Source organism: Legionella anisa (assembly GCF_001467525.1).
GTDB lineage: Bacteria > Pseudomonadota > Gammaproteobacteria > Legionellales > Legionellaceae > Legionella > Legionella anisa.
In genome coordinates this window covers 545,016-602,252 of sequence record NZ_LNXS01000029.1, presented here as the reverse complement: position 1 = coordinate 602,252, position 57,237 = coordinate 545,016, and the positions used below count along the sequence as shown (strand labels likewise).

Sequence of the window (57,237 nt, the reverse complement as noted above, 5' to 3'; positions counted from 1 at the left end):
GTTTTTTATTTTTTTCATGATAAATACCTATTGATAAATTCCAGTAAAAATTATAACAAGAATTTATCGTTTATCAATAAAAAAATATTTAATTATGCATATTAATTGTTATTAATCATAAATCACCTCTCCATGTTCTCCAAGCGAATCAGGAGGAGAGATTCATTACAAAAAATCAATACGAAAATCAAAGTCCATTGTGACTTTACCCAATACACTAAGACATATAGGACTGGGTATCTTGACTAAAATCAGTTAATATGGAGCATTAAATAACAAATTCGTGTTTCCTATATGGCTGATCAAGAAAAAGAAACTCATTTTGGTTACTCCACTGTTTCCTGGGATGAGAAAGAAAAGAAAGTAGCAGAAGTTTTTCATTCCGTAGCAAAAAACTATGATGTGATGAATGATTTAATGTCTTTAGGTATTCACCATTTGTGGAAACGCTATACCGTAGAGCTTAGCCAAGTACGCCCTGGACAATTTGTTTTGGATTTAGCAGGAGGCAGTGGGGATTTAACCCGTTTATTATGCAAAAAAGTAGGAGATTTAGGCCGTGTTGTTCTAGCGGATATTAATTCTGCCATGCTTCATGTAGGACGTAATCGTCTATTGGATGAAGGCTTATATAAAAACATTGATTACGTACAAGGTAATGCTCAATGTCTTCCTTTTGCTGATAATAGTTTTCACTGCATTACCATGGGATTCGGCTTAAGAAATGTGACGGATAAGGAAGAAGCGCTGCGTTCGATGTATCGTGTATGCAAGCCCGGTGGAAAATTAATGATTCTTGAATTCTCAACCCCTACATTTCCCGGCTTAAAGCCTATTTATGACTGGTATTCGTTTAATATTTTACCTAAAATAGGGGGGCTTATTGCGCAAGACAAAGCCAGTTATCAATACCTTGCTGAATCCATACGCATGCACCCTGATCAAAACAAACTAAAAGAAATGATTGAGCATGCGGGATTTGAAGATTGTCATTATGATAATCTAAGCGGCGGCATCGTTGCCTTGCACATTGCCTATAAATATTGAGTGCATTATGTTAAAAAAATATTCTTTAAAGGCTCTCCAAATAGCCATTAACAAAGCCGCCAGACTGGATGAGCAAATGCCAGCCAAGCTGAAAACGCTTGATAGTAAAACGCTTGAAATGATTATAAGTCCTTTAAATGTTAATTTTTTTATCCTTTTTAAAGACGGTGAAATCATCTTGCTGGATAGCTACGATAGTGAAGCAGACACAATCATTCATAGCAATCCTTTAGGTTTAATCCGCCTCAGTTTATTACCTGCATCCAAGGCACGCTCTTTATTTAATGATAAAATCCGCATGACTGGCGATACAGAATTAGGGCAACAAGTAAAAAAACTGTTTGATGAAATGGATATCGATTGGGAAGGACATCTGGCTCATTTTACTGGTGATGTGGTTGCTCATCAGATTGGTTCTTTTGTACGTAAAGGAATAGCATTCAAAAAGAGATTGGATGATTCCATGCGTCAAAATATGTCTGAATACTTGCAAGAAGAGTTGCGACTGTTTCCCACAAAATACGAACTGGAAGATTTTTTTGTTGAAGTCGATGAGTTATCCTTAACTGTCGAACGCTTGCAGGCTCATATAAATCAACTAATAAGCCGCTATGAAATCCATTAAAAAACTCATTCGTCTTATCCACATCAATTATATTCTGGCCAAAAACGGGCTAGATAATGTAGTCGTGTCATTAAGATTGTTTGCCCCGCTACGTTTTATTGTTTATTTAAATCCCTGGAACTGGTTTCGCAAAGAACAGCTAACTCATGGTGAAGCACTTCGTAAGTCGTTGGAAGAGCTAGGGCCTATTTTTATCAAATTCGGTCAGGCACTTTCTACTCGTCCTGATATTTTACCGCTGGATATAGCGATTGAACTCAGCAAATTACAGGATAAAGTTCCGCCGTTCCCCAGTGAAAAAGCAATGGCGATTATCGAAAAGGTCTATGGTTTGTCTCCTTACGAAGTTTTTGCTGAATTTGATTCAATTCCTTTGGCATCAGCCTCTATGGCTCAAGTACATGCTGCAACCTTGAAAACAGGTGAAGAAGTGATTGTCAAAGTGCTTAGACCTAATATGCGACGCATCATTGAGCAAGATTTGAGTATTATGCATACTATTGCAAAATGGGCGGATCGATATTGGCCTGAGATTAGGCGTTTAAAACCCAAGGAAATTGTAACAGAATTTGAACATACCTTACTTGATGAACTCGACTTATTAAGAGAGGCCGCCAATGCTGCCCAATTAAGGCGTAACTTTGAGAATTCCCCCATACTGTATATTCCAGAAGTACATTGGGACTATTCACATTCCAACGTCATGGTACTCGAACGAATCCGTGGCATACCTGTATCTGATGTATCGAGTTTGCAGGCACATGGGGTTGATATAAAAAAACTGGCTGAGCGCGGCGTAGAAATTTTCTTTACCCAAGTATTTCGTGATTGTTTTTTTCATGCAGACATGCATCCAGGAAATATTTTTGTTTCTTATAAAAACCCCAAAGAACCGCAATATATCTGCATAGACTTTGGGATCATGGGCACATTAAATGATAATGACAAACGGTATTTAGCTGAAAATCTCTTGGCTTTTTTTAATCGGGATTACCGACGTGTAGCCGAGTTACATGTTGAGTCAGGTTGGGTTGCCCGTGATGCTCGTGTTGATGAATTTGAAAGCAGTATTCGTACGGTATGTGAACCTATTTTTGAGCGGCCTTTAAAGGATATTTCATTTGCCCAAGTGGTATTACGTCTTTTTCAGGTTGCTCGACGCTTTCATATGGAAGTACAACCACAATTGGTTTTATTGCAAAAAACGCTGCTTGCTGTAGAAGGCTTAGGACGCCAACTCTACCCCGATTTGGATTTATGGGCCACTGCCAAACCTTTTCTTGAAAAGTGGGTGAAAGATCAAATCGGTCCCAAAGCATTCTTGACTCAATTAAAAAAGAACCTACCTTTTCTTGCGGAGCAATTACCGCATATGCCCAAACTGCTCTTTGATTTTCTAGAGCTTAAAAAAGAAGAATTAATAATAAATAAAGAACGTGCTAACGCACAGCCAGAAAATGAAAAATTAGCAGTACACTGGAATAGCGTTGCAATTGGCGCAGGACTTTCTTTTCTTTTAGTAGGCCTGCTTGACTATTTGCATTTTATCCACCATAAACAGCTCGTTCCACTTGCTCTTACCGGGGCTATTTTGACGGGTCTGTTTGTACTTTTTAACCGTAGTGCGAGGAACTAACATGGGACTAAGCGGCATCAGCCCTCTTTCATTATTATTAATTCTGATTATTGTTATTGCTCTTTTTGGTACTTCTAAATTAAAAACTATAGGTACGGATCTTGGCGAAGCGATTAGAAATTTCCGTAAAGCCTTGAATGAAGAGCAAACAAATGAACCGCCAAAAGAGGATAATAAATCCTCATGAGCGGTGGCGAGCTTCTTGTCATTTTTATTGTTGCCCTCATTGTCTTCGGACCTAAGAAACTTCCCATGTTGGCAACGCATTTAGGGTTACTAGTAAGAAAACTGAACCAGTTCAAAGCCCAAGCAGCAATGCTCTGGCAACAGCAGCTTAATGCGTTGCAGTTGCAAGAAAATCAGCGTAAGGCAAAGGAAGCGGATGAGCAATATAAAAAAGAAGAACAGATATAGGACGTGTAGCTCACTGTTCAAATCTTACAATATTTTTATTGTTCAAATCCTGCCATAACTTTTCTGCAACCGGACCTCGGGCTGGTTTTTGCAATCGTATTGCGCCCATAGTAATTAATCGTCTGTCGAAATGACTTCCTTGCAAGTACTGCAATCGACCATCTGCTACTTCTTGGGTAATCATATGTAAAGGCAACCGCCCCCAACCAAGGCCTGCCACAATAATATCTTTTTTGGCCATAACATCGCTTACTGTCCAGCGGCGCGCATGCTCAATAACCCCAAATGAAAAATCAGACTGCGATGAATCGCGCAGAATAACTTGCATGCATTCGGAAAGAGTGTCCAGATCGCCTAATTGCTTGCTGTAATAGTGGATAAATTCAGGAGATGCTACTGCGATTAGGAACTCAGAACGTAGGGGTATCACTTCGACTGCTTTTTTGGTGATCAAATTTTCGCTAATGATCAAGTCTGCTTGATTTCTTAATAATCGCTCACAAGCACCGCCAAGTGATTCCGTTAGAAAATGAAATTGAGTATTGGGGAAACTGTGAATCCAATGCCGTAAAAGATTTTTCAAGCTTGATAAAGGAAAAAAAACATCAATCGCAATCGTAATATCGCTTTCCGCCTCGGACTGGAGTTGTTCTGCAAACTGACTAATGTTCTTCCAATGACCAATTAAAGATTGGGCTCGACGAAATAGTTTTTCTCCTTCTGCAGTTAATACGGGTCGATAGTGGCTGCGATCAAACAGCACTAAATTGAGTTGCTCTTCCAGCTTTTTTATCGATGAAGTGATTGCCGGCTGGGTTTTGAATAAGGTGCGTGATGCCGCGTTAAACCCACCACATTCAACTACAACAACAAAAACACGCAGGGCATCAAAATCAATATCCATAAATTTATGTTATAAAGTTCATTAAAACTTAATATTATCAATTTATAAAGATTTTGCCTAATCTGGTTACTCCAATGGAAAACGTAGCCTGGGTGCAGCAAAGCGGAACCCGGGTTGCGACTTTAACTCCCATACCCCGGGTTCCGCTTTGCTGCACCCAGGCTACAAGGAAAGCAAATTGGAGGCAAAATATGTCAATGATGTCCGTTCAAGAGACAACAACAGCATTATTAAATGTATTACTCAATCAAAGACGAGTGAGTGAGCTAACCGAAAAACAGTGCTCTGGAATTTTATGTCCTGAATGCACGCGTCATCCGCAACAAAAAATTCAACAAGCAATCACTGAGCAAAGAATGCTTACTTTAATTCTTCCTGCCTTCCCAGCAAAATCGTCCAACAGGCAGAAAACGTTGTCAGAAAAGCCCGATCGAGGTGAAATCATTGGCTTAAGCAATTTGAATCAACTCTGTCAAACCATGCAGGAAGCTTATCCAGTGGGTGTAAAGTTAATTATTTGTTCTGATGGTCGAGTATTTAATGACTTGGTTTTGGTGAATGATCTGCATGTAGATGTGTACCAAAAAGGAATTCAACAAATCATTGAGGATTATCAACTAAGCCATTTATCGACTTTTTCACTTGATGACGTGTACCCTTACCATAACTATCAGATCATGCGTGAATCATTAATGATCGAGTTTGGGCAATCTTTAGGCGAATTAAAAAAACACATTGCAACAGAACAGAGTGCGCGTTATCAATTTAATGGCATTCATCGTTTTATTGTTGAAGATCAACTTGCTTTAAAGCCAGAGCAAACAAAAAACAAAATACGTCAAGAAGCCAAACACATTGCTTATGAGGTAATCCGTCGATCGAATGCATGGTCAAAATTACTTGCACACTATTTTCCACAATCCGTACGTTTGTCGATTCACCCGCAACCTTGTGGTTCAGAAAAAATAGGAATTCACTTTCTTCCTGTATCGAATCGTTGGAGCACTCCCTGGCATAGTGTTTTACTTAAAAATGCGCAAGGATGGCAATTAGTTAAAAGAGAGGAAGCTGAACGGCTGGGCGCTCGATTAAATGATGATCATTATGTGTTGGAGGCATGTTAATGAATAACTCAAAATTTGGCCCACATCTGATGCAAGCGGATACCCACACCAATTTGACTGACCTACCGTTAAAAAAACTCTTAGATCAGGTAACACATCATAAAGTTGTCCTTTTGCGTGGCTTCAAACCTCTAGATCGTGATGCCTTACTCAATTATTGCCAAAGCCAAGCACAATTGCTTTCCTGGGATTTTGGCCCGGTAATGGAAATGAAAGTAGATAAACAGCCCAAAAACTATTTATTTACTGAAGGGGATGTTCCTTTGCACTGGGACGGAGCTTTTCATCGAGAACCTCGTTTTTTACTCTTCAATTGCCTGCAAGCGCCTAAAGTTGGAAGCGGTGGTGAAACCTTATTTGTGAACACGGAAACGGTTTGGCATAGGGCAAACGAATCGCAAAAAAATGAATGGCAACACTATTCTCTCTCATTTCATACTGAGAAGTTGGCTCATTATGGGGGTTCCATTACTCGTAATTTAATCAATATTCATCCGGATACGAAACAGGTTATTTTACGCTTTGCTGAACCTGTAGGTGAAGACTATTTAAATCCCGTACATGTCAAGATAATAGGTAAAAGTGAAGATGAATCACATGCTATTTTATCCTCTTTGAGCCAGAGCATGCGGATGTCACAACACCTTTACCAACACGAATGGCAAGAAGGTGATTTTTTGCTCGCGGATAATTTTTCTCTCCTGCATGGCCGCAATTCATTTCATCGCCATAGTCCAAGGCATTTAAGAAGGATCCAAATATTATGAAATCCTATACGTTAATGCAGCTCAAACAAACTACAACTCCAGAGCAATTCAGTCATCATTTACGGGAAATGGGGGAGCTATTCTGGTGGGAACCTGGGAAATTCTTTGTTATTACCTCGTATCAATTAGCCAAACAAGTGCTCACAAGCGAGGATTTTAGTTGCGATCGCTCACCTTTTTTTATTTCCCGTATGCCCGAAATGAATTTGTCATTAATTACTGATTTTTTCAAAGTAGTCAGCCAAATGATGGTGATGAGTGATGCTCCAGAGCATACGGAGCGGAGACGAATTTGTTATCATGGATTGAGTACCCATTGCCTCGAACAGTTAAAACCATTGATTCAGCGAACCATAGCAAATTGCCTGACTGAATTTACTGAAAACCGACCTTTTGATTTTGTAAGCCAACTCGCGCAAAACATTCCCTCAGTAACACTTGCAGAATTGTTTGCAATTCCGGATAGTGAACGCCATGATTTTTATCATTGGTCCAATAACATGACCCAGTTTTTTGGCGGCTCAACCAGTTATAAAGATGAAGATGGCATTAAGGTAAATCATAGTGCCCAACAGTTATATAATTATTTTTCTGATCTCATAACTCATCGTCGATTAAAGCCTGGAAAAGATTTTTTAAGTATTTTGTTGGAACATCAAGCTCATTTCGGATTAACTGATGATGAAATCATTTCCCAGGCCATTATGATGCTGGTTGCAGGTCAGGTTACAACAACGGATCAACTGTGTAATAATTTATTTATTTTGCTCAGTGAGCCAGGACTCTGGAAACAGATAAGAAACAACCTCAATGCGCTGGATGCTTATATTGAGGAATGCAACCGTCTTGATCCAGCAGTAACCTTTATTTTTCATGAAACCATGCTTGGTGATCAACTGATTGAAAAAGGGAAGGTAATTTTCATATCAACGCACGCGATTAATCGTGATCCACAGTATTTTAATCATCCGGATTCTATAACACTTGCGAAAAAGCAAACGCAGCATTTCAGTTATGGTTATGGAAGTCATTTTTGTCTTGGTGCAAAATTGGCGCGTATTGAAATGCACTCTATTTTTAAAGCCTTGTCGACACAATTCCCTTCTTTATGCCTGGATGCAACCAAACCTGCGCAAAGAAAACATCACAGTTTATCTTTTTCAGGATTTGAACACATGTATTTAAATGTGCGTTAGGATACTTACAATAGGTTAAATACTTATCTACGTCCACACGGGTGTCCAGTGATGTGGCCTGGGTGCAGCGAAGCGGAACCCGGGTTTTCCTGGCACAGATTTCCCGGGTTTCGCTTCGCTGCACCCAAGCTACCTGTATCAATTTGCAAAAATGCCGGACAGGCAGAGACGTGATCAAGATTCAGGAACTTATTCAAAGTTTACTCTATTTTTGTTCCGCTAATTTCCTTAAATGCTCGTCCGATAAGCGAAATTGCAACAAATCGGTACGCGGATGAGCTCCTATAAATTCAAAAAATTCAATGACTTTTTTATTCCAGGTAAATGCATGTCCTTCCATTCGACAACATTCCTTTTCAATCGCCAGGCGCGCAAGATGAGCTAATAAGCCAGTACCCAAACCAAAATTACGATAGGGTTCATCGACAAAAAGATCTTCAATATACAAAATAGGAGCGCCTGCAGAGGCGGAGTACGAGAAAAAGTACAAGGCATAACCCGCTGGTTTTTTCTTATATTCAGCTAATAAAACATAAAAATATTTATTTCGGCCAAAGCCATGAGATTCAATTTTTTCCAAAGTTAAATTAATCTCTTCAGGTTTTTTTCTTTCAACTTCAGCCAGCTTTTTGATTAAATCCAGAATTTCCTCTTTATCATTTTTCTTAGCAATTCGAAAAGTAAATTCCATATTACCCCCTCCAACCTAAAATCTTAATCAAAGCGATTTACGGGTTGATGACAATAAGGTGCTTTATGATGTTTGGCATAATAATCCTGATGGTATTCTTCTGCTGGCCAAAATGTTTGTACCGGTAAAAGACGCGTCGCAACTTGGTGGCCTTTTTTTTGCAGTATTTGGATTAAGATTTCTGCTTCCTCTAATTGTTCCTGATTATAATAAAATACCGCACTCTGATATTGCTGACCTATATCTGGACCTTGTCCTGATTTTTGTGTGGGATCGTGGATTTCAAAAAAACGTTTTACCACGTGGTGATAATCCGTCTTGGCTTTATCATAAATAACGCGCACTGCTTCATAATGGCCAGTATTGCCCTGACACACCTGGTCATAGCTAGGTTCTGTGGTAACACCACCTGTATAACCCACTTCAACACGAAGAACTCCGGAGATTTGCTTTAAAAAATGATCAACACCCCAAAAACATCCGCCAGCCATTATTGCTTCTTCAGTATCCAATACCTGACTGTCTGCAACAAAATCAATGGAAGCGGAGTTGACGCAATGACGTAAATTCTTTTGTGTAAAATACTCTCCAGTAAAAACATGACCTAAATGAGCGTCACAGCGAGAACAAAGAATTTCCATACGTCGACCATCACGATCTGGAAGCTGCTTCACTGCATGAACGATATTATCATCAAAACTTGGCCAGCCGCACCCGGAGCTGAATTGGCTTGACCCGCGAAATAAGGCCAAACCACAACGTCTGCATAAATAAGTCCCTTGCGTTATGACGGAATTGTAAGCCCCTGTATTAGGATACTCTGTGGCTTTATCACAGATTATCCTTTTTGCTAAAGGGGTTAAACTGGCCGTTTTATCGAGATAATCATTCATAATTTCTACCTATGTTGTCCTTGGCAGATTTTATCTGCTAAATAGCCTATAGCTCCTGCATAATAGATGGAATTATTATAATGTAAAATCATCTTATAATTCGGGAAGGTTAAGAAGGTAGGTCCGCCTAATGGTTGAACAATACTCGCTTGCAGATTTTGGAAAGGCAATAGCTCACCCCCTTCAGTACGCACGCCCATTGCATTCCATTCACTCACAGGTTTTACAATGTTTTTTCCTTCCATAGCCATATCAAATTTATGAGGTAATTTGACTTGGATTGCCCAGGGTTCACCTGTTTGCCATCCATTTTGCTTCATGTAATTTGCAATTGAAGCAAAGACATCCGGTTTACTTCTCCAAATATCTTTTCGCCCATCCCCATCATAATCAACAGCATATTTCACCCAACTTGAAGGTAGAAATTGTGGTTGGCCTGATGCACCTGCCCACTCACCTTTGAAATCAGCGAGACTCACATGCCCATCATTCAGAATATGCAAGGCAATGAATAATTCTTTACGGAAAAAATCCTTGCGATTAGAGTCATATGCCAAAGTAGCTAAAGCTTTCACTACAGGGAAATTACCCATATAAGTACCATAACTCGTTTCCATTCCCCAAAATGAAACGATGAAGCAAGGATTTACTCCGTATTGCTTGGCTACAGCCTCTAATACTGCCTGGTTTTTTTTGAATTCCTTGCGTCCTATAGCAATTCTATAATTATCAACACGTGTATTGCGGTATTTAATGAACGTGAGTCGATGTTCTGGTTGAGAACGTAAAAATCCTTTAATTTGACGACTTGGCTCATGGACTCCTGCAAATGCCTCATCAAAAGTTTCTGGTGATATTCCTTGTTGCAATGCTTCTGCCCTAATCCCAGCAACCCAAGCATTCCAATTCTGTTGTGCGAAGGCAACATGATGTACCAGAACGTATGCGATTATCGCAAGTCCCCATTTTTTCATAGCCTTTCCCCCTGATTTTCTATTACCTGATTGCCATCTCAATATTTAAAGATAGACCATTTATCACAAAACACATAACCTGGTTAAGTACAGTAGTAGCCTGGGTGGAGCGTAGCGAAACCCGGGAACTTTGTACAATATAGTTAACCCGGGTTTCGCTACGCTGCACCCAGGCTACAATAGATACAGGCTATCAGCACAAAAGAATTATACAGTGAGTATTAAAGCGCTTCCATAAATGTTGTTAAATCCGCCTTTTCTTCTTGAGTTAACTGTAATTGCAATACCAAGTTAAAAAACTCTACAGTATCAGCCAAAGTTAACAAACGGCCATCATGTAAGTAGGGTGGAGAATCTTTAATTCCTCTCAAAGGAAATGTTTTTATAGATCCATCACCAACTGCTTTCATACCATTAATCATTTGTGGTTGATAGAATCGTTCGGTTTGTAAATTATGCATGGAGTTGTCAGTATAGTAAGGAGGCATATGACAACCAGAGCATTTTGCCTTGCCAAAAAACAGGTCCTGCCCACGTAACTCTGCTGGACTCGCTTTTGCTGGATCCAATTTACCTTCCCAGGTCAATTTAGGCGCTGGAGGAAAATCAAGAATTGACTGAAACTCAGACATGAAGTGCACTTGGCTGCCACGCTCCAAAATATTGACGCCTTTTTTGGTCGCAATCACAGGATCACCATCAAAATAGGCTGCTCTTTGTTCAAATTCAGTAAAATCCTCCACTGTTTTTAATGCACGCTGAGACCCAAATAATCTTTGGATGTTTAGACCGCGCAATGTTGGCGTATTGATACGATGGCGAAACTCCTGGGGTCTAATATCACCAACCAAATGTGTTGCTTTGTTCGTATGCCCATTCGCATGACAATCAAAGCAAGCCACACCACGACTGGGTCTTACGGTACGCCGGTCTTCAGTTTGGTTAAATTGTTGTTGTGGGAATGGAGTGACTAACAAACGCAAACCTTCCAGTTGTTTTGGATTCAATAGACCGTTAAACAATTCAAAATAATTTTCAATGGTTACTAGTTTACCTTGGGAAACGTCTCCAAGATCAGGCCTGGTAACCAAAAAAATCGGTGCGGGGTGGGGGGGTAAAAAATGGTCGGGAATATCAAAATCCAAATCAAACCGTGTCAAATCCCTGTCTTCTTGTTTTTTAATTTCATTAATAGAAAACTTGGGAAATAACATCCCTCCTTCAGGATGATTGGGATGGGGTAATGGTAAGAAGCCCTGAGGAAAAAGGCCTTTATTCTTAATCTCCTCGGGACTCATTTTGGTAAGCTGCTCCCATGTTACCCCCTCAGGCAACTTCACGCGCACACCTTCTTGTACTGGTTTTCCATTAGACATCTTTGCTGTTTGCGACGGCTTATTACTCAAATCATAACGTTGTTTTAACAGTTCTTGCTGCCGCTCATTAATCGCTTGTTTTTCGCTACTCATACGTTGCAAAATGCTTGCAAAGGTCTCATGAATCACTACGGGTGAATAACTTGAAGGTACTGATGCATTAGAAGAAAACGTAGTAGGAGGCTTAGTCTGTGATGGCACTGTATCAGCAAAAGCAAAAGAACAAATGCCTGAAGTTAAGGCTATCACTTGCAAAGATTTATTTAACATACTCAAGTCCATTTAGATGAAAAGAATTTTTTCATCATAAAGTACTTACAAAGTCAGTGCAATAGAAGCAAAACTCCAGGTATCTGTACCCCAGAAGCAGTACAGCGTCCCAAATAATAAATTTCTAAGCCTGATTAGCGTCTGTTGACAATTCGCTAGATTGAGCCAAAATGGTGCGACTTTAGAATTTATAATATGTTTTAAACTAGGGTCTGTTTACAGACCCTTCAAACCCTATTTTTTATGAAACAACATCATCTATTAAAAATTATTCTAGCCAGCGCCTCTCCAAGACGCGTGCACATTTTGCAAGAGCACGGTTTGCCTGCTGTTGTTATGCCTGCCAACATTGAAGAAATTCAACAAAAAGACGAGGAAGCTAAAATATATGTCACTCGACTTGCCAGAGAAAAAGCACAAACTATTTTGGCGCGGGTCGAAGCAGGTACCGCGGACATAATTCTAGCAGCAGATACTACAGTGGCCTATCAGGATCATATTTTAGAAAAGCCCCGCGACCACCAAGATGCATATAGAATGTTAAGCATGTTAAGCGGTAATTCCCATGAGGTCTATACGGGCTATGCTTTAATTTTTCTACCCGAACAACAGTGGCAGGTTGATTGTGTGACCAGCAGCATTACATTTCACACGCTTTCAGAACAACAAATACAAAATTATATTGATACGGGAGATCCTTTTGATAAAGCTGGAGGATATGGTATTCAAAATGTATACGATACATTTATAAAAGAAATAAAAGGCTCCTATTACAATGTTATGGGTTTGCCCATTGAAGAAATTATGAAAAAAATTTCTCTGAGATATTCTGAATCATTTTAATTAATACGTTGAGAGCGTACTTGGTTTTTTCCGGCCTTTTTCGCTTCATATAATGTTTTATCTGCTGCAGAAATCACTTCATCCACATCATTAGCATATAATGGAGAAACGCTGACTATTCCTATACTAATTGTAGTTTCACCCTTTTTTGTTTGTTTTTTAAATTTATTTTGCAGCTTATTGCACAGTAAAATGGCATCACTAAGAGTAGTATTCGTCAAAATTGTCGCAAATTCATCGCCGCCAATTCGAAATGCGTTGTCATTGGATTTTGCAGATTTTTTGATGGCAATCGCTAATTGTTTCAAAAATAAGTCACCGGAAGGATGACCATAATTATCGTTAATATGTTTAAGGTCATCCACATCGATTAAGACTAAATTAAGTGGATGTTTGTTTCTTTTTGCTTGTCTAAATTCTTCATTTAGCCGTTTATCGAAATAACGGCGATTATAAAGGCCTGTTAATCCATCAGTAATTGAAATTCGGTTGACTTCTTGCAAGGCGTCATCTTTTTCTTTGCTGAGTTGAAGGGTTTTATGCAATAACCTTGCAGGAAATTTGGCCGTAATCATTAACATAATCACAAAAAGAACAAACATAATTGCCAAAATGATTCGATCCAGCTCACCCAGCCAAAAATTATAAACAATTAAAGGCAAAAACATGGGTAATAAATAAGCATAATAAGCAGGTAGATACACAGAAAGTGACGCTAAGGCCCCTGATGCCATGCCTCCTAAAGTCAAAGTAATAACATTTTGGTGCATTTCAGAGAAATGAGGATAAAAAAGAATATAACAGGATCCCCACAGAGCACCTGTTAAAAATGTTAAAAATAAAAAACGGTTTTTAGTAGCTTCCTTTTTGACAATGTAATCGCTACTGGTAATACTTTTTTTACTATTAATCCAACGAAAACAGCATAATATAATCATAGCCAGATACCATGCAGACACAGGTATTATTGATGCATGACGGTACAATAAATATCCCGCTATCACAGTAGAAATTAAAACATTGAAAGGAATTGCTTTAAGAGAGCTCTCGAGAAGCAATAAAAAACATTCATCTTGTAATTGAAAAATCGACTTTCTCGTCATTTCATTCTCCGTCATTCAAATTTCAAAATTTAAAATTTAAAATTCAAATTAAGAAGCAAAAAATCAAATGTCGTTTTTAAAAATGCGCGTAAATCTAAATTACGTTTAATATTAATTTTAGCACATTAATAAATACGGTTAGAGGAAAAAACTCAAATTACTCACTGCGCAAGGAAACCACCGGCTCCAATTTTGCAGCACGTCGTGCAGGATAAAAACCAAAGAAAATTCCAGTAGCGGCAGATACCAAAAAGCCTGCTATAGGAGGAAGAAGATAGATTGAAAAATTCCAATCACTAAAATAGGCCAAAATACGTGTAAAAATTAATCCTAAAATTACCCCAAGTATGCCTCCCAACAAAGAAAGCATCACCGATTCAACTAAAAATAAAGCTTGGATTTCTCTATTTTTGGCGCCCACCGCTTTACGAATACCAATTTCTTTTTTTCGCTCGCTCACGGAAACCAACATGACATTCATTACGCCAATTCCACCAACCAAAAGCGAAATACCGCCGATTACACCAAGCAGTAAGGTAAAAATTTGTCCCTGATTTTCCATGCTGGCAATAATTTGTTTTGCACTACGAGAAAAAACACTCAATTTAGGAGCCATTGAACCAATAATTTGTTTTATTTCTTCAATCACTTCATCTATAGGACTATCAGGTTTCAACTCCAGAACCACATTATTTACCTTGGCATCCTTGCTAATCATGCTAATCCCAGCCAATGGAATAATTGCCGCCTGATTGATGTCTTCATTGAAAAAGCCATTTTCCTTCCAGGGTTCAGCCACGCCAATAATCGTATATAAAGATTGTCCTATACGTAATTGTTTTCCTATGGGATCATCAAAACTAATCTCTTTGATTTGCTGCGCTAAACCTGCACCAATTACACAATAATGCTCATAAGACTCAACAAAAGAAACAAAATGTCCGGCGGCTAATTTAATATGAACAATTTTTGGCAAATGCTCGTTGGCGCCTATAACCGCTCCCTGCATTAATTTTCCCTGAAAACTCAAAGGTTGATATGCGGTACTATAAGGTGCCATATCGACAATATAAGGTATTCGTTCAGGCAACTTCTCCCATTGATCTGCAGAGATTGACTCCATACTCCCTGAAGATTTATCCGTCGTTTTTGGGTAAACAGAAATTGCCAATAAATCCGTACCTAATGCCTTGAATTGAGCTAATGCCTTTTCTGTAGCTAACTGACCACAACTAATTAAAGCAACAACAGCAGCCGTCCCTACTAAAATTCCTAGAACGGCTAAAAAAGAGCGCAACTTGGCAGCGGTTAAATTAACCAACGCTTGCTGACAATGTCCGGCAAGATTCATGACTCAGTCTCCGCCATAACCATACCATCCACAAGAGTAATTTTTCGCTGGCACAATGCAGCGATCTGCTCATCATGAGTAATCATAATGATACTACGTCCTTGGGCGTGCAAACTTAAAAATAAATTCATTACTTCATTACCAGTACGTGAATCAAGTGCCCCGGTAGGTTCATCTGCCAAAATCACTTGGGGTTCTGTGACCAAAGCACGGGCAATGGCAACCCGTTGTTGCTGTCCGCCGGATAATTGTGTAGGCCGGTGATGTGCATATTGATGCATGCCTACTCGCTCAAGAGCAACAAGCACTCTCTCTTTAGTTTCAGCAGGTCCAATACCGCGATAGATTAAAGGCAATGCCACATTTTGCATGGCAGTAAATCTTGGTAATAAATTGAATTGCTGGAAAACAAAACCGATATTTTGATTCCGCAGCTCGGCTGCTTCATCATCAGTCAACGCAGCAACATTGCGATTCTTCAGGAGATAGGTTCCTGCATCTGCTTTATCCAGGAGTCCCAGAATATTCATCAAAGTAGATTTACCCGAGCCAGAAGCTCCTACAATAGCAAGTAAATCACCTTCATATACCGTAAGCGATACTTCTTTTAAGATAGTACTGCTAACTCCTTCGAGATGATACGTTTTTACAATATCCGTAAGCACCATTAATGATTGCTGAGTTTTCTTAACATCGCCTCTATGCCGCGGGTTTATTGCGGGATTCAAAAACCTTTCAAGAATACTTGAGTCCTCTGCCCAATCCTCAGACAAGGTATTTGAATTGATTACGAGCTCACTCATAAACCACCACATCACCAGCCTTTAAACCGGTCTCAACAACAACTGAATCTGCTTGCGCCGCACCTGTTGTAATCACTCGCTTTTCAATAGCGCCTGAATTGTTCTGTAAATTAACAATACTTTGTCCTTTTTCTCGCTTTATCGCGGCAATAGGTATGATGAGTTGCTTGCCATTATCCACACTTAATTCAATGGATGCACTCATGCCTACTTTGATCCATTGTTGCTGCTCCGGAGTCAATTTCTCCACTTCTACTACTGCTGTAAAAAAGGGGAGTCCATTGTTGTTTGATGCTTGTGCATTCACTGCGACCAATTGCCCCTTTAATGGATATTTACCAAAAGCGACTCCACTTACTACTGCGTTCATGCCTGTTTGAATTTGGGTTATATCGATTTCTGGAACATCAATTTCGATACTGATTCCAGATAAATCACCAATCAATCCAATGACTTGGCTCGACTTCACCGTAGATCCCACGTTCACACGTACACTTTTATCCTCACCCGCTTTAGGAGGGTATAGTAACACACCATCTCTAGGTGACTTTAAATGAATCACATTATGCTTGGATGCCAAAATTTTTTTTATCTTATCAAAATCAGCCAAACTTAATGCAGATAAATTTTTGGGGCTATTTTCATCCAATTTTTCTAACATTTCTGTCAGCTTACGTGTGGACTGCATTAAAGTAACCCGAGCTGTATCAACATTTGATTTTTCACTCATGTAATTATTTTTGGATAATAAACCTGAGTCCCATAAATCCTGAGTCCCAACAAATTTGGCTTTTGCTATGGTGTAACTGTCTTTAGCTTTTAAATATTCTGTTAATGTGTCATTAAACTGCCTTTGTAGCTCAGTTGAGTTTAGAGTTAAAATCACCTCACCTTTTTTGACCATTTGTCCATAATGAAAATTCATTGTTTCAACCACTGCTTCCATTGGGCTGGTTATGGTATTTTCATGTAAAGGCTGAACCGTTCCTGTAAAATGCAAGGTTTTCTGGATTGTCTGTTCCTCAACCTTATATTGGTGTAACGCAACCGTTTTTTTCTTTTCATGATGACCGCATGAAGATAAAAGAAACCCAACTAATAATAAAATGACGACTTTTGATGTGTTTAAATACCTATTCATCCACCATACCTTAATTTAATTTGCCAATGCTCCAGCGTTGTTCCCAGAGTCCTTTGTAAGTTTGATATCTGATTAAGATATGCAATTTTTGCATTAATTAATCCGGACTGGGCCTGAATCAGCTGGTTCTGCGTGTTGTTTACATCCAACGCACTGGATATTCCTGCTTGTTGTTTTTTCTTTTCCAAGGCATAAGATTGCTCTGCCAGTTTCACTTGTTTTAATGCTAATTGATAACGTTTTGCCAAACTTCTTATATTGTTTATGGTATTGGTTATATTTGTTATTAATGCGCGTTTTGTTGCAAGTAAATTTAGCCGGTCTTTTTCCAAGCGCACTTTAGCATTAATTAATTGACTGCGACGGCTGATATCATTCAACGGAACAGTTAATGTCAACCGTGCTGCCTCGGTTATATTATTTCCATTGTAAATGCCCCTCACCCCTCCATTAACGCCTGTCACATCATTTAAAACACCACTTTGCACATTCCCTGACACATCCAATTGCCATAGCTGTTGATTCTTAGCCACTTTATACGCACGTTCATCTGCGCGTAATGTCATTTTTTGTGCCAAATAAACGGTGTTATGATTCAAAGCCTGCTCAATAGACCGCTGCAAATCAGGAACTGCAAGTTTATCTAAAGCAACATCACTAGGGACTGATATATGCATTTCTGGATCAAGGCCAATGATCTGCAAGAGATCCTGCGATGCAGTTTGAAATTCATTCCCCGCCTGTTCCACCATCAAACTTAAAGATTCAATTTGGTAGGATTGTTGGATATTACCTGTTGGTTCTAATTGACCTGCCTTTATCTTTTTTTCATTAATTTCATACGATTTTTTTGCTTCTTTTAACTGTAAGCGCTGATTCTGTAAATTATTTCCGCTTAAAATAAGCATTCGATAAGCCATAATAACTTGGGTGACTTGATCCGCGACCGATTGCTGTAAATTTAATTTGTTTAACCATTCATTGTCCTCTGCATTTAAAAGCGCTGCTTCGTTTACTGCTTTTCCGAAGCCACGTAATAAAGGCTGGGTTAAGGAAAAATTCAATACAGGATTGTAATTGTTATTATCATTGACGTTATTGTTGATTGATAAATTAGCTGTTGTACCTAGTTTTGTTTTCAAATCAAACTCGGGACTGCCTAATAACGTATGTGTCGTATCGGTGCCCACTCCATTAAACCTACTTTTTTGGATTACTCCAGACGCTCCCAAAGCGTATTGCAGTTCAAACTGATTGTGTGCCAAACGCAATTGATAACGTTGCACGATTCGATCCAGTTCAGCATTTTGAATATTAGGGTTATAGCGTAAAGCCAATAAAATCGCTTCTCTTAAACTTAAGTGATGTTCGATTTTATTACGTGCCGCAGGAGAGGTTGGCAATTCTATCCAGTTATGCAGCATGAACTCTGGATTCTCTATCGCTTTTTGCAATCGTTCTTCTGCTTGTTTGACCTGTAACTCTTCAGTAGCAGGGAGTGCCCAAGCATTAAAACCAAACAGGGAACAGACTAAGAAAAACGTAACCGCTCTCCCTTGCCAACGTCCCGCCCGCCGGACGTATTGTGACGATAAGCAGTTACAAAAAAACAAAGTTTTTATATCGTTCCGGCTCCCCAAAACAGACCTTGACATCAAGGATGAAAATATGGAGCTAAAATTTTTTATTAACATCATTTTTTGTTCCAGACTGCGAATCGTTGCATATCCTGCAAACGTAATGCAGTGAGTTGGCCACCCCAAAGACATCCGGTATCTATTGCATGAATTTTGGGATTGGGACATTCCCCCATTAAAGCAGCCCAATGCCCAAAAACAATATCCACATCAATTTCTTTGCGATGCGGTACCTCATACCAAGGATAAAGATTTGCTGGCGCTTGAGCAATAGTTTCTTTATGACCCAACTCGAGCCGTCCTTGTACATCACAAAAACGCATGCGCGTATAGTAATTGGTAATTACCCGCAGTCGATCCATCCCTCTTAAATCATCAGACCATATATCGGGTTGATTACCATATAAATGCGATAAAAAATCACGATAAGTGTCACCAGAAAGCACCTCTTCAAGCTCTTTAGCATGTTGTATTGCCTGTGACAAGTCCCATAAAGGACAAATTCCAGCATGACACATCACCACCTTAAATTCTGGTGAGTAATACAAAATGGATTGCTTCCTCAGCCAATGGCCTAAAGCCTCACCATCAACTGCGTCGATTACTTCGTGCAAAGTATCATCATGCCCTTTCCACGGCCTATCACCAAATAATGAACCCAATAAATGTAAATCATGATTACCTAAAGTCACTCTTGGCGTAATGGGTAAGGAGCTAACAAAACGTAAGACAGCTAAAGATTCAGGCCCCCGATTCACCAAATCGCCAACAAACCACAAACGATCTCTTTTGTCATCAAAATCGATTAATTCCAACAGCCGTTGCAAAGGCTCGTAACAACCTTGCACATCACCAATTGCATAATCAGGCACCGTTTTTTGCTCCTGGCCTTAGCGCACTCCCTTCGTTTTCAACCACTTGCCATTTCCCTGCTGCATCCAATTTTTGCAGCGAACTTGCCAAGCTCATGTTTTGCTTCTGGGTAAACTGACTGTTAAATTGTGCTTTATGAATCAATTCCGTAGCAGACATCGATTCTACTTTTCCAGTACTTGGATGAACCACTTTTACAGACTCAGGTAAAGCAAGCGTATACTTAGAAAATACAATCCCGCTCTCCATTTGTTCTCTTGCTTCAAATCGACTTAACACACCGCCATCAGCAGCAAGACTGTGTAAACTTAAGGATAAAAATCCATTTTGCGCTGCTTGCCAATTTTTATACTCAGGATGTTCACGTACAAATAATTGAAACATTTCAGCACACATCAACATACCCCCAGGGACCATAAATAAGGGGGCTTTATTAATCATAATCTTGCCGCTATCTAAGGCTTTAATCATCCATTGGATAAACTCCATGCCTACAGCCTGCTCCTTCTCTAATAAAGTCTCTGGCTGGCCACCAGAAAAAGTCCCTGCACGATAACGCCCCCCACTATGAGCTGGAGTTCCTCTCACCATAAACTCAAGTAAATAACGTTGAATTGCAATGGCTTCAGCTCGAATTAATATGGCTCCCAAAGTACCCGCAGAACGCTCATCTTCATTCAATAACGCAAGCCATACTGAAAGAACTTCTGGATTAGAGGCTATCCAGGCAAATCCACTGGTCGGCATTAATGTTTTTGCCATCAATAAATTGAGACGACGTCGAAATTCAATTTCAGGTTCTTTTTCAAACTCGTAAAAGTAATAAATTCCAGTGCTCGTCATATTTTCAAGTAAAGGATTCCATTCTTTTAAAAATTGACCATTTGCATCATAAAAACTAACGCGGTAATCAACAAACAATTTGCCTATGCCTTGAAGAATTGCCGCTGAAAAAAGTGCATATTGCCAAAGCTTTTGTTCTTCAGACAAATCAGGCTGGTCTTGTACCATAAATTCCTGAAAAAGGCTCAGCGCAGCTTCCGTGCGGTTTAGTGCATGATCCACCAATCCACCTTGCTGAGAATAATAACTGTTTGCTGTCTCTGGTAAATTTTGGCAATAGTGAACCAGGTTATTGATAAGAGTGCTACATAAGCTATCATATCGAGCCGTTTCCAAGCCAGATAACATTCTCATCTTTTTCAGTAACACCTGTCTCTTGTCTTCCGACAAAAAGAGATTCGCATTAACAATGCGTGTTAAATCTTTTAAAGATTTACCGTGTGTAGACAAGGAACCTTTACGCTGACGTTGACGATGAAACAAGGCCATCTCCATAATAGTTAATAACTCCAAAATTGATAAATTATGTCCATGATGATTAATTTTACACTAATTGGAAATAAATTTCGCTAGTTGAACATATTCCGAAATAGAAATTTGTTCTGGCCTTTTACTTCCATCAATACCCAACGTGCTCAATTGTTCAACCGTTACTATTCCCTTTAAATTGTTATTAAGTGTTTTACGACGCATGGCAAATGCACTAGCTACCAGACGCTCTAACTGCGCTACAGAAACTTTTTCAAAGGGAGAAACGCGATGGGGAATAAGACGAACCACCGCTGAATCTACTTTAGGCTGTGGATCAAAAGCCTCCGGAGGAACATGAAACAAATGCTCCACAGCACAATGGTATTGCAACATCACCGTTAACCGACCGTAGGCTTTACTGCCTGGTTGTGCCGCCATACGCTCTACTACTTCCTTTTGCAACATAAAATGCATGTCTTCTATATATGGCGTAAAGTGCAATAAATGAATGAGTAAAGGAGTGGAAATATTATAAGGTAAATTCCCTACCACACGTAATTGGTGGCCAAATTGGCTGTAATCAAGGGTTAATGCATCCGCAGCAATTAAATGCAATTTATTCTGCGCACTAGGTCGTTCTGACAGATAATGTTGTAAATCGGTATCGATTTCAACTGCTGATAGATGATTTAAGCGACGCAACAATGGCTCAGTTAAAGCCCCCAAACCCGGACCAATTTCCAGCATATTATCTTCTGCCTGTGGATTAATTGCTCGGACAATGTCATCAATAATATGTCGGTTTTGTAGAAAATTCTGACCAAAACGCTTGCGTGGGCTATGCCTCACCTTAATTCATCCCATAAAAAAAAGCTAATTATAACGCGCATCCTCAATAAAAAGTAGCCTAGGAGAAGCGAAGGAGAGTTCTGGTTTTCCATTACCGGTTGCGCTATATACCTACAATTCAAGCGACAAATTTATATAGCATAAACTTCTAAATTTGGTGTAAAATTCGGCCACTATGAACAAGGTTGGGGTCATTATGGCTTATAGAAAAATGTTAAAATCCAAAATTCATCGTGCGTGTGTCACTGAGGCTGATTTGGATTATGAAGGAAGCATTACTATTTCTCCGGAATTGCTTAAGGCAGCAAACATATTACCTTATGAAGCAGTCAACGTCTGGAATATCACTGCTGGCACTCGCTTTGAGACTTATGCCATCACGGGTAGACCAGGTTCTACGGAGATTTGCGTTAATGGAGCAGCAGCGCATTTGGTTACCCCAGGAGATTTAATCATTATCGCTTCCTTTACCCAAGTATTGGAAGAAGAATGTGCAACTATAGTTCCAACTGTAGTCTTTGTGGATCAGTTCAACCGCTTAAGAGAAATTCGACCCGAAAAAGTTGGCATTAAAAGCAAAGAACTCGCTGAAGCTTAAAAATTTCTCTAAGTGCTGCGCTTGCGCAGTACTTAGAAGACAACCGTCATTAACTTAATGGTAGTTTTTGGGAAAGGTTAGAATCAAAATTTTACTACTTCGAAGAAACCATGTTAAATCACCTTTTAGAATTACGCCGCCGTGGATTGCAAACCTTAATATGGTTTAGCAGCTTATTTTTTATTTTCTTTTTTTTGGCGAATGATTTATATCGAGCTTTGGTTAACCCACTGCTGCATACGCTTTCTGCTCAAGAAGGTTTAATTGCGACTCAAGTAACATCCCCCGTATTTACTCCACTAAAACTCGCTGCTGATGCGGCCATGTTGCTCAGCGCTCCTTTTGCTTTATTTCAATTTTGGCGCTTTATCAGTCCTGGCCTTTACCAAAGAGAACAAACTACGCTACGTATTGCTCTAATCTTCAGCCTTGTACTTTTTCTCGCCGGAGTTTTATTTTGCTTTTATTTGGTTTTACCGTTTATGTTTCACTTTTTTGCACACGCCTTGCCTAAAGGAGTGCGCTATATGCCTGACATGGCCTATGCTTTGGATTTTATCACCAGAATGCTTATGATCTTTGGCTTTTGTTTTCAGGTACCCTTGATTTGCTTTGTGCTGGTGCGTTTAAAAATCATTGAGGTGATGACGCTAAAAAAAATCAGGCCCTATGTTATCGTTGGGGCTTTTATTGTAGGGATGTTACTTACGCCACCTGATGTTTTCTCGCAAATCATGCTCGCAATACCACTTTGCTTTCTTTATGAAATAGGAATTGTTTTGGCGATTTATCTTATTTAACTTTTTGATTTTTAAAAAAAAATTTGATCATTTAATAATCAGCCAATGTGTTTTATAATGCCCGTGCTTTAACCATTTAGATGTGAGATGTAAAAAATGATAAGTAAACAAGAATTAACCCGTCAATATCTGGAAAAACAACAACAAATCACGGCACAAAGAGAACAGCTGCAGCAATTGCAACAAGAAAAAAACGAAAAAGAAAGGGCTATAGCAGTACTTAATCAAAAGAATAAGGCCATCATTGAAGATGAAGTCCCTTCCGCCTTAAAAATAGCCCAAATAAATGCCAGTTCATCAGTCAATTTAGATAAAGAAGATAAAGAAGCGGTTTTGCTCTACCTGCAAGACCAAGAAGCTGCTTTGCGCAAAGCGGAAGAGCATAATATAAAACTTCTTGATAAAACACACAAATTAAATGTATTGCTGCAACATGTTAAAGAACACCTGGAGGTCGGTTATGACAGAAATAAACTGGCAGAATTTGTTAATCAATCAGGCATTACGAGTACTAAAAATCCTCAAAACATAGGTTTTGATTTGTTACTGGAACTCCTTGGAGAGGTGAAAAGCAAATATACTTGGACCTTAGACTCAACCGATAAACGTAACTTATTAAGTGCTGTCTCTCGCCAAGAGAAAAACATTCCATTTATTCTTGGTGTAGATGAACAGACTCAGAAGGAAATTTCATCTGCTTTAAAAGCATTAGAACAACTTAAATTAAAACTAGTGCGTCACTTTGATGAAAGAAACAATCCTGCTGAAGCAGTTGCGCTACTTACACAACAGATAACCCAAAAAGAAACCGTTACCATTAAAGAACTTACAGACGAAGCAGAAGAACTCGATCGGCAAATTAAAGTTCTAGAAAAACAAGAAGAGGAAGAAAAACAACAACGAGAAAGAGAAGAAAGAGTAAAAGCAGAAGAACAAGAGCGACAAATTAAAATTCTAGAAAGACAAAAAGAAGAAAGACAACAACAAGAAAAAGAAAGGCAAGGACAACGTGAAATACTTGCTGAAGAGCTTGCAGGAATGCTTAACACATACATCAATGATCGTAACAAGCATTATTATCCTAAGGATTTATTTATTTCTGAGGATAGAGATATTCGCGATCAATTCATTAAAGATATTGTTAATGCAAAAAATGGCCTATTAAAAGCATATGTAGACTCAGGAAGCAGCGAGGCAGTACTTAAGAAAATTACTGCAGGAGTGGATAAATTTCCAGGTGCTAAAATGCAAGCTACTCTGAGTAAAATTGTAGTTAAGTTAATCGAAGCAGATGCAAAACCTGAGGTGGTAGAAGACCTTCCCCAAAAAGCAGAGCAGGTACTTTTAACGTTCGAAACTAAAGAAGGGCGCCATAAAGAATATGCCCTGAAAATGCGAAGTTTCTATGAAACAATTGCCGGTATAAAAACTTATGCAAAAGACTTGTCCGAACACGAAAAAGAAATCATGAATCAGCTTGCTGATGATCTTAAAAAGGATGTAGATCAATTTGTCTATCAAAATCGGGATGAGATTCCAGGAAAAGAGACCTATCAAAAATTTAAAATGAAATTTAAAGCAAAATTGCACAGTCAAGATGATATTATGAGTGAATATTCGTCTTGGCCAACAGTTGTAGCCAATATTTTGTTGAGTCTCGCAACCATAGGTAAATTGATTTATTCGAAAGTGACAACTGGAAGAGCATCGTTTTGGTTCGATAAAGTTGAAGAGCAAAAAGAAATCGAAGCTCCTGTCGATGAAGTACTGGAAGATATAGGTAATTTTTTAAGTCTTGATGCAATTTAAATAAAATGCATAGTCTGGGTGAAGCGGCAGCGAAACCCAGACTACTGTTCATTGATCCATCGAGTTTTCCCAGATGTCGCTGTACATCATCTACACTAGGAATTATGCCCCATTTTAATTTAATTTTTCCGTGGGTAATAAGCCTTTTATATTGTATCATTCATCGTAAACTATTTTTTATTACACAAATGAATACATCCAATGAATTAAGACTGGCTGCACATCTGCAAATTCAAGAACAACTACGCCAAAGTGCAACTCACCGTTTTAATGAAATCAATAAAAAATATGCTGAGTCAGGTTCTATCTTAAAAGAAGAATTAAAAAAGATTATTCTCAAAAAATTATGCATAACACATAAGTTAGCCATCATTTTAATCGACATACAAAATGACTTCGTACTGCATGGCTTTGCCTTATATGCCCCCGCTGGCGAAAATACATTAATTCGCAATATGGCGTTACTTGATGCACTTATTGAGCTTATTGCCAATTACCCTGAGCTTTGTCAGCAAATCGAAATCGTTACCACTCAGGATGCACATGTTTTTGGACGAACCCAAGACCATATTGACGCGCAAATTATGACTCAAGGTTATGGGCAAATACATGCTCATAGAGTCCTAAGAATTGAACACCATGAATTACAACAACTTAATCCAGAGCATGGACAATATGGGTTACATTGTCTATGCGGTACAATAGGTGCCGCCATATCACAGCCTATTGAGGAACGGCTCAACATTCTGGAAGAAGAAATTTCGATTTACCGCTTTGCTAAAATTAATTTCTCTGCTCCTGAAGCTGGAATGAAACTTAAAGAAGGAATTGATTTAAGTGATCCACGTCTTTTAAAAGAGATGGATAATATTTATGAAGACTATGCACTGTCTTTCCTCCAATTTTTCCGAGATAAATCTTATAACGAACTATTGATTACCGGGATCTGCGGAAATATTTGTGTGCAACAAGCAGCCGAAGGTCTGGCAGAAGCAGGAGAAAAAGTAAGTGTACTTGATCCCTGTGTGCATTACCTGGTTATTCCAAACATGAGTTCTTATGATGACGTATGGACAACAGTACAAAAATCTTATGCTGTAAAAGGAATAAATTCGATTGAGCTCACTGATTTTCAATCAAATCCTGAATGGCAAAATCAAAGAAAACATGAGTTACTTAATAATGAACACGCCTTAACTTTGTAGTTACTTCTTTTAGCTGGGTGAAAATACAAGGTTACCCTTCAAGCTAAATTCACTTCTACCGATATATTATTCAAGATGCTCAACAAAGAGGCTCATATGAATAAAATCGCGCAATTTAACATTGGAGATTTAGTAATTCACAAAAACAGCCGCTACAGAGCAATCGTAGTGGATGTTGATCCTTTATTTCAGGCTTCCGGACGTTATAATCCACAAGCACATAAACGTGAATTTGCTACTCGAAATCCTTGGTATCGCTTATTGGTTGATGACAGCAGTCAAATCACCTATGTTGAAGAATGTATGCTCATTGCAGACACAAGCCAAAAGCCAATTAACAACCCCCATATCCACTTTTATTTAAAAGAAAAAGAAGGGCATTATAGTAGGGCAAATCCCACACACTAAATGCTAATTTGTAGCCTGGGTGCAACGAAGCGGAACCCGGGATTAAGCATTTTATTTTATGATCTAAAACCCCGGGTTCCGCTTCGTTGCACCCAGGCTACATGTTTTTTACGTATTCCTTAAAATTAAAACTAAGAGCGCAATAAAGCCAATCAAAACAAGAGCTAACACACCCATAGTAAAAAAACTTTTGTTTAGATTTTCCTTACTAAATTGCTCAGGACGTCCTTTGATTGCGCGATACAAAATGAACATGATCAGTCCAGCACCCATAAGACCTAGAATTTGATATAAAGTCTCCATAAAACTCTTCCTTATTTTGCTTCAAAACTAAATGCATCCGAAAATAAACGAGCTGAGGAAACACCGTTACTTACCAATACATCACGAGTACTGTATACCATATCAAAAGGCCCACTAATCACGATTTGCCACTCACTAAGATCCTGTGGGTGTTTGCTCAGTACAATAGAAGCGAGGGGTACAGTATTGTCCTCAGAAACCGAAGTAAAATATTTAAAATGGCTTACATGGGTCTGCCAATTTGCTACCTTTTCATCCAGGTATAAATCATTTTGCAACCGTGCACCCCAAAATAATTCAAAAGCTCGGGTATCTGAAGTAGATAATAACTGCTCGATCATCGCTTTTACAGGGGCAAAGCCTGTACCGCCTGCAATAAATAATATAGGACGTCGCGGATCCAAATGTTTCATAGAGCACTCACCAAAAGGTAGGCGGATGTTCACAAAACCATACTTCTTAATATGGGCAAATAATCGCTGATTGTAGGGATTTTCCAAGCTATGGCGAATATGAAGCTCGTATTTATGGGAGCCTAATGGAGCATTAGCAATAGAATAGCTAAATGCTTCTTTACCAAAAAGAATTTGCAGATATTGTCCCGCTTGATAATCAATGTATTTTTCAGGGGTTAAAATCAAGCGCATGATGCTGTCTGTCAAGGGTGAAATGTCCTCTACCAGAGCTTTAATTGTTTGTTCCTTCATTCATCTAACCCCAGAGAAGACCAATAGCCATTGACTTTTTTTAATATTTCTTCATCCATCACAATGGGTTCACCCCATTCTCTTTGTGTCTCACCTGGCCATTTATTGGTTGCGTCCATTCCTATTTTTGAACCCAAACCGGATACAGGTGAAGCAAAATCCAGATAATCAATCGGTGTATTTTCCATCATCACTGTATCTCGTGCTGGGTCCATACGTGTAGTCATTGCCCAAATCACATCCTTCCAATTTCGCGCATCAATGTCATCATCACACACAATGACGAATTTGGTATACATAAACTGTCTTAAAAAAGACCATACTGCCATCATGATTCGCTTCGCATGCCCAGGATACTGTTTCTTCATTGTGACTACAGCCAAACGATAAGAACATCCTTCTGGGGGTAAATAGAAATCAACAATTTCAGGAAATTGTTTTTGCAATAAAGGGATAAACACCTCATTTAACGCAACACCTAGAATAGCAGGCTCATCAGGTGGTCTGCCAGTATAGGTACTATGATAAATGGGATCATTTCGATGGGTGATGCGTTCTACAGTAAACACCGGAAACGATTGTACTTCATTATAATAGCCCGTATGATCCCCATAAGGCCCTTCTGGTGCCTCTACTCCAGGCTCTAAATAACCTTCTAAAATAATTTCCGCACTCGCTGGAACATGCAGCTCATTCCCAATACATCGTGTTAGGCGCGTGCGTTGACCGCGTAATAATCCAGCAAACGCATATTCAGACAAAGTATCAGGTACAGGGGTCACTGCAGCAAGTATGGTTGCAGGATCCGCGCCTAAAGTTACTGCAACTGGAAAACGCTCCCCAGGATAAGCTTTTTGCCATGCCTGATAGTCCAATGCACCGCCACGATGGGATAACCAACGCATGATTAACTGATTTTTGTTTAACACTTGCTGCCGGTAAATCCCCATGTTTTCGCGTGTTTGATGGGGTCCTTTAGTGGTAACAAGCCCCCAGGTTATTAATGGCGCTGCATCTTTAGGCCAGCAAGTTTGAATCGGTAAAGAATTAAGATCTACCTTATCTTTTTCCCAAACATGAGTTTGGCATTCTGCGCCGCTTACATATTTGGGCGCCATATTTAATGCCTGTTTTAACAAAGGGAGCTTATTAAAAGCATCCTTAAATCCTTTGGGCGGATCAGGCTCCTTTAAAGCAGCCAATAATTTGCCTACCTCTCTCAATGCACTGATGTTTTCTTCGCCCATTCCCATAGCCACGCGCTCAACGGTACCAAACAAATTGGTCAAAACCGGCATTTGATGGTTTGGAGTATTGGTAAAGAGAAGGGCTGGACCGCCTGAACGTAATACCCGATCACTGACTGCAGTCATTTCAAGATAAGGCGATACGGGATAGGATATGCGTTTTAATAAATCACGTGATTCCAATTGTGCAATAAAATCTCTTAGATCAGAGTATTTCATTAATAATCCCCTAGACAAACTTCACTGCCGTTAAGTTAAGCCCATGTCTATGTAAAATTGTCATCTCCGCTTAGGCAAGGATCCAACTCGAACGGACACTAAAACCAACTCAGGAATGGATTCCCGCCTACGCGGGAATGACAAAGTTTCTTAATTAAATGGCAGTGAGCACAGCCTAACCCGGGATCTCATCGATTTACCCAGGCTGTATTTAAGACACTTAGAATACTTAAATTATTCTTGACGCTTCATTGCATCAAAGAATTCGGCATTGGTTTTGTGATTCTTCATGCGCTCAAGCAAGAACTCAATCGCATCACACTCATCCATAGATTGCAGGATTTTGCGCAATATCCAGGTACGTTGTAGATCTTCTGGAGACAATAACAAATCTTCACGACGTGTACCCGAACGGTTAATATTAATTGCAGGAAAGACACGACGTTCAGAAATATTACGACTCAAGTGAATTTCCATATTACCAGTTCCCTTGAATTCTTCGTAAATCACTTCATCCATTTTAGAACCGGTGTCTACCAGAGCTGTGGCAATGATCGTCAAGCTGCCGCCTTCTTCGATGTTTCGCGCTGCACCATACAGACGCTTCGGTCTTTGTAACGCATTAGCATCAACTCCACCAGTCAGTACTTTACCCGATGAAGGAATTACTGTGTTATAAGCTCGGGCCAGGCGAGTAATCGAATCAAGTAAAATCACCACATCACGTTTGTGTTCAACCAAACGCTTGGCTTTTTCGATCACCATTTCAGCAACTTGAACATGGCGGTTTGCAGGTTCATCAAAAGTACTGGCAACCACCTCACCTTTTACAGAGCGTTGCATTTCAGTTACTTCCTCAGGACGCTCGTCAATTAATAATACAATGAGGTAACATTCTGGATAATTTTTTTCTATAGAGCGTGCGATGTTTTGCAGCATTAATGTTTTACCCGCTTTGGGAGGGGAAACAATCAAACCACGTTGTCCTCGACCAAAAGGAGCACATAAATCAACTACCCGCGCGGTCAAATCTTCAGTACTTCCATTTCCTTGCTCCATAACTAAACGTTCTGTAGCAAATAAAGGAGTAAGGTTTTCAAATAAGATTTTTCGTTTGGCACTATCAGGTGAATCATAATTGATTTCATCAACTTTCAACAAAGCAAAATAACGTTCACTGTCTTTAGGAGGACGAATTTTACCTGAAATAGTATCGCCAGAACGCAAACCAAAACGTCTGATTTGGCTGGGTGAGACATAAATGTCATCAGGGCCTGCCAAATAAGAGCCATCGGCAGAACGCAAGAAACCAAAACCATCAGTCAGGACTTCCAAAACACCATCACCATGGATGTCTTCACCTTTTAAGGCGTGCGCCTTAAGAATGGCAAAAATAATTTCTTGTTTGCGCATACGGGAAGGGTTTTCGACACCAATCTCTTGTGCGATGTTAAAAAGATCGGCAATAGGCAATTGCTTAAGTTCACTAAGATTCATACTTCTCACTTGATTTGTTGATTAATTGAATTGGGTATCCGGGAAAAATATTATTAAGAATGCAGCTAAGGATTCTGCTGCCTATGTGATATATTTACATTATATCACATATTGCAGACAGGCTATCACAGCTTTAGTAAAAGATACAACATTTTTTATATAGAAAAATAAAAAATTAAACGTGACTCTCAACAAAAGCACTTAATTGGGATTTTGAAAGCAAGCCCATTTTCACTGCTTCAACTTGGCCGTTTTTAAATAAAATCAATGTAGGAATACTCATCACACCAAACTTTGCAGGGGTTTGTGGATGCTCATCGATATTAATTTTGGCAAAAGTTACTTGCTCACCATGAGTAGCAGCAACTTCTTCCAATATAGGGGTCAATGCGCGACATGGACCACACCACTCAGCCCAAAAGTCAACTAATACCGGCTTATTTGCATTGATTACATCCTGTTCAAAGCTTGCATCTGTTATCGTTTTAATAAGATCACTCATGTGTCAACCTCGGTTGTTTAAAATTCGTTAATTGCCAAATACTCACTTTGCATCAAGAAATACTCATATTTGACATAGCTTGAATGAAAAATCCTCTGAGAATACATCATCTTCCTTGCTGTCAAAAAACTGTTCATTCAATCTGCACGCAAATCTGCTATACCCTGGATTTTTGCATTAAGAGAAACTGGCTGCAACTTCTATTATAGATCACCACCCACTGCTTGCAACATACTCAATGCAGTAATCGCAGCTGTTTCCGTGCGTAAAATTCTTGGACCTAAAGATAAAGGTTGAAATCCATGCTTGCGAGCTAATTGAACTTCATTATCACTAAGTCCCCCTTCAGGGCCAATAAGCAAAGCAATAGCAGAAGGTCCTATCGGGTAATCTTTCCAGTTTTTATCTTCGCCTGGATGCAAAATCAATTTTAATTGAGCTTGAGCCTCAACGACATAATGATCTAGTGTAATAGTAGGATGTACTATGGGAATTGTATTACGACCTGATTGTTCACACGCAGCAATAACGATTGCCTGCCATTGAAGAAGTTTTTTGGTCATTCGTTCCTTATCCAACTTGACAACACAACGCTCCGTAATAATGGGGGTAATGCTGGCTACACCGAGCTCAACTGCCTTTTGCATGACGAACTCCATACGCTCTCCCTTAGAAATAGCTTGCGCTAAGTGGATAGCTAATGGCGACTCACGACTCACGTCGTTTATTGAGCCGATTACCACAGTAACTTGTTTTTTCTTCACAGCGTCTATTGTTGCATCAAACTCACGGTCATCACCACAAAATAAAGTAATATGCTCACCAACCTGCATGCGCAAAACAACACCGACATGCTGACTCGCTTCTGGAGATAATTCTAAAAGTTGACCTGTATGGTAGTTTCCAGGTTGATAAATGCGTACCGCTCTCATGTGTTTATTGATTTTATAATGTAGCCTGGATGCAGCGAAGCGAAACCCAGGTCGGAAAAAAACTGCTATCCCGGGTTTCGCTTCGCTGCACCCAGGCTACATATCTACGTATCTATAATGCCCAATACTATAACAAAAATTACTTATTTTTACCCTATGTGGTAGAATTTTTTATTTCACTAAGGAAATTTAAAATAATGAGCAAAACACGTATTGAATCCGACAGCATGGGTGAAATTGCTGTCCCTGCCGATAGGTATTGGGGCGCACAGACTGAGCGGTCGCTACATCACTTTAATATAGGCAAAGACATTATGCCACGTGAAGTCACTCACGCTTTTGGTATCTTAAAAAAGGCTGCGGCTTTAACAAACCTAGACTTAGGTAAATTACCGAAAGATAAGGCTGATTTAATTATTCAAGCCGCTGATGAGGTCAGCAAAGGGATGTTGGACGATCATTTTCCTTTACATGTATGGCAAACCGGAAGCGGTACTCAATCCAATATGAATGCCAACGAAGTCATTTCAAATCGTGCTATTGAGTTAGCAGGTGGAACTATGGGTAGTAAATCGCCTGTTCACCCTAATGATCATGTCAATATGTCTCAATCTTCGAATGATACATTCCCAACCGCTATGCATATTGCAGCAGCTGTCGCCTTCAAGAATAAACTAATCCCAGCAGTAAAAAACTTGCGCGCTGCCTTGGCTGTTAAAATGGCGGCATTCAAAGATATAGTTAAAATAGGTCGAACTCATTTACAAGACGCAGTCCCACTCACCTTGGGTCAGGAGTTTTCTGGCTATGTTGCCCAGCTTGATGCCTGTGTCCGTCGGCTTGAGGATGCATTGCCCGAATTATACGAGCTAGCAGCAGGAGGAACTGCAGTAGGAACCGGGTTAAACACTCATCCCCAATTTGCAACCAAAGTAGCAGAGCACATTGCCCAGATAACTCAATTGCCGTTTGTGACCGCAAATAATAAATTTGCTGCACTGGCCTCTCATGAGGCTTTAGTTAATGCCCACAGTGCCATGAAAGCACTGGCATGTGCTTTAATGAAAATTGCGAATGACATTCGATGGTTAGCTTCGGGTCCACGTTGTGGCATTGGTGAATTAATCATTCCAGAAAATGAACCTGGATCGTCCATTATGCCTGGCAAAGTCAATCCAACTCAATGTGAAGCCATGACCATGGTTTGTGCTCAAGTTCTAGGGAATGATGCAACTGTAGGGATAGCCGACAGTCAAGGTAATTTTGAGCTGAATGTGTTTAAACCCGTCATCATCTTTAATGTTCTTCATTCGCTTAATTTGCTGGCAGACACCTGCCATTCATTCCAGGAGTTTTGTGCAGAAGGAATTGAAGCCAATCACAAAGTTATTGACTACTACCTACATCACTCCTTAATGCTCGTCACCGCACTTAATCAATATATAGGCTATGACAAAGCAGCTAAAATTGCTAAAACAGCACACCAAGACAATTCTTCCTTACAAGAGGCAGCAGTCAAACTTGGTATTTTAACAGCAGAACGCTTTGCCGAATTGGTAAGACCAGAAGAGATGATTGGACCAAAATGATGCAAATCTCTTGAAAAACTATGCTGCTCTATTACATAGTTGGCCTGTTCATTTGCAAGTATGCTCTCTCGTATCGGGAGAGTTTACCAAATTGAATCAATTTAACTCATTTGGGAGCAAAAAGTGGATTTTTGCTTTTTATAATAGTAATGCAAGGACGAACTTCTAAAAAAATTTATTAGGAAAATAAGGTTCAAGTATGAAACAAAAAAACATTATTCATTCAGCACAAAAGTCTGAAATGATCGATCATAAAAACGCAAGAACGTCCCATCAAAGTATGGAAAAAACAAGTAAGAAAAAAATGAGTTTTTTTGGGGATCGTGCTTCCAGACAATTTGTAAACAATGAAATGATTAAAGACGGGCTGGATTCAATGCACGTAAAAATAGAAATGGAAGCGGTTCACAAAGCCAAGGAAGATGAAACAAAAAGTTTTACACCCTGGTAACTCTTTAACACATGGGGGGTTGAGCATTACTCCAACCCCCAACTTCTAAGCCCTACTAAAGCACTAATAAACTTCTTATAGTGCATCATCTTGATAAAAATTATTGTATTACAGGAATTTGTGGCGCAGCATTGCGTTTAGGACCTGGTGTTGATTTTTGAGTAGGATCTTTTGAAGCGTAAGTCTTTTGCGCTTTAGGCTTATTTACTGATTGTTGTTGAGCCTGTGTATTCATTTGCCCATAGCCCGGGTTGTTCGTTTGTTCTGAGCGCTGCATGTCCATGCATGCACACAATCCTAAAGATAAAGCAATACCAAAACCCAACTTAAGTGACTTTAATTTTATCATATTTAGCTCCCTGCTTTGTTGATTCGAACGATCAATATAAATTAAAAAATTTAAAATCACCACCCAAATTCAGCAAGAATTTTTTTTTTAACCAAAAACCCATATAATCAAACCAACTACTTTCAATAAAGGACTTATTATGATTTATCCCAATATCCTTGCTACCATAGGACAAACTCCTGTGGTAAAAATTAATCGCCTCGGCCATGATCTTGATTGTGAGCTGTATGTAAAATGTGAGTTTTTTAATCCAGGCGGCTCTGTTAAAGATCGCATTGGGTATGAAATGGTGGTTAATGCAGAACGCGATGGTCATATCAAGCCTGGCTACACATTGATTGAACCCACCTCTGGAAATACAGGAATAGGTATTGCACTAGCAGGGGCTGTACTAGGCTACAAAGTAATCATTACTATGCCTGAAAAAATGAGCCAAGAAAAACAATCTGTGCTCGAGCGATTGGGAGCAACGATTTATCGAACTCCAACAGAAGCAGCGTATGATGATCCGGAAAGCCACATTTCTTTGGCTAAAAGACTGAATGCGGAAATTCCTAACTCCTATATTCTTGATCAATATGCTAACCCCAATAACCCTAATGCCCATTACCGCGGCACTGCTCAGGAAATTATTGATGATTTTGGCAAAGACTTGCATATGGTTGTTGCCGGAGTAGGAACAGGGGGAACCATTACCGGGATTGCCAAACGGCTTAAGGAACATAATCCGCAAATTAAAATCATTGGCGTTGACCCCGAGGGCTCGATTCTTGGGGGTGGAACCGAAATTAAGCCCTATGCAGTAGAGGGAATAGGCTATGATTTCTTTCCAGAAGTTTTAGATAATAGTTTAATTGATCAATACATTAAAACGAATGATTTGGATTCATTTCGAACTGCACGAGATTTAATTCGTGAAGAAGGTTTATTAGTAGGTGGTTCTTCAGGAGCCGCAATGTGGGCTGCGCTGCATGCCGCAAAATCCTTAGGTAAAGGCCAAAAATGCTTGGTTATTTTACCTGACTCAATTCGTAATTACATGTCTAAATTTGCTAATGATGAATGGATGAAAAAACAAGGATTTATGTAAGTAGACGATTTGAAGCAGAGTTACATCATCCAGATTGATTCTGCTTCCTTGGACTACCCATTTTATCTCAATGTCATCGTCGATTGATTTTCTAATTGATCAAACAAGTCATCCGGTTCAACTTGTCCTGTAACAATCCAAGCCGCTATAGAGTCTGCCAATAGATCAATCGTATATTTTTCTTGTTCTTGTGGCTCACCTACAATAGCAGACTTTTGTCTTGTTTGGGTTAAGTCAGATACTGATATGACATTCTTCAATTGAATAGGTAAAAATTTAATATAAAGCGCCATGAGTTGTTCACGAGTTAATTCACCCGCAGCGACCATACTTAAAATGGTATTACACCATTGGTCGTGAGATTGCGCACGATGTTTCTTATGTTCCGCAATCATATTAATAATACCACCTAGGGTTTGCCCTTGTTCATTTGAATTTATGACAGGCTCAGGTCTAGGAGTGGCTAATTTACCAACATAAGCATATTTTTCTTTATTTTTTTCAGTTACCTGAGGGTAGTAGTCGCCATCTTGAATCTGAATCTTTAAATGAACTTTATTAGCCATTATTCTTCTCCATCATATATTTCTCTTTTTCTCAGCTCCTTGCCAAGTTCTTTAAAAGATAGAGTAACTGTAATTCCTAGTGTCTGAGCCAAGGCATTTAAAGCACTTGGTGGTAACTTGACTTCAGGATCGCGTAAATAACTTTTGGGGGTTTCGGCACTCAACCCATCAAATACCTCAATATACTTTAAAGGATGGGTATATAACTCATCCACTGCTAGCTGGCGTAATACATACGCCATACACTCCACTAACTCTGACTTACGAGAATTATTGAGTAGGATCCCCATACGCTCAGGAAGGGTTAAATACGGTTGGTTGCTTATATATTTGGGAAAGTGCTGATAAAAGCGTTCCAAAATTTTTTTCAACGTTGCATCATTGCCTCGTTGGTTACTACTTTGCAAAGAATCAATCAAAGCTACAGCTACGGCATGAAATTGTTCATTACCTACATTGATAAAACTAAAGTCTGCACGTGGCCCAGGTTCATGCTGCACATAAACTCTATTACTAAAAAAACCCGCCATGATGCTCTCCCAACCTCAATATAACTTCATTCTAATGAATCAAAATTAAGGAAATATTAACTTGTCACATTATGAGACATAAATTTACAGTTAACCTCATTTTTAAAACAAAATATAGTAATAAAATAGCACTTAACATTATAATTCTATACTACATGCAAGAATTTTACTCGATTACATTGCAATAAGACAATGCTCATACTTTTTATACTTAATGATTCATGAAGTTTATAGCGAACTTACAACTTAAGGAAATATTTATGGAGCATTATCAATAAAATGATTGAGTTTGCATTAAAAGTTACTCCCAACAGCTCCTAATTTTTTAAATAAGTAGCTTCTCAATACACCAAGAAGGTAAAATGGTAGTTTAAAAGCAACTTCAAAAGCTAGGCGTCTGTTTCCAGTTCGCTAGTTTGAACCATAAAGGACTTAGATTTGAGCCAATTAACATCTTATCTTATTTGTTTGCTTCTTGTGCTCTTAACTTTATTTCTTCATTTAAAATACAAAAGAAAGCAAATCAACGTGGCTCAATGGCAAAAATCATTAAATTTGCGAGAGCACGCTCAAGTTTTTCGTCAAATTTACAGTGGCGCTAATGGCTTTGTGTTGTCTCAAAATGCACGCCACGAATATGATGCAATGGAATATGCTTATGGGGAAATTGATTTTTTATCATTTATTGCACTTTTATCTCTAACAAATCCAAATGAAAACACCGTTTTCTACGACTTGGGCTCAGGAACAGGAAAAGCAGTATTAGCCTGCAGCATGGTGTTCCCTATATGCAAAAGTATTGGCATTGAATTATTTCCCGAACTCTACCTCGATGCATGCAAACGACTTGAGCAATTGGCCGCCATGAAAAACTACGCGGGACAAGCCAAAAAAATTCAGTTCGTTTTAGGAGATTTTCTCAAGGTGAACTTTGATGATGCAACGCTTGTTTTTATCAATTCCACTGCTTTTTTTGGCCCAACATGGGAAAAACTATGTGCCAAGTTGGATCATTTACCACATCTCAACACAGTAATTACAACCAGCAAAACATTACCCAATACTCATTTTACTGTCACAACTCGTACTAAAGTTCAGATGAGTTGGGGCGTTGTATTTGCTTACATCCATACGCGAAAAACAACTTTCGACTAACTGTCTTGAAAACATTGAATAATTTTTTTCCCAGTCTATACTTATAAAACAAGGACAATTGTCAGCACCTAATCTGTATTGGTAGCAGACTTTGAAACACGCGACAACACGAGGTGGGTATGATCAAATCGGAACTCATTGAACACATCGCTGCTCGAATGACGCATCTTACTGAAAAGCAAGTGGCTGATGGCATTAATAGAATATTGGAATTAATGAGTGAAGCACTCATTAAAAATCAAAGAATAGAAATTCGGGGATTCGGCAGCTTTTCCCTTCATTATAGACCTCCCCGCAACGCGCATAATCCCAAAACTGGCGAAAAAGTTGTGACAAAGGCAAAATACAGCCCTCATTTTAAACCAGGGAAAGAATTACGCGAACGCGTCGATGCATCACGTGATAAATATAAATTGCCTGATGATGAAGAATAAAATAAGTTTACTTTTTATCTTATCTCTTAGCCTGGGGAAGGCAAAGCCGTAACCCGGGTTATGGATGAAAAAAACAGGCTCCCATGACTCGGGTTTCGCTGCGCTGCACCCAGGCTACAGTTATAAAATTTATTTCTTATTATCTAATTCAAGTACGAGGTAAGGTAACCCCTGTTTGTCCCTGATATTTTCCATTGCGATCTCGATACGAAACAGCACAAATTTCAGTGGCTTCTAAAAATAGCATTTGCGCAACGCCTTCATGCGCATAAATTTTGGCGGGCAATGTAGTCGTGTTCGAAAACTCCAAAGTAACATGACCTTCCCACTCGGGTTCCAAAGGAGTCACATTAACAATAATGCCACAACGCGCATAAGTCGATTTACCAAGGCAAATAGTCAGAATATTCCGTGGAATACGAAAATATTCTACTGTTCTTGCTAATGCAAAAGAGTTGGGAGGAATAATACACACATCGGATTGCACATCAACAAAGCTGTTTTCATCAAAAGCTTTCGGATCCACAATAGCAGAATTAATATTAGTGAAAATTTTAAATTCATTAGAACAACGAACATCATACCCATAACTGGATACACCGTATGAAATAATCCTTCCATTGTCATTTTCACGCACTTGTCCGGGTTGAAATGGAGATATCATTCCATGTTCAAGCGCCATTTTTTCTATCCATCTATCTGATTTAATCGACACAATAAAAACCCCATGAAGTCTTCAAAATGAGTGTTCTACCATAAAAGTTAGACAAACGAAAGATTGTATTGATATTACTCTAAATGATACATAATTTCTGCGAGCTAAATACGTAACACGCTTTTTAATAAAATTGTTTATACTTAATGATATAAATTGCATAAGTGCTTGTTAGCCAAATGGATGAAGAACTCAAAAGTTATAGTCATGCTGCCAAACAAATTGATTTTGTAATGAGGCGTTACTACCTAGACCCTTCAGAAATCAAATTAATTAAACAACTGATTCAAGATAGTTATAATACTTTAGGCCAATGGCATCATAATAAAATATTTTTGAATGCAGGATTATGGAATAAAAAAATCTATGAAGAATACAAACAATTAAATTTTGATTTTTCTGCAATCTCTGAGGTGCAAGATATTTATTCGCAATTACTTCTTTATTCATTAATAAGACCATTAATCAAGATGCAATTTTTTAATAAGCGATTACTTGAGATAGGTTGTGGCAATGGTCTTGGTCTTAAAGCAAGTTCGGAGTTACTAAAAACTGACTATGCCTTAGGTATCGACCTGGTTAATCGATTAGTAATGAATTCCAATCGCCATTTCTACAAACAAGACAAAGTGAATTACATTCAATCTGATGCAGAAAATTTACCCCTAGGCAATGAATGCTTTGATATTGTTATCAATCTTGAAAGTTCTCATCTTTATCCCAGAATTGAAGATTTCTTTTCTGAAGTTGAACGTGTCCTATCTTTAGGGGGATTTTTTTGTTATGCAGACCATTATTTTAGAGATAAAGATCAATCAACTAAATTAGAACGATTTATTAAGAAGAATGATAAATTAAAAATAATTCAAAAAGTAAATATTACTAAGTGGGTTCAAGCTTCTCTCTATCAACGGTTAATTGTAAATGAAGAAACTTTCTATAAAAACGCCCTGTATTTAGCTGGGAATGACTTTTACAAACTTCAAGAGATTGCTGCTGTTTTAGGATTAATATTTCTTCCATGGTGGAAAATTAGGTTTAAAAATCCTGTGCTTCGTTACATTGTGAAAAATACTCGAAGAGACAGATTTTGGGGTAAAAAATATTATTTTTATTATTTTATTCAAAAAGTTAAGAAATGAAAATAAAAAAAATACAAGAAGTAGAATATGAATATGGACAAGAAGAATATATTAAACGACTTCTTTATCAATCAAAGGAGCCTATCTTAATAAAAATAAAAAATTTTACTGATAAGTTTACTTTAGATTATTTTAAAGATCTTCTTGAAGGCATAATAACCTATGATATGTATGAAAATGATTGTTGGCAATCACACCAACGTGGTGATTTTACAACGGTCATGTCACAAATAAAAAATAATATGCCCTATAGAATTTTTGGCCAAAGTTTTCCCAGGCAATACTCTGAAGCGATAGAAAGGCATGTACCACTGTGGCAAAAAATTCCATTCCGACCAAGATACTTTAACAAGAGATTGAAAGTTATTTATTTTTTTGGTGGTAAGGGAGCTCATACAGAAATACACTTTGATAGAGAACATTGCTGCAATCTTCATTTATGCTTAAGCGGAAGAAAACAATTATTATTATTTACTAAAGATCAAAGTAAATATATTTATAAGCTTCCTTTCGTTGGCGACAGCTTAGTAGAATTTGGCCAACCCATGGATTTGTTATGCAAACAATTTCCAAAATTAAACCAAGCAGAAGGTTATGACGTCACTCTTGAACGCGGGGATATGTTATTTTTGCCTAAAAACTGTTGGCATTATACTACCTACCTTGATGCCTCAGCCGCAGCTTCCTATATTTTTTACCCTAATAAACTCTTACAGTTTTATGGGTATTTTACTGGTTACTTTTTCATAGGATATAAATCCCCAAACGGATTTAAAATTTCTGATTGGCCTTTATTTGAAAGATTTAGTCGAAATTATGCTTTGGCAGAAGGCAAAAAAAAGTATTTATTTAAAATAATTGAATTTGCTTCTTATATAGTTCTTCTGCCTACAATAAGCATTCTTAGTAAAATTTCCTTAATATTAAAGCCACGTAGAATTTTTTAGCTCCATGCTTGGAGAACATGCTCTATGGCTAAAAGATTGTAACCCGGGATTATCGCATTCCCGGGCTGTGCTCACTGTCCCTCACGCTGTATCCGCCAACTCCCCAAGGTGAACCCGCGTGTATTTTATAAATTTCAACTATTTTTTCTTTTGAGCCATACTGGATAAAATATCACCTAACTCCATTGGCATTGGGAAAACAATAGTTGAGTTATTGTTACTTGCTATAGCGGCTAATGTTTGCAAATAACGTAATTGCATTGCCTGGGGTTGTTGTGCCAGAACTTGTGACGCTTGCAGTAATTTTGCTGATGCCTGCAACTCCCCTTCGGCATGAATCACTTTAGCGCGTCGTTCGCGTTCTGCTTCAGCCTGTCTCGCAATCGCACGGATCATGCTTTCATCCAAATCCACACGTTTAATTTCGACATTAGCAACTTTGATTCCCCAGTTATCTGTTTGTGAATCCAATATTTTTTGTACGTCGCTGTTTAATCGTTCACGTTCGGAAAGCATTTCATCCAACTCATGTTGTCCTAATACAGAACGGAGTGTCGTTTGTGCTAATTGACTGGTTGCTTCGTAGTAATTTTCAACTTGAATAATTGCATTTTCTGGTACCACAACTCGAAAATATAAAACCGCATTCACCCTTACTGAAACGTTATCTTTAGATATTACATCTTGACTTGGGACATCCATAACTATAGTTCGTAAATCGACCCGTACCACTTGTTGGATCACTGGAATAATAAGTACCAAACCAGGTCCTTTAACTTTCCAGAAGCGTCCTAACATGAATACGACACCACGTTCATATTCTCTAAACACTTTAATTGCCGATATCAAAAGCAACACGATTGCAATGATGATTACTGTGAAAAAAGGTCCCATTTTACCCTCCTTGATTACCTAAATCTTCTTCAATTTCTAACACGAGTCCTGAGGTTCCGATTACTTTTATTTGCTTTTTACCTGCTATAAACTTTTTCGAGTGTACACTCCAAATCTCACCACGAATAAATGCCTGCCCATCTGGATTAATGTCACCAAGCGTACGGCCTTGGGCTCCTATCAAAACAATTAAACCATGTTTAACACTTTGTCGTCTCGCTTTTACTGCCATCCCAAGAATGATCACAAAGAAAATAATATTCACTAAAGCCATTGCTCCGATTGCCGACCATGCTATTTGATATGTCTGATTGTCACTATCAATTAACATAATGGATCCGATGATAAACGCGATGGTACCTCCGATACCTAAAGAACCGTATGCAGGTACAAATGCTTCCGCAATAATAAAACCAATACCCAATATAATTAGGAAGAAACCCGCATAACTTATTGGTAATAATTGCAACGCATAGAGCGCAATACACATTGATATGGTACCAATTACTCCAGGTAATATATTACCTGGGTTAACCAGTTCGAAGAAAATACCATATATCCCCAGTAACAGAAGGAGATAAGCAACCGTTGGATTAGTAATTATTGATAAAAATCGTGTGCGCCAATCAGGCTCAACTAATTCTATGTGCGCATTACTGGTGTTAAGTGTTATTTTTTGATTGTTTTGCATTACTGATATGCCATTCAACTGTGAAAGTAAATCGTTCACATCGCGCGCAACATAGTTAATAACTCCCTCCTTTAAGGCCTCTGTAGAAGTTAGAGTCTCAGAGTTCAAAACTGCCTTTTGTGCGAAATCTGGATTACGCCCCCTCAATTGTGCCAGGGCCCTCAAGGTTGCCACTGCATCATTCGTAATTTTTTTCTCCATAGTTGTCTGCTTATCCGATTTGGTTTCATCCGCAAAACCAGTCATAGCGATGTTAACTGGACTTGCAGCGCCTAATTGAGTGCCAGGTGCCATAGCTGCCAAAGTACTGGCGTAGAGTAAGTAAGTTCCCGCGCTCGCAGCACGTGCGCCATTTGGACTGACATAAGTCACTATAGGAACATTCGATGATAAAAACTTTTGAATAATTGCGCGTGTAGACTCATCGAGTCCACCTGGCGTATCAAGAGTAATCAGAATTAAATCTGCATTTTGTGCATTATCAATATTACGAATAATATAATCTGCTGTGGCAGGCCCGATTGCTCCTTTTATTTGAAGTTCGATAACTTTTGCTGCGTAAGAATTGGCGGTATAAATGAATAAAAGAATAAGCAATACACCGAACCGTGATAAAAATATGTTCCAGCTTGGAGGTGTAAATACGGACTTTGGCATGCTGTACGATTTACACATGCTCCTTTCCTTTACGAAAATACGTTATATGATAAAAGATAGCACAATTTGCATAACTTATTACTCATTCATTGTGAGCAACTACTGCTCTACTCCTACGTCCCGCCCCCCACGACTTGCTCGCGGGGGATAGGTAGAGATGTGCTCAAGACAGTTGCTTCATCAGGCTACTTCAGATCCCGAGCGATCGTTTTTAGAAATAAACACCTATTTGTGCAGCAACTGTATCCGCAGTACCTCCAGTTCCTATTGTCGGTGCATTTACAAGGCCAGGAGGTGCAGCGCCGTTGGCAAAATCATTGGATCCATAATCAATTTCATGTCGGTATTCAATACTTTCTACAGTATCTTTCCAAATAGAAATGTTAAATACCCCAATAAATCGGTGTTCTGGTAAATTTAGTGCAAGCGCTTCTCGAGTCCTTTGATAGCCAACACCAACAGACGCAGGTCTATTGAATACCCTAAATGTCATATCGACTTCTGTTTGTAATGCTTGGGGTTTTGCACCATGACCATTAAAACTCAAATCCTGAGCTCTAAATGCCTCGATGGTTCCAACCCATTCCGCAGCAAAGTTAAATCGATCGTAAGCCATATTACCGTGTACATCCACAGCTTCCGTTTTACGCACAAGTTCATTTCCATTGAGTAAGGAGCCGAACCCGCCAAAAGTTCCGGGGTTCGCTGCAGTATTTTGCATGCCAGCTGCATCATTAATTGAACTGATGTAACTTGCGCCTATTTCACCACTCATTTTGTCAAATCCAAAGACATAACCTCCATTCACACCGCCAACTCCAGCTCTTCCCAGCATGGTATCACTTCGATAAATGTAGGTTGAAACAAATGGTCCTGTATCTTCTTGAGACTTATAGCCTATTATGAAAGGCCTTGTTTTAGTACGAGCCATATCTAAAGTTAATGGGGAACTGATCATCGAACTGGAATAACGGCCAAAAGGCACATACAACTGACCTGCAGTAAAATAAAATGGTGTTTTGTCCAAATTACCGATATTAACAAAGCCCATATTGAGGTTAAATGCAGAATTATTAATTCTTGGACCAACCTCCGGCGGGCTTGAATCATATGCGATTGCTATGTAGGCCTCAACATTTTGGTTTAACGCAGCAGCAACATCCAGCTCACTTGAGCCTAGGGTTAAATCAACATTTGTCCCCCCAACATAATCACTATTGAGCATACCAACTGGTTCGGCTTTACCGCTTAACGCAATGATGGGCCTGTTTGGAATTGGGTAGCCCATATTCCGATATGTTCTGTATAATCTTCGACGTTGTTGCATCAAACGGATGTCGCGATTAATACTCGAGATATTAACAATGTAATCCGACCCATCAAACGCGGGTCTATCTCCCAAATATGGAGAAGCGACGACCGGTGTGCCCGCAACATAAGTAACCACCCGCCCATCAGCCACTAAAGCGGTTGGATAAAATCCTACTGACTCTGGATGTTCTTCTGGAGTATGTACCGTCACCGTTGATGAATGATATCTGACCATGTTATCTTGCTTGACTTGGTCATGTTCATGTTTTTTTCCATGTTTTACACGAGCCTTTGGCTCTTGTTTTTTTGCCTCCCTTTTGACCGGATTGCTCGAATGTTTCACTTTTCGAGAAACCATTTCTTTTTGTAATGTATCTAATTGAGATTGTAATTGTTGTGCTTGTTTTTGTAGACGAGCGATTTGACGTTGCAACTGTTGATCATGTTCCGCATAGAGTGGCGATGATAAACAGACTAGGGCCAATATTATTTTTTTATACTGCATGCGGTACTCCTGTTCATTATTTTTACTTCCACATCGGAATGGCAGAAAATTATAACTTGGTAAACAGGGAGTGGCTAGCCTCTTTTTTATAAATTTGCTTAAATTTTGTAACCTTATTTGTATAAAAAAAGCCCATAGCAAGGTATGGGCTTAAAAAACAGAGATATGACGGTTGATTATGCGTTGCTGATTAACTTCAAACCAAAGTATGGACCATAAACACCATAATCTACTGCGCGAACGGGACCAAATAAATTAGGGAGTATTTGCTCTTCCAATACATGAAAATAATTGACCACTTGGTAACCTACTTGAATATTAGCAAGACCTATAGGAGTAGCATGGGCATAATTTACACCAAGTTTTGCTTCCAAGCTTGGAACAATAGCATTTTTGCGTAACGATACTTGCTCAACAATAGCGTGAAGTGGGGTGAAGACAAAACCGGCGTGATAACGATTTGTCCCATAGAGAATGGAGCCACCTCCATTTGCAGTAACGCTTAATGAGTCTGTAATGTAATATGCATAATTAATTCCAGCTACCGGTCCAATCCCTTTATAGTCAGTATTGTCAAATTTGCTAAATGGGTTACTAGCAAGTGAAGGAACAATACTTGTTATATAATAATTATCCCCGGTTGATTGTATGTTTGCATATTGTAAACCAGCGTAGAAACGTATCTTTTTTCTTATACTGAAATCAGTATGTTGTCCCATCACTACGTTAACTTGATCGATTCTATTTCGGTTAATGAATTCAAATGGAGCAGGTATCAGTGGAACATTTGCTGCAGGGATAGTTAAAGATCCAAAAAGCTCAGTTGGTCCTGCAGATGTACTGAAGTGCATCCAGTTGATAGTAATATCATTTCTCGTATTAAAATGGTAGGAACCTTCTAAAAAATACCCCCAGTTCCAGTCATTTTTTAATTCTTTATTTAAAGGCGCTGTACCAAATTGAAATGCTTTCTCAGCACCATAAACCGATCTTAAATAGAGTGCTTGCGCACCGAAGTCCCAGAGATTTGTCGCACATGGAACGGTAACATTACCTGGGGTACAAACTGGCCCCATACTTCCGGCAGTAGCTATACTTGCTGCCAATCCCAATACAGCTATAGTTGCTTTCTTAAACATGAATACTCCATTAGAAAAAAAAAGCCCATCATGAATGACGGGCTTTCATAAGATCTTAATCAATTAAGAAATTAAACATTTCCTACATACTTCAGACCGAAGTAAGGACCAGCAGCAGCGAAGTCAGTTGAAGTTACTGGTAATACAGTTGTGTTCAACGCATGGATGTAGTCGAACCACATGTATCCAGCATCCAGAGTTAAATCACCTTGCGCCATTGCGTAAGTATAGCTAGCACCTAACTTAGCTTCTAATTCTGGAACGATTGATGTTCTAGTTCCACTCACATCAACTGTGAATACAGTAGGAAGAACAGGAACAGAATCATCTGGATCAACGAAACCAACATTGTAACCATGCTTTTGCGAACCAACTAATACTGCAGCAGCTGCTTTAGCATAAATTCCAAAACCATTGCCAAATACGTAGTTCATGTCAATACCAGTACGTGGACCAAAGCCGTTGTACTGAGTGCTGCCATTGAATCCTACAGTAAAGTCAGGAATACCAGCATCGAAGTCTGTTGCAAACGCATGAACACTTCTCTTGATGCTAGCAAATTGGAAACCGCCGTGGAAACGGATTTTCTTGTTCGCACTGAAGTCAACAAATTGACCGAACTCACCGTTCACTGCATCCCATCTGTTCTTATGACCAAAACCAATTAATGTATCTGGATCAAATGAAGGAACGAATGTATGATTGTTCCAACCTGTATCCAAGTGATACCAAGTCAGAGTAATGTCGTTTCCAGTATTGAAATGGTAAGAACCTTCAATCTGGAATCCCCAGTTCCATTGTGCATCCAGTTCAGTGTTAATCGCAACACCTGTTGGAGTAGAAGCGATATCCAATGAAATATCGTTATCGGTCATTGTTTGTAAAATTAATGCTTGTCCGCCGATATTCCATCCAGTAGCTGGGCAAGGAACAGTGACGTTACCTGGGGTGCAAACTGGACCCATGGTACCAGCGAATACTGCACTGCTACCTAAAGCAAGAACAGCTAACGCTGTTTTTTTCAAATTTAACATGCTTATCTCCACTTTTTTATTATTATTTCCGTTCGTTACCAATTTTAAATTGAGCAACGGTACGCATATTCGCTCTATACCGAGAGCGTACCTTGCTCAATTATCTTACCTGACCCTTATAAAGTCAACAGTATTGATTAAATTTTTAAAATGATAGCGAATTAAATGTTTCCTATATACTTCAGACCAAAGTAAGGACCAGCAGCAGCGAAATCAGTTGCAGTTACTGGTAATACAGTTGTGTTCAACGCATGGATGTAGTCGAACCACATGTATCCAGCATCCAGAATTAAGTCACCTTGCGCTATTGGATAAGCATAGCTAGCACCTAACTTAGCTTCTAACTCTGGAACGACTGATGTTCTGGTTCCACTCACATCAACAGTGAATATGGTAGGAAGAACAGGAACAGAACCATCTGGGTCAACGAAGTCAACATTGTAATTATGCTTTTGCGAACCAACTAATACTGCAGCAGCTGCTTTAGCATAAATTCCAAAACCATTGCCAAATACGTAGTTCATGTCAATACCAGTACGTGGACCAAAGCCGTTATACTGAGTGTCGCCTCGGAATCCTACAGTAAAGTCAGGAATACCAGCATCGAAGTCTGTTGCAAACGCATGAACACTTCTCTTGATGCTAGCAAATTGGAAACCGCCGTGGAAACGGATTTTCTTGTTCGCGCTGAAGTCAACAAATTGACCGAACTCACCGTTCACTGCATCCCATCTGTTTTTGTGACCAAAACCAATTAATGTGTCTGGATCAAACGCAGGAACGAATGTATGATTATTCCAACCTGTATCCAAGTGATACCAATTCACATTGATGTCGTTTCCGGTATTGAAATGGTAGGAACCTTCAATCTGGAATCCCCAGTTCCATTGCGCATCCAGTTCAGTGTTAATTGCAACACCTGTTGGAGTACTCGCGATATTCAATGAAATATCGTTATCGGTCATTGTTTGTAAAATTAATGCTTGTCCGCCGATATTCCATCCAGTAGCTGGGCAAGGAACAGTAACGTTACCTGGAGTGCAAACTGGACCCATGGTGCCAGCAAATACTGCACTGCTACCTAAAGCTAAAATTGCTAAAGTGGTTTTTTTTAAACTTAACATGCTTATGTCTCCACATAAATTATTATTAGTTCCTCTTTAATTGATAACTCTCTACTAGGAGTTGTCATTAGCATGCCTTCGTCGCTTCAGGGTCGATGCATGCAACAGTGTGAGTATTAGCAGTGGAATAGAATAAGTCAAGAAATTTTGCAAAAAAAAATTAATATTTTTCAAATAGATATGCCTTTTTTGTACGATGAATATTTTTTTTGAGCAGGATGGCGATTCTTTTGATTTAAGCGTGCGAAAAAACGTTTTGTGGGCACTGCTCTTTGGATGTGTAAGAATAGGGTCTGCCTTACATTTCGCTAGCTTGAGTCAAAATGGCCTGATTTTTCGAGTACCGAAGCGCAGCATACATAAGGTATGTGCGCATAGCAGCGCAGAAAATCAGGACAGTTTGGCCAAGATAGTAGAAATGTAAACAGCCCCTAATATGCTCTGAGAAGTAACATTAAATATCTATTAAAACTTACAACTTCTTTTAAGCTTTAATGAATCGTAGAACGCTTCCATTACTTTAATTACGCTCTATCTTTTTATTAATGTAATCACTACTCTTCGATTTGCAGCCCGACCTACATCAGTATCGTTTCTAGCAACAGGATAGAGTTCACCGACCCAGGTTACAGAAAGTTTTTCTTCAGGTACACCGAGACTTAGTAAATATTTTTGAACAATTCGCGCTCTTTCTTCAGATATCGCATTGTTATAGCCTTTGCGGCCATTAGCATCAGCATAACCAACAACCCGTATTTCTTGTATTTGAACATCTGCATCTACATATCGAGCAATACGACGTAATTGTTCTTTATCTTTATCAGTTAATTCTCTGCTATCTTCTTTATAATGAAATATACTTTCTCTAACTTGTTCATAACCAAATGGTAATAAACTTCCAAGGCATTCTTGATAGCGAGAATAAGGCTTTTGAAAACCAACCGGTGACAATGAAACCATTGTATTAAATCCCGTTTCCCCACGATAAATGAAACTTGGTTCATAGCCTTGAGATAGAAAAGTAAGTAATTTTAAAGCACCATCCCGTCTTAGATAAATCCCATACTCCCCTGGCTTGACCATGAGTTGGCCTACTAGAATAGGAGGCTTTTCAGCTTTCCAGTTGGGAGTTTTTACAATAATTTTTGCAGGTAAAAATTGTTGTACCTCATCCCATGTACGTAGAATAAAATGCGGTGGTTTTGCTGCATACTGTTCGAAATATGCAATACCATAATTAGGAATGGTAAGTGATAGCCCACAACGAATTAGGTTACGGCTTACACGCCACCCTTTTGCACCCAATGGATTTGCAAAATGAACTTGGGTCATTGTGTATCCTGTGTCCATTGTAAGTACTGCACTCAACGCAATACATGCTATAAATTGTCCTTTCTGATCCACAAATGCCATCTTTTATTCATTCCTGCGGCTTATTTCATGTTATTCTTAGCTATCGGCAAAAATGCAGGAATCTTTATTATGCAAACGCTAATGATTAATCGCCCCGATGATTGGCATGTCCATCTTAGGGATAATGAGATGTTACAACATACGGTGGCAGACAGCGCACAACATTTTGCTCGTGCATTAGTGATGCCGAATCTTAAACCAGCGCTAACAACATTAGCATCCATTAATGAGTACAGAAATAGGATTCTAACTGCATTACCCAAAGGCAATACTTTTGAACCCTATATGACTTTTTACTTAAATGATTCTGTAAGCGCCGAAGAATTACATCAAGCAGCAAATACCTCTTATATTCTTGGAGCAAAACTTTATCCAGCCGGCGCAACAACTAACTCTGAAGCTGGCGCAAAATCGCTAAAAGATCTTTATCCCCTTTTTGAAGTATTACAAAATAACAACCTAGTACTCCAAATTCATGGAGAAGTGACACATAGCGATATTTTTGAACGCGAATCCTTATTTATTGATGAGTATTTAAAACCAATCGTCACAAACTTTCCCAAGCTAAGAATAGTTCTTGAACATATATCAACGCAATCTGCAGTCGAATATGTTGCAGAAGCCCCCGCAACAGTTGCGGCAACAATTACCCCCCATCATTTATTGTATAATCGCAATAAATTACTCGTTGGCGGGCTTAGACCTCATTATTATTGTCTACCTATTTTAAAGCATGAGAAAGATCAAAAAGCGTTACAACATGCTGCTTGCAGCGGTAATCCAAAGTTTTTTGCCGGAACAGATAGCGCACCTCATATCGTAAGTACAAAAGAAAGTGCCTGTGGCTGTGCCGGAATTTATTCCGCACCATTCGCGCTTGCTTTATATACACAAGTATTTGATGAATTGAATCAATTAAAACAACTCAACCATTTTCTCAGTCATTTTGGTGCGGAGTTCTATCAGCTACCCATCAATCAGCAACGCATTGAATTAATTAAATCCCCACAAACGATACCTAACTTCCTGCCGTTAGGCGCTAATCACGTTGTTCCAATCGCTGCGGGTGAAATCATTCAATGGAGCGTTCATGAGTCTGCACGATAATTTATTTTATATGAATTTAAGAGAACGATTTCGTGGTTTTTTACCTGTCGTAGTTGATGTAGAAACTGCGGGCGTAGATCCTTATAAAAATGCATTACTAGAAATGTGCATTGTATTAATTTTTATGGATAAACAAGGTAATCTTTATCGCGGAGAAAGTCATTTCGAACATATTTTGCCCTTTCCTGGAGCTGAGCTGGATCAAAAGTCTCTGGAGTTCAATCAAATTGATCCTTACCAGCCACTGCGTTTTGCTTTAGATGAAAAAAATGCTTTGGAAAATTTGTTTCGTCCCATTTTTGCTGCACTTAAAAAAACTCAATGTCAGCGTGCTGTTTTGGTCGGCCATAATGCATGGTTTGATTTATTGTTTATCAAAGAAGCAATAAAACGAACTGGAATCAAATCCCCATTTCATGCGTTTACCTGCTTTGATACAGCAACATTAGGTGGATTTTTATATGGGCAAACTGTATTAGCCAAAGCAGCGCAAGCAGCAGGAATTCCTTTTAACGCTCAGGAAGCACATTCCGCCATTTATGACGCAGAAAAAACCGCCGATTTATTTTGTCATATGGCCAACATGTGGAAAACTATGCAGGAAAATACTTAGTTTTAGATATCGCCGAGAGGCAACATGGGTCACCGGTAGCCTCGGTGCAGCGGCAGCGGAACCCGGGTTTCGCTGCCGCTGCACCCGGGCTACCGGTGACCTGTTGCTAAATTTTACAATGCGTCAGAATGTTCTGATAGGTAAGCAGCAACACCTTCTGTAGATGCCTTCATTCCCGCTTTACCTTTTTCCCAACCAGCAGGACAAACCTCGCCATTTTCTTCAAAGTGCTGAACTGCATCAATAATTCTTAAAATTTCGTCCATGTTACGGCCTATAGGCAAGTCATTAACAATTTGTGAACGAACTACACCATTGGTATCAATAATGAATGCGCCACGGAATGCAACACCTGCAGCTGGATGCTCGACTCCATAGGATTGACAAATACTATGAGTCAGATCGGCCGCCATAGTATAGCGAACAGGACCAATACCACCCTTATTAATTGGAGTACATCTGTAGGCATTGTGAGTAAAGTGTGAATCAATAGAAACAGTAACCACTTCAACGTTACGACTTTTGAATTCATCAATGCGATGATCTAAAGCGATCAACTCAGAGGGACATACAAAAGTAAAATCTAGAGGATAAAAAAATACGAGACCATATTTACCTTTTATGTGCTCGTGTAAATTAAACTTATCCATAATTTCACCATTTGGCATAACCGCTGCAACGGTAAAATCAGGAGCTTTTCGTCCCACTAATACACTCATTCTATGATCTCCATCATTATAGTTATTATTATGATATTAACTCATTATATTATGCGGCAATCGCATCACGCAGCATCGTTTCTAACTCACCTTGCTGGAATAATTCAGCAATGATATCAGAACCCCCGATTAACTCTCCTTTCACATAGAGCTGCGGAAAAGTAGGCCAATCAGAATACTGGGGTAATGTTTGGCGAATATCAGGATTAGCAAGAACATCTACATAGGCAAAATCTACGCCACAAGATTCTATGCATTGCACTGCACGTGCAGAAAACCCACATTGCGGCATCTTCGGCGTGCCTTTCATATAAAGCAGAATGGCATTTTCTGCTATTTGCTTTTTAATCTTTTCTAAAGTATCCACTCACACACCTTAAAATAATAAATTAATTATCACTCATTATCGCGAAAACCTGTAAAGCCCGCAACCAATAAATTTTAGCATAATAGATTAGCAGATCTGAGTCTAAAAGCCAACTTATGCCCCATTTGATCTAATAATAGGCAAAATTACAGCTAAAAGATTATTCTCTTAAGTACAAACATGGATTTTTATTGCAGTGATCCTGTGGTTTCCCTCAGCAAAATTGCTTTTTTAGTATGAGTATTATGGATTCTTCATTGAATATCATGTCCTTCCTGCTAAACTTACCCCACAAAATAAAATAATAGGAGATTAGGATGACATTTACACTGCCTGAGTTACCATACGCTAAAAATGCATTAGAACCCCACATTTCTAGTGAAACACTAGAGTATCATTATGGCAAGCATCATCAGACCTACGTTAACAATTTAAATAAATTAATTCCTGGAACCGAATTTGAATCCATGGACCTGGAAGAGATTATTAAAAAATCCAAAGGCGGAATGTTTAATAATGCCGCACAAGTTTGGAATCATACCTTTTACTGGCACTGCCTCAGTCCTAATGGTGGCGGCGAGCCCAAAGGCAAATTAGCTGACGCAATTAACAAACATTTTGGATCATTTAGCGAATTTAAAGAACAATTTACCCAAACTGCAATATCTACTTTTGGTTCAGGTTGGGCTTGGCTTGTTCAGGATAAGACAGGTGCTTTAAAAATAATCAGCACCAGCAATGCGGGTACTCCAATGACTGAAGACTTAAATGCACTATTGACTTGTGATGTATGGGAGCACGCTTATTATATTGATTATCGTAATGCACGCCCTGACTATATCTCTGCATTTTGGAAATTGGTAAATTGGGATTTTGCAGCCAGCAATATGAAATAAAATAATTCTTTTTACTGAGGATTTCTCCGCTCATATAGCGTAGCAAAGAAAGTTATGGCTATAATGTGGCCACCCCCTATCTCTCCATTAGAAGGAGAGGTATTTTTTGAGTGGAGCTCCTTCAGTTTTAAGGAAAACATTATGGCTTTAATTACAAGTTACAATCCTATGCCAATAACTTTTACACATGGAGAAGGAATTTGGTTGTATGACGAGCAAGGCAAGGCCTATCTTGATGGTTTAAGTGGGATAGCAGTGTGTGGATTAGGACACGCTCATCCGGATGTGACAAAAACCATACAACAACAAGCTGCCAAGCTAATCCATACATCAAACACCTTTCACATCAAACAACAAGAATTACTTGCTGAAAAACTGACAACCATGGCGGGTATGGAGCAGGCTTTTTTTGCTAATTCAGGCGCTGAGGCCAATGAAGCAGCAATTAAGTTGACCCGTCTTTTTGGTCATAAAAAAGGAATTGAAACGCCTTCAATTATTGTTATGGAAAGAGCCTTTCATGGTCGTACCATGGCAACCTTAACCGCATCGGGAAGTCGAAAAGTACAAGCAGGATATGAACCCTTGGTGCCAGGCTTCATCCGCGCTCCATTTAATGATTTGGACGCAATTCATACTATTGCAGCGAATAGAGAAGATGTTGTTGCGATTATGCTTGAACCAATTCAGGGAGAGGGTGGAATTCACGCAGCAGAAGAAAGTTATCTGCGTTCCCTGACCAAACTTTGTGAGCAACATGACTGGATGCTTATTCTGGATGAAATCCAAACAGGAAACGGTCGTACAGGAAAACTTTTTACCTATATGCACTATGACATTCAGCCTGATGTGGTTACTACAGCTAAAGGTTTGGGCAATGGTGTTCCTATAGGTGCTTGCCTGATGAGTAAAAGGGCAACCGATTTATTTAAACCTGGGAATCATGGATCAACTTTTGGCGGCAATCCCTTGGCTTGTGCTACAGCTCTAACTGTATTGGAAGTTATAGAACGTGACAAAATTTGTGAAAAAGTCACAAAGAATAGTGGCCTTTTAATGGAGAAATTAATCAAAAATCTCGGGGAGCATCCTGGTGTAAAAGGGATTCGAGGAAAGGGCTACATGATTGGTATTGAATTGGACCGGCCCGCTAATGATGCTCGCTTACTGGGACTTTCTAACGGTATACTCTTTAACGTTACTGCAGATACTGTGGTAAGGCTGTTACCACCCCTGATCATTAATGAAGAAGAAATTGATGAATTAGTTAGCCGGTTAACACTTACAATTAAGCAATTTATTCAGGGTTAATCTTTTCATAGTCCTAAACGTAGCCTGGGTGCAGCGCAGCGAAACCCGGGTTATACCTCCTCCAACTTCATGATTGCAAAAAAATCGACGATAGTATCATTAATTTTTCTTAATGCCTGATTTTTTAACTTTAAATTCAAACAAGTATCTTCGTCCTTATTTCCTGCTTGCAGTTTTTGACAGATAAGATCAAACATATGGACATCTATTTTTTTTAATTCCGGGAGCCTTTGATTAATGCGCTCTAGGAAAAAGTTTTTTATATTTTTTCTTGACTCAAATAACCTTCTCTCAAGCCTATCCATTAGATCCCGTAGTTCATTCTCTTGACCACTACAGGTAATGCGCATAAAACCATCATGTTTTGACAAGCCAAAATAAGATAAAGGGGAAACCATCAGGTTGTCTTTAAACAACAAATAATATGCGAGATCTTCATCCGTCTCCACAATACCCGTTTTCTGCAAAACTCGCGCGGCCTCTTTAGGAAGAGGCAAACCGAACATATCACTAAAATCAGCAAGAACATAAAAAGTAGCTTCTACACGATATAAGGGGTCTGGCATTGCAGCACCCATATTTTTTAAGCGTGCAACCACATAATCCACTTTTTTCTTATAGAAGGCCGCTATATTATTTTTTTCTTCAGTCCCAAAATTCGCCATGGTTTGTGCATAGGCAGCTTGCGCTGAGCGCGGTGCATGAATGAAATAGCTTATATTTTTATTGAGCATTTCATTCATTAAACTTGATTCGAACACTAAAAGTACAGCCATTCGCTCACCCGCTGCAGACAAAGCCTTGGTTGCTGAGCGTAAGACAATCACTCGCTGTTTTAGATCAGGAGCAATTTTTAAAAAAGAAGGCGTATCTGAAAAACTCATCTCGGTATAAGCTTCATCAAAAATGATGTACAAATCAGGATACTGACGCAAAACCTCAGCAATTTTTATTAACTCGTCTTCATCAATAATGTTGCCCAGGGGATTTGATGGATTGCAAATTAATATGGCTTTAGGCCAACCATGATCCATCTCAGCTAAAGCATAAGCCTCTTCAATACTCTCTTTCGTTGCTTGCGCCGTGAGTTTATATCCGGGTTTGTCCATCACATGAATTGGATGCAAACAATGTAATGAGTTGTTGGAATACACACTGTAATAAGGAAAAGGAGTAATAATTCGATATCCTGGAACCTCTTCAAAATGCGTATTAAAAGTTTCAAATAATACGCGCAAAGCCCCAATACCACCCACAGTAAACAATATGTTTTCCGGTTTAATTTCTGTCTCATACCAACGCGACATAATATCAGCCATTAATGCTCGCGGCGCATAGTCACCTCGAGGATCTCCATAATCAATGGCAATATCCTCTTCAACCTGGTGCGGATCAACTTTCCATTTTTTAGTTAAATCATCTAACTTTTGCCAATATGAAAGATAAGAGGCAATGGTATTTGAATTAATAGGATAGGTTGGCTTTCCAAGACCTGCAAATATCAATTTTTTTGTATCGGTTAAACCCTGAGCTTGAATTTCATCCCTTAGAGTATTTGCCCATAATGCTAACAGCATCACTTTTTCAATTTTTTTAGCACAATGTCCGTCAGGAGTTAACATGGTATTACCAAATACTCAATTTCACACATTATAACAGAATACAAATAAAACATGATATCGATTATAAGTGCAACTAATTCAATAAAAATCCTGCATCCATCTAGGGTCTGTAAACAGAGCCTATGCTATGCTTAAAAATAAAAGGGTATTTCTTTAGTTTTTGTGCCTGTGAACACGATTGACCCAGTCTTAAAATACAGGATAATTCATGTTTTTTAGATTTGGGCGTTCAACATACTCTAAATTAAGAATTTTAATTTATTATGGAAAAAAATGGGAAAAAATGAAACTTCCAACAGTGCGAACTTGATAGCCGATTTAGAAAAAACAATTAATACGTTACAAAATAAAATGAATCAGCTGGAAGCACAATACGCCCAATTAAAAAATCTGCTTGATGTCTTGCCTGGAGATGTCTACTGGAAAGATCTAAAGGGTGTTTGGTCCGGTGTGAATCAACGATGTGTTCAAAGTCTTCATCATATGAAATTTATTCATAAATGCGATGAGAGTGAAGTTCTTGGTAAAACAGATTACGAACTATTCGGTAAGCAAACCGCTGATGTTTATCGCGCGAATGACCTTGAAGTGATTGAAAAGAATGTTGAATTATCACGCGAAGAAATCACTCTTTTACCATCAGGTGAAGAAGTAGTTTTGCTTTCGACTAAAAGACCTTTTCTGGACAAATCAGGAAAAATTATTGGCATTCTTGGCAATACGATTAACATTACTTATCTAAAAAAAGTTGAATCCGAACTCAAAGAAGCGAAAGAGAAAGCAGAAGCAGCGAACATTGCCAAAGATG

Annotated in this window: 60 protein-coding genes (2 of these 60 running past the window's edge); 26 read left to right on the top strand and 34 right to left on the bottom strand. The window is 38.9% G+C overall.

The features are described 5' to 3' along the window. Positions 1 to 18, bottom strand: partial view of a DUF2975 domain-containing protein gene (locus Lani_RS11825; protein ID WP_019232777.1) — the 5' portion only. Its footprint begins 525 nt before the window's first position; only the first 18 of its 543 coding nucleotides appear in the window; its start codon is at positions 16 to 18; its stop codon lies beyond the left edge, outside the window. 276 nt (positions 19 to 294) lie between these two features. On the opposite strand from Lani_RS11825, the gene ubiE reads away from it, so the two are divergent. Genes ubiE through Lani_RS11800 form a run of 5 tightly spaced genes read left to right on the top strand, consistent with a single transcriptional unit; the run spans position 295 to position 3,722 of the window. Next, on the top strand, positions 295 to 1,047 hold the full coding sequence (gene ubiE, locus Lani_RS11820; protein ID WP_019232776.1) for a bifunctional demethylmenaquinone methyltransferase/2-methoxy-6-polyprenyl-1,4-benzoquinol methylase UbiE: 753 nt from the start codon (positions 295 to 297) through the stop codon (positions 1,045 to 1,047). Positions 1,048 to 1,054: 7 nt separating this feature from the next. Next, on the top strand, positions 1,055 to 1,672 hold the full coding sequence (locus Lani_RS11815; protein ID WP_019232775.1) for a ubiquinone biosynthesis accessory factor UbiJ: 618 nt from the start codon (positions 1,055 to 1,057) through the stop codon (positions 1,670 to 1,672). Then, positions 1,659 to 3,308, top strand: a complete 1,650-nt coding sequence (gene ubiB / locus Lani_RS11810) for a ubiquinone biosynthesis regulatory protein kinase UbiB (protein ID WP_019232774.1) — start codon at positions 1,659 to 1,661, stop codon at positions 3,306 to 3,308. The genes Lani_RS11815 and ubiB overlap by 14 nt, the downstream gene beginning before the upstream one ends. Before the next feature lies 1 nt (position 3,309). Beyond that, a complete protein-coding gene (tatA, locus tag Lani_RS11805) occupies positions 3,310 to 3,495 on the top strand; it encodes a twin-arginine translocase TatA/TatE family subunit (protein ID WP_019232773.1) in 186 nt (61 codons plus the stop codon). Next, entirely contained in the window at positions 3,492 to 3,722 is a 231-nt protein-coding gene (locus Lani_RS11800; RefSeq protein ID WP_019232772.1) for a Sec-independent protein translocase subunit TatA/TatB, read from the top strand. The genes tatA and Lani_RS11800 overlap by 4 nt, the downstream gene beginning before the upstream one ends. Before the next feature lie 10 nt (positions 3,723 to 3,732). Here the strand turns inward: Lani_RS11800 and Lani_RS11795 are convergent, their stop codons facing one another. Beyond that, positions 3,733 to 4,626 (bottom strand): LysR family transcriptional regulator, encoded by an 894-nt coding sequence (locus Lani_RS11795; RefSeq protein ID WP_019232771.1) that lies wholly within the window; start codon positions 4,624 to 4,626, stop codon positions 3,733 to 3,735. Positions 4,627 to 4,817: 191 nt separating this feature from the next. Between Lani_RS11795 and Lani_RS11790 the strand changes: the two genes are divergently transcribed. Genes Lani_RS11790 through Lani_RS11780 form a run of 3 tightly spaced genes read left to right on the top strand, consistent with a single transcriptional unit; the run spans position 4,818 to position 7,713 of the window. Then, positions 4,818 to 5,750: an isocyanide synthase family protein gene (locus tag Lani_RS11790; protein WP_019232770.1), complete on the top strand. Its 933-nt coding sequence runs from the start codon at positions 4,818 to 4,820 to the stop codon at positions 5,748 to 5,750. Then, positions 5,750 to 6,517, top strand: a complete 768-nt coding sequence (locus tag Lani_RS11785; protein WP_019232769.1) for a TauD/TfdA dioxygenase family protein — start codon at positions 5,750 to 5,752, stop codon at positions 6,515 to 6,517. Before Lani_RS11790 ends, Lani_RS11785 begins: the two co-directional genes overlap by 1 nt. Further along, positions 6,514 to 7,713: a cytochrome P450 gene (locus tag Lani_RS11780; RefSeq protein ID WP_019232768.1), complete on the top strand. Its 1,200-nt coding sequence runs from the start codon at positions 6,514 to 6,516 to the stop codon at positions 7,711 to 7,713. The genes Lani_RS11785 and Lani_RS11780 overlap by 4 nt, the downstream gene beginning before the upstream one ends. 205 nt (positions 7,714 to 7,918) lie before the next feature. Here Lani_RS11780 and Lani_RS11775 read toward each other — a convergent pair whose 3' ends face one another. The 4 genes from Lani_RS11775 to Lani_RS11760 form a co-directional block, all read right to left on the bottom strand. Further along, entirely contained in the window at positions 7,919 to 8,404 is a 486-nt protein-coding gene (locus Lani_RS11775) for a GNAT family N-acetyltransferase (protein WP_019232767.1), read from the bottom strand. Positions 8,405 to 8,427: 23 nt separating this feature from the next. Next, entirely contained in the window at positions 8,428 to 9,297 is an 870-nt protein-coding gene (locus Lani_RS11770) for a bifunctional methionine sulfoxide reductase B/A protein (RefSeq protein WP_019232766.1), read from the bottom strand. A gap of 5 nt (positions 9,298 to 9,302) precedes the next feature. After that, the gene (locus Lani_RS11765; RefSeq protein ID WP_019232765.1) at positions 9,303 to 10,271 is read right to left on the bottom strand and encodes a lytic murein transglycosylase; all 969 of its coding nucleotides are present in this window, start codon (positions 10,269 to 10,271) and stop codon (positions 9,303 to 9,305) included. A gap of 221 nt (positions 10,272 to 10,492) precedes the next feature. Continuing rightward, positions 10,493 to 11,917 (bottom strand): cytochrome b6, encoded by a 1,425-nt coding sequence (locus Lani_RS11760; protein ID WP_019232764.1) that lies wholly within the window; start codon positions 11,915 to 11,917, stop codon positions 10,493 to 10,495. Between the two features lie 243 nt (positions 11,918 to 12,160). Here Lani_RS11760 and Lani_RS11755 point away from each other — a divergent pair, with 243 nt between their 5' ends. Beyond that, positions 12,161 to 12,760: a Maf family protein gene (locus tag Lani_RS11755; RefSeq protein ID WP_019232763.1), complete on the top strand. Its 600-nt coding sequence runs from the start codon at positions 12,161 to 12,163 to the stop codon at positions 12,758 to 12,760. On the opposite strand, the gene Lani_RS11750 is transcribed toward Lani_RS11755, so the two are convergent. From Lani_RS11750 to rsmA, 8 genes are all read right to left on the bottom strand, one after another. Continuing rightward, positions 12,757 to 13,863: a GGDEF domain-containing protein gene (locus tag Lani_RS11750; RefSeq protein ID WP_019232762.1), complete on the bottom strand. Its 1,107-nt coding sequence runs from the start codon at positions 13,861 to 13,863 to the stop codon at positions 12,757 to 12,759. The two genes, Lani_RS11755 and Lani_RS11750, sit on opposite strands and share 4 nt — an antisense overlap. A gap of 157 nt (positions 13,864 to 14,020) precedes the next feature. Then, the gene (locus Lani_RS11745) at positions 14,021 to 15,214 is read right to left on the bottom strand and encodes an ABC transporter permease (protein WP_019232761.1); all 1,194 of its coding nucleotides are present in this window, start codon (positions 15,212 to 15,214) and stop codon (positions 14,021 to 14,023) included. Then, the gene (locus Lani_RS11740) at positions 15,211 to 15,882 is read right to left on the bottom strand and encodes an ABC transporter ATP-binding protein (protein ID WP_040522169.1); all 672 of its coding nucleotides are present in this window, start codon (positions 15,880 to 15,882) and stop codon (positions 15,211 to 15,213) included. Before Lani_RS11740 ends, Lani_RS11745 begins: the two co-directional genes overlap by 4 nt. Positions 15,883 to 16,009: 127 nt before the next feature. Further along, positions 16,010 to 17,158 (bottom strand): efflux RND transporter periplasmic adaptor subunit, encoded by a 1,149-nt coding sequence (locus Lani_RS11735; RefSeq protein WP_019232759.1) that lies wholly within the window; start codon positions 17,156 to 17,158, stop codon positions 16,010 to 16,012. Further along, positions 17,155 to 18,855: a TolC family protein gene (locus Lani_RS11730; protein ID WP_019232758.1), complete on the bottom strand. Its 1,701-nt coding sequence runs from the start codon at positions 18,853 to 18,855 to the stop codon at positions 17,155 to 17,157. The genes Lani_RS11735 and Lani_RS11730 overlap by 4 nt, the downstream gene beginning before the upstream one ends. Next, positions 18,852 to 19,667: a symmetrical bis(5'-nucleosyl)-tetraphosphatase gene (locus Lani_RS11725; protein WP_019232757.1), complete on the bottom strand. Its 816-nt coding sequence runs from the start codon at positions 19,665 to 19,667 to the stop codon at positions 18,852 to 18,854. Before Lani_RS11725 ends, Lani_RS11730 begins: the two co-directional genes overlap by 4 nt. After that, entirely contained in the window at positions 19,660 to 21,006 is a 1,347-nt protein-coding gene (locus Lani_RS11720; protein WP_019232756.1) for a conjugal transfer nickase/helicase domain-containing protein, read from the bottom strand. The genes Lani_RS11725 and Lani_RS11720 overlap by 8 nt, the downstream gene beginning before the upstream one ends. A 54-nt stretch (positions 21,007 to 21,060) precedes the next feature. Next, positions 21,061 to 21,831: a 16S rRNA (adenine(1518)-N(6)/adenine(1519)-N(6))-dimethyltransferase RsmA gene (gene rsmA, locus Lani_RS11715; RefSeq protein ID WP_019232755.1), complete on the bottom strand. Its 771-nt coding sequence runs from the start codon at positions 21,829 to 21,831 to the stop codon at positions 21,061 to 21,063. Positions 21,832 to 22,027: 196 nt separating this feature from the next. Between rsmA and panD the strand changes: the two genes are divergently transcribed. The 5 genes from panD to hspQ all read left to right on the top strand — a co-directional run bounded on the left by panD (position 22,028) and on the right by hspQ (position 26,651). Further along, entirely contained in the window at positions 22,028 to 22,429 is a 402-nt protein-coding gene (gene panD / locus Lani_RS11710) for an aspartate 1-decarboxylase (protein ID WP_019232754.1), read from the top strand. Positions 22,430 to 22,539: 110 nt separating this feature from the next. Next, positions 22,540 to 23,229: a twin-arginine translocase subunit TatC gene (gene tatC / locus Lani_RS11705; RefSeq protein ID WP_019232753.1), complete on the top strand. Its 690-nt coding sequence runs from the start codon at positions 22,540 to 22,542 to the stop codon at positions 23,227 to 23,229. A gap of 96 nt (positions 23,230 to 23,325) precedes the next feature. Next, entirely contained in the window at positions 23,326 to 25,038 is a 1,713-nt protein-coding gene (locus Lani_RS11700; protein ID WP_019232752.1) for a hypothetical protein, read from the top strand. A 104-nt stretch (positions 25,039 to 25,142) separates the two neighbouring features. Continuing rightward, the gene (locus tag Lani_RS11695) at positions 25,143 to 26,243 is read left to right on the top strand and encodes a cysteine hydrolase family protein (RefSeq protein WP_019232751.1); all 1,101 of its coding nucleotides are present in this window, start codon (positions 25,143 to 25,145) and stop codon (positions 26,241 to 26,243) included. 96 nt (positions 26,244 to 26,339) lie between these two features. After that, the gene (gene hspQ, locus Lani_RS11690; protein ID WP_019232750.1) at positions 26,340 to 26,651 is read left to right on the top strand and encodes a heat shock protein HspQ; all 312 of its coding nucleotides are present in this window, start codon (positions 26,340 to 26,342) and stop codon (positions 26,649 to 26,651) included. Between the two features lie 108 nt (positions 26,652 to 26,759). Here the strand turns inward: hspQ and Lani_RS11685 are convergent, their stop codons facing one another. From Lani_RS11685 to Lani_RS11660, 6 genes are all read right to left on the bottom strand, one after another. Then, positions 26,760 to 26,954 carry a hypothetical protein gene (locus tag Lani_RS11685; RefSeq protein WP_019232749.1) on the bottom strand — a complete coding sequence of 65 codons (195 nt, stop codon included), beginning with the start codon at positions 26,952 to 26,954 and terminating at the stop codon, positions 26,760 to 26,762. Between the two features lie 11 nt (positions 26,955 to 26,965). Further along, the gene (locus tag Lani_RS11680; RefSeq protein ID WP_019232748.1) at positions 26,966 to 27,661 is read right to left on the bottom strand and encodes an NAD(P)H-flavin reductase; all 696 of its coding nucleotides are present in this window, start codon (positions 27,659 to 27,661) and stop codon (positions 26,966 to 26,968) included. Then, on the bottom strand, positions 27,658 to 29,127 hold the full coding sequence (gene ubiD, locus Lani_RS11675; RefSeq protein WP_019232747.1) for a 4-hydroxy-3-polyprenylbenzoate decarboxylase: 1,470 nt from the start codon (positions 29,125 to 29,127) through the stop codon (positions 27,658 to 27,660). The genes Lani_RS11680 and ubiD overlap by 4 nt, the downstream gene beginning before the upstream one ends. Before the next feature lie 234 nt (positions 29,128 to 29,361). Continuing rightward, positions 29,362 to 30,624 (bottom strand): transcription termination factor Rho, encoded by a 1,263-nt coding sequence (gene rho / locus Lani_RS11670; protein WP_019232746.1) that lies wholly within the window; start codon positions 30,622 to 30,624, stop codon positions 29,362 to 29,364. Positions 30,625 to 30,799: 175 nt separating this feature from the next. Beyond that, a complete protein-coding gene (gene trxA, locus Lani_RS11665; protein ID WP_019232745.1) occupies positions 30,800 to 31,126 on the bottom strand; it encodes a thioredoxin in 327 nt (108 codons plus the stop codon). 203 nt (positions 31,127 to 31,329) lie between these two features. Beyond that, on the bottom strand, positions 31,330 to 32,058 hold the full coding sequence (locus tag Lani_RS11660; protein WP_019232744.1) for a 16S rRNA (uracil(1498)-N(3))-methyltransferase: 729 nt from the start codon (positions 32,056 to 32,058) through the stop codon (positions 31,330 to 31,332). 197 nt (positions 32,059 to 32,255) lie between these two features. Between Lani_RS11660 and fumC the strand changes: the two genes are divergently transcribed. Further along, positions 32,256 to 33,647 carry a class II fumarate hydratase gene (gene fumC, locus Lani_RS11655; protein WP_019232743.1) on the top strand — a complete coding sequence of 464 codons (1,392 nt, stop codon included), beginning with the start codon at positions 32,256 to 32,258 and terminating at the stop codon, positions 33,645 to 33,647. A 199-nt stretch (positions 33,648 to 33,846) separates the two neighbouring features. Next, positions 33,847 to 34,098 (top strand): hypothetical protein, encoded by a 252-nt coding sequence (locus Lani_RS11650; protein WP_019232742.1) that lies wholly within the window; start codon positions 33,847 to 33,849, stop codon positions 34,096 to 34,098. A 100-nt stretch (positions 34,099 to 34,198) separates the two neighbouring features. On the opposite strand, the gene Lani_RS11645 is transcribed toward Lani_RS11650, so the two are convergent. Then, complete coding sequence (locus Lani_RS11645) at positions 34,199 to 34,447, bottom strand: hypothetical protein (RefSeq protein ID WP_019232741.1); 249 nt, start codon at positions 34,445 to 34,447, stop codon at positions 34,199 to 34,201. Between the two features lie 139 nt (positions 34,448 to 34,586). On the opposite strand from Lani_RS11645, the gene Lani_RS11640 reads away from it, so the two are divergent. Next, the gene (locus Lani_RS11640; protein ID WP_019232740.1) at positions 34,587 to 35,537 is read left to right on the top strand and encodes a pyridoxal-phosphate dependent enzyme; all 951 of its coding nucleotides are present in this window, start codon (positions 34,587 to 34,589) and stop codon (positions 35,535 to 35,537) included. A 62-nt stretch (positions 35,538 to 35,599) separates the two neighbouring features. Here Lani_RS11640 and Lani_RS11635 read toward each other — a convergent pair whose 3' ends face one another. Together Lani_RS11635 and Lani_RS11630 are read right to left on the bottom strand one after the other, a co-directional pair. Then, a complete protein-coding gene (locus tag Lani_RS11635; protein ID WP_019232739.1) occupies positions 35,600 to 36,103 on the bottom strand; it encodes a hypothetical protein in 504 nt (167 codons plus the stop codon). After that, positions 36,103 to 36,633 (bottom strand): hypothetical protein, encoded by a 531-nt coding sequence (locus Lani_RS11630; protein WP_019232738.1) that lies wholly within the window; start codon positions 36,631 to 36,633, stop codon positions 36,103 to 36,105. Before Lani_RS11630 ends, Lani_RS11635 begins: the two co-directional genes overlap by 1 nt. 438 nt (positions 36,634 to 37,071) lie before the next feature. On the opposite strand from Lani_RS11630, the gene Lani_RS11625 reads away from it, so the two are divergent. Both Lani_RS11625 and Lani_RS11620 read left to right on the top strand, forming a co-directional pair. After that, positions 37,072 to 37,788: a methyltransferase gene (locus Lani_RS11625; protein ID WP_019232737.1), complete on the top strand. Its 717-nt coding sequence runs from the start codon at positions 37,072 to 37,074 to the stop codon at positions 37,786 to 37,788. A gap of 119 nt (positions 37,789 to 37,907) precedes the next feature. Next, positions 37,908 to 38,222, top strand: a complete 315-nt coding sequence (locus Lani_RS11620; protein WP_019232736.1) for an integration host factor subunit beta — start codon at positions 37,908 to 37,910, stop codon at positions 38,220 to 38,222. A gap of 148 nt (positions 38,223 to 38,370) precedes the next feature. On the opposite strand, the gene dcd is transcribed toward Lani_RS11620, so the two are convergent. Next, entirely contained in the window at positions 38,371 to 38,937 is a 567-nt protein-coding gene (gene dcd / locus Lani_RS11615) for a dCTP deaminase (RefSeq protein ID WP_040522117.1), read from the bottom strand. A gap of 179 nt (positions 38,938 to 39,116) precedes the next feature. Here dcd and Lani_RS11610 point away from each other — a divergent pair, with 179 nt between their 5' ends. Further along, positions 39,117 to 40,079 (top strand): class I SAM-dependent methyltransferase, encoded by a 963-nt coding sequence (locus Lani_RS11610; protein WP_019232734.1) that lies wholly within the window; start codon positions 39,117 to 39,119, stop codon positions 40,077 to 40,079. After that, positions 40,076 to 41,026 (top strand): cupin-like domain-containing protein, encoded by a 951-nt coding sequence (locus Lani_RS11605; RefSeq protein ID WP_019232733.1) that lies wholly within the window; start codon positions 40,076 to 40,078, stop codon positions 41,024 to 41,026. Before Lani_RS11610 ends, Lani_RS11605 begins: the two co-directional genes overlap by 4 nt. 138 nt (positions 41,027 to 41,164) lie before the next feature. On the opposite strand, the gene Lani_RS11600 is transcribed toward Lani_RS11605, so the two are convergent. The 7 genes from Lani_RS11600 to Lani_RS11565 form a co-directional block, all read right to left on the bottom strand. Further along, on the bottom strand, positions 41,165 to 41,920 hold the full coding sequence (locus Lani_RS11600; protein ID WP_019232732.1) for a slipin family protein: 756 nt from the start codon (positions 41,918 to 41,920) through the stop codon (positions 41,165 to 41,167). Position 41,921: 1 nt separating this feature from the next. Next, positions 41,922 to 43,268: an NfeD family protein gene (locus Lani_RS11595; protein WP_019232731.1), complete on the bottom strand. Its 1,347-nt coding sequence runs from the start codon at positions 43,266 to 43,268 to the stop codon at positions 41,922 to 41,924. Positions 43,269 to 43,479: 211 nt separating this feature from the next. Then, positions 43,480 to 45,084 carry an LbtU family siderophore porin gene (locus Lani_RS11590; protein WP_058388551.1) on the bottom strand — a complete coding sequence of 535 codons (1,605 nt, stop codon included), beginning with the start codon at positions 45,082 to 45,084 and terminating at the stop codon, positions 43,480 to 43,482. Between the two features lie 176 nt (positions 45,085 to 45,260). Next, complete coding sequence (locus Lani_RS11585) at positions 45,261 to 46,223, bottom strand: Lpg1974 family pore-forming outer membrane protein (RefSeq protein ID WP_019232729.1); 963 nt, start codon at positions 46,221 to 46,223, stop codon at positions 45,261 to 45,263. A 71-nt stretch (positions 46,224 to 46,294) separates the two neighbouring features. Beyond that, on the bottom strand, positions 46,295 to 47,257 hold the full coding sequence (locus tag Lani_RS11580; protein ID WP_019232728.1) for an Lpg1974 family pore-forming outer membrane protein: 963 nt from the start codon (positions 47,255 to 47,257) through the stop codon (positions 46,295 to 46,297). A 161-nt stretch (positions 47,258 to 47,418) separates the two neighbouring features. Beyond that, positions 47,419 to 48,381: an Lpg1974 family pore-forming outer membrane protein gene (locus Lani_RS11575; protein WP_058388550.1), complete on the bottom strand. Its 963-nt coding sequence runs from the start codon at positions 48,379 to 48,381 to the stop codon at positions 47,419 to 47,421. Between the two features lie 531 nt (positions 48,382 to 48,912). Next, positions 48,913 to 49,794, bottom strand: a complete 882-nt coding sequence (locus Lani_RS11565; protein ID WP_019232725.1) for a flagellar protein MotY — start codon at positions 49,792 to 49,794, stop codon at positions 48,913 to 48,915. Positions 49,795 to 49,863: 69 nt separating this feature from the next. Here Lani_RS11565 and pyrC point away from each other — a divergent pair, with 69 nt between their 5' ends. Together pyrC and rnt are read left to right on the top strand one after the other, a co-directional pair. Then, positions 49,864 to 50,901: a dihydroorotase gene (pyrC, locus tag Lani_RS11560; protein WP_019232724.1), complete on the top strand. Its 1,038-nt coding sequence runs from the start codon at positions 49,864 to 49,866 to the stop codon at positions 50,899 to 50,901. After that, positions 50,885 to 51,514, top strand: coding sequence for a ribonuclease T (rnt, locus tag Lani_RS11555; RefSeq protein WP_019232723.1), 630 nt, complete (start codon positions 50,885 to 50,887; stop codon positions 51,512 to 51,514). Before pyrC ends, rnt begins: the two co-directional genes overlap by 17 nt. Positions 51,515 to 51,627: 113 nt before the next feature. Here rnt and Lani_RS11550 read toward each other — a convergent pair whose 3' ends face one another. Together Lani_RS11550 and grxD are read right to left on the bottom strand one after the other, a co-directional pair. Continuing rightward, positions 51,628 to 52,233 carry a peroxiredoxin gene (locus Lani_RS11550; protein WP_019232722.1) on the bottom strand — a complete coding sequence of 202 codons (606 nt, stop codon included), beginning with the start codon at positions 52,231 to 52,233 and terminating at the stop codon, positions 51,628 to 51,630. A 49-nt stretch (positions 52,234 to 52,282) separates the two neighbouring features. Beyond that, positions 52,283 to 52,600 (bottom strand): Grx4 family monothiol glutaredoxin, encoded by a 318-nt coding sequence (gene grxD / locus Lani_RS11545; RefSeq protein ID WP_019232721.1) that lies wholly within the window; start codon positions 52,598 to 52,600, stop codon positions 52,283 to 52,285. Positions 52,601 to 52,917: 317 nt separating this feature from the next. Here grxD and sodB point away from each other — a divergent pair, with 317 nt between their 5' ends. Together sodB and Lani_RS11535 are read left to right on the top strand one after the other, a co-directional pair. Further along, positions 52,918 to 53,496, top strand: a complete 579-nt coding sequence (sodB, locus tag Lani_RS11540) for a superoxide dismutase [Fe] (protein WP_019232720.1) — start codon at positions 52,918 to 52,920, stop codon at positions 53,494 to 53,496. Between the two features lie 141 nt (positions 53,497 to 53,637). Beyond that, positions 53,638 to 54,807 carry an aspartate aminotransferase family protein gene (locus Lani_RS11535; protein WP_040522162.1) on the top strand — a complete coding sequence of 390 codons (1,170 nt, stop codon included), beginning with the start codon at positions 53,638 to 53,640 and terminating at the stop codon, positions 54,805 to 54,807. A gap of 50 nt (positions 54,808 to 54,857) precedes the next feature. Here the strand turns inward: Lani_RS11535 and Lani_RS11530 are convergent, their stop codons facing one another. Beyond that, the gene (locus Lani_RS11530) at positions 54,858 to 56,429 is read right to left on the bottom strand and encodes a pyridoxal phosphate-dependent aminotransferase (protein ID WP_019232718.1); all 1,572 of its coding nucleotides are present in this window, start codon (positions 56,427 to 56,429) and stop codon (positions 54,858 to 54,860) included. Between the two features lie 273 nt (positions 56,430 to 56,702). Here Lani_RS11530 and Lani_RS11525 point away from each other — a divergent pair, with 273 nt between their 5' ends. Next, positions 56,703 to 57,237, top strand: the 5' portion of a protein-coding gene (locus tag Lani_RS11525; protein WP_019232717.1) for an ATP-binding protein. 1,523 nt of this gene lie beyond the right edge of the window; only the first 535 of its 2,058 coding nucleotides appear in the window; it begins with the start codon at positions 56,703 to 56,705; the stop codon falls past the right edge of the window.

What these genes read in the sequence shown, in the direction of transcription:
- Lani_RS11620 (WP_019232736.1), top strand. Translation starts at nt 37,908, where the DNA reads ATGATCAAATCGGAACTCATTGAACACATCGCTGCTCGAATGACGCAT.
- Lani_RS11785 (WP_019232769.1), top strand. Translation starts at nt 5,750, where the DNA reads ATGAATAACTCAAAATTTGGCCCACATCTGATGCAAGCGGATACCCAC.
- Lani_RS11745 (WP_019232761.1), bottom strand. Translation starts at nt 15,214, where the DNA reads ATGAATCTTGCCGGACATTGTCAGCAAGCGTTGGTTAATTTAACCGCT.
- ubiE (WP_019232776.1), top strand. Translation starts at nt 295, where the DNA reads ATGGCTGATCAAGAAAAAGAAACTCATTTTGGTTACTCCACTGTTTCC.
- Lani_RS11765 (WP_019232765.1), bottom strand. Translation starts at nt 10,271, where the DNA reads ATGAAAAAATGGGGACTTGCGATAATCGCATACGTTCTGGTACATCAT.
- Lani_RS11565 (WP_019232725.1), bottom strand. Translation starts at nt 49,794, where the DNA reads ATGGCATTTGTGGATCAGAAAGGACAATTTATAGCATGTATTGCGTTG.
- Lani_RS11640 (WP_019232740.1), top strand. Translation starts at nt 34,587, where the DNA reads ATGATTTATCCCAATATCCTTGCTACCATAGGACAAACTCCTGTGGTA.
- Lani_RS11780 (WP_019232768.1), top strand. Translation starts at nt 6,514, where the DNA reads ATGAAATCCTATACGTTAATGCAGCTCAAACAAACTACAACTCCAGAG.
- pyrC (WP_019232724.1), top strand. Translation starts at nt 49,864, where the DNA reads ATGCAAACGCTAATGATTAATCGCCCCGATGATTGGCATGTCCATCTT.
- Lani_RS11740 (WP_040522169.1), bottom strand. Translation starts at nt 15,882, where the DNA reads ATGGTGCTTACGGATATTGTAAAAACGTATCATCTCGAAGGAGTTAGC.
- Lani_RS11730 (WP_019232758.1), bottom strand. Translation starts at nt 18,855, where the DNA reads ATGATGTTAATAAAAAATTTTAGCTCCATATTTTCATCCTTGATGTCA.
- Lani_RS11775 (WP_019232767.1), bottom strand. Translation starts at nt 8,404, where the DNA reads ATGGAATTTACTTTTCGAATTGCTAAGAAAAATGATAAAGAGGAAATT.
- Lani_RS11680 (WP_019232748.1), bottom strand. Translation starts at nt 27,661, where the DNA reads ATGAAGGAACAAACAATTAAAGCTCTGGTAGAGGACATTTCACCCTTG.
- Lani_RS11595 (WP_019232731.1), bottom strand. Translation starts at nt 43,268, where the DNA reads ATGCCAAAGTCCGTATTTACACCTCCAAGCTGGAACATATTTTTATCA.
- Lani_RS11610 (WP_019232734.1), top strand. Translation starts at nt 39,117, where the DNA reads ATGGATGAAGAACTCAAAAGTTATAGTCATGCTGCCAAACAAATTGAT.
- rho (WP_019232746.1), bottom strand. Translation starts at nt 30,624, where the DNA reads ATGAATCTTAGTGAACTTAAGCAATTGCCTATTGCCGATCTTTTTAAC.
- Lani_RS11755 (WP_019232763.1), top strand. Translation starts at nt 12,161, where the DNA reads ATGAAACAACATCATCTATTAAAAATTATTCTAGCCAGCGCCTCTCCA.
- Lani_RS11630 (WP_019232738.1), bottom strand. Translation starts at nt 36,633, where the DNA reads ATGGCGGGTTTTTTTAGTAATAGAGTTTATGTGCAGCATGAACCTGGG.
- Lani_RS11550 (WP_019232722.1), bottom strand. Translation starts at nt 52,233, where the DNA reads ATGAGTGTATTAGTGGGACGAAAAGCTCCTGATTTTACCGTTGCAGCG.
- fumC (WP_019232743.1), top strand. Translation starts at nt 32,256, where the DNA reads ATGAGCAAAACACGTATTGAATCCGACAGCATGGGTGAAATTGCTGTC.
- sodB (WP_019232720.1), top strand. Translation starts at nt 52,918, where the DNA reads ATGACATTTACACTGCCTGAGTTACCATACGCTAAAAATGCATTAGAA.
- Lani_RS11720 (WP_019232756.1), bottom strand. Translation starts at nt 21,006, where the DNA reads ATGGAGATGGCCTTGTTTCATCGTCAACGTCAGCGTAAAGGTTCCTTG.
- hspQ (WP_019232750.1), top strand. Translation starts at nt 26,340, where the DNA reads ATGAATAAAATCGCGCAATTTAACATTGGAGATTTAGTAATTCACAAA.
- Lani_RS11695 (WP_019232751.1), top strand. Translation starts at nt 25,143, where the DNA reads ATGCCCCATTTTAATTTAATTTTTCCGTGGGTAATAAGCCTTTTATAT.
- Lani_RS11800 (WP_019232772.1), top strand. Translation starts at nt 3,492, where the DNA reads ATGAGCGGTGGCGAGCTTCTTGTCATTTTTATTGTTGCCCTCATTGTC.
- Lani_RS11605 (WP_019232733.1), top strand. Translation starts at nt 40,076, where the DNA reads ATGAAAATAAAAAAAATACAAGAAGTAGAATATGAATATGGACAAGAA.
- Lani_RS11530 (WP_019232718.1), bottom strand. Translation starts at nt 56,429, where the DNA reads ATGTTAACTCCTGACGGACATTGTGCTAAAAAAATTGAAAAAGTGATG.
- Lani_RS11575 (WP_058388550.1), bottom strand. Translation starts at nt 48,381, where the DNA reads ATGTTAAGTTTAAAAAAAACCACTTTAGCAATTTTAGCTTTAGGTAGC.
- tatC (WP_019232753.1), top strand. Translation starts at nt 22,540, where the DNA reads ATGTTAAATCACCTTTTAGAATTACGCCGCCGTGGATTGCAAACCTTA.
- Lani_RS11815 (WP_019232775.1), top strand. Translation starts at nt 1,055, where the DNA reads ATGTTAAAAAAATATTCTTTAAAGGCTCTCCAAATAGCCATTAACAAA.
- Lani_RS11760 (WP_019232764.1), bottom strand. Translation starts at nt 11,917, where the DNA reads ATGTTAAATAAATCTTTGCAAGTGATAGCCTTAACTTCAGGCATTTGT.
- Lani_RS11660 (WP_019232744.1), bottom strand. Translation starts at nt 32,058, where the DNA reads ATGAGAGCGGTACGCATTTATCAACCTGGAAACTACCATACAGGTCAA.
- Lani_RS11685 (WP_019232749.1), bottom strand. Translation starts at nt 26,954, where the DNA reads ATGGAGACTTTATATCAAATTCTAGGTCTTATGGGTGCTGGACTGATC.
- ubiD (WP_019232747.1), bottom strand. Translation starts at nt 29,127, where the DNA reads ATGAAATACTCTGATCTAAGAGATTTTATTGCACAATTGGAATCACGT.
- Lani_RS11770 (WP_019232766.1), bottom strand. Translation starts at nt 9,297, where the DNA reads ATGAATGATTATCTCGATAAAACGGCCAGTTTAACCCCTTTAGCAAAA.
- rnt (WP_019232723.1), top strand. Translation starts at nt 50,885, where the DNA reads ATGAGTCTGCACGATAATTTATTTTATATGAATTTAAGAGAACGATTT.
- Lani_RS11580 (WP_019232728.1), bottom strand. Translation starts at nt 47,257, where the DNA reads ATGTTAAATTTGAAAAAAACAGCGTTAGCTGTTCTTGCTTTAGGTAGC.
- ubiB (WP_019232774.1), top strand. Translation starts at nt 1,659, where the DNA reads ATGAAATCCATTAAAAAACTCATTCGTCTTATCCACATCAATTATATT.
- Lani_RS11600 (WP_019232732.1), bottom strand. Translation starts at nt 41,920, where the DNA reads ATGGGACCTTTTTTCACAGTAATCATCATTGCAATCGTGTTGCTTTTG.
- Lani_RS11650 (WP_019232742.1), top strand. Translation starts at nt 33,847, where the DNA reads ATGAAACAAAAAAACATTATTCATTCAGCACAAAAGTCTGAAATGATC.
- tatA (WP_019232773.1), top strand. Translation starts at nt 3,310, where the DNA reads ATGGGACTAAGCGGCATCAGCCCTCTTTCATTATTATTAATTCTGATT.
- Lani_RS11790 (WP_019232770.1), top strand. Translation starts at nt 4,818, where the DNA reads ATGTCAATGATGTCCGTTCAAGAGACAACAACAGCATTATTAAATGTA.
- trxA (WP_019232745.1), bottom strand. Translation starts at nt 31,126, where the DNA reads ATGAGTGATCTTATTAAAACGATAACAGATGCAAGCTTTGAACAGGAT.
- Lani_RS11585 (WP_019232729.1), bottom strand. Translation starts at nt 46,223, where the DNA reads ATGTTTAAGAAAGCAACTATAGCTGTATTGGGATTGGCAGCAAGTATA.
- Lani_RS11590 (WP_058388551.1), bottom strand. Translation starts at nt 45,084, where the DNA reads ATGCAGTATAAAAAAATAATATTGGCCCTAGTCTGTTTATCATCGCCA.
- Lani_RS11535 (WP_040522162.1), top strand. Translation starts at nt 53,638, where the DNA reads ATGGCTTTAATTACAAGTTACAATCCTATGCCAATAACTTTTACACAT.
- Lani_RS11795 (WP_019232771.1), bottom strand. Translation starts at nt 4,626, where the DNA reads ATGGATATTGATTTTGATGCCCTGCGTGTTTTTGTTGTTGTAGTTGAA.
- Lani_RS11735 (WP_019232759.1), bottom strand. Translation starts at nt 17,158, where the DNA reads ATGAATAGGTATTTAAACACATCAAAAGTCGTCATTTTATTATTAGTT.
- Lani_RS11635 (WP_019232739.1), bottom strand. Translation starts at nt 36,103, where the DNA reads ATGGCTAATAAAGTTCATTTAAAGATTCAGATTCAAGATGGCGACTAC.
- Lani_RS11700 (WP_019232752.1), top strand. Translation starts at nt 23,326, where the DNA reads ATGATAAGTAAACAAGAATTAACCCGTCAATATCTGGAAAAACAACAA.
- Lani_RS11750 (WP_019232762.1), bottom strand. Translation starts at nt 13,863, where the DNA reads ATGACGAGAAAGTCGATTTTTCAATTACAAGATGAATGTTTTTTATTG.
- Lani_RS11645 (WP_019232741.1), bottom strand. Translation starts at nt 34,447, where the DNA reads ATGATAAAATTAAAGTCACTTAAGTTGGGTTTTGGTATTGCTTTATCT.
- panD (WP_019232754.1), top strand. Translation starts at nt 22,028, where the DNA reads ATGGCTTATAGAAAAATGTTAAAATCCAAAATTCATCGTGCGTGTGTC.